This is a genomic window from Arthrobacter sp. ISL-72 (assembly GCF_018613755.1).
Lineage (GTDB): Bacteria > Actinomycetota > Actinomycetes > Actinomycetales > Micrococcaceae > Arthrobacter.
The window spans coordinates 114,677-171,446 of sequence record NZ_JAGGPP010000009.1 but is presented as its reverse complement, the minus strand read 5'-3'; the positions used below and the strand labels follow the sequence as shown (position 1 = coordinate 171,446).

Annotated in this window: 54 protein-coding genes (1 of these 54 only partly in view); 44 read left to right on the top strand and 10 right to left on the bottom strand. The window is 65.9% G+C overall.

Annotated elements, in window-relative coordinates; all coding sequences use genetic code 11:
* Positions 1 to 21: 21 nt before the first annotated feature.
* The 5 genes from rho to J7I92_RS11170 all read left to right on the top strand — a co-directional run bounded on the left by rho (position 22) and on the right by J7I92_RS11170 (position 5,917).
* Positions 22 to 2,190, top strand: a complete 2,169-nt coding sequence (gene rho, locus J7I92_RS11190; protein ID WP_214840457.1) for a transcription termination factor Rho — start codon at positions 22 to 24, stop codon at positions 2,188 to 2,190.
* Between the two features lie 203 nt (positions 2,191 to 2,393).
* A complete protein-coding gene (prfA, locus tag J7I92_RS11185) occupies positions 2,394 to 3,467 on the top strand; it encodes a peptide chain release factor 1 (RefSeq protein ID WP_214840455.1) in 1,074 nt (357 codons plus the stop codon).
* Between the two features lie 18 nt (positions 3,468 to 3,485).
* A complete protein-coding gene (prmC, locus tag J7I92_RS11180; protein WP_214840453.1) occupies positions 3,486 to 4,355 on the top strand; it encodes a peptide chain release factor N(5)-glutamine methyltransferase in 870 nt (289 codons plus the stop codon).
* Positions 4,356 to 4,421: 66 nt separating this feature from the next.
* On the top strand, positions 4,422 to 5,162 hold the full coding sequence (locus J7I92_RS11175) for an L-threonylcarbamoyladenylate synthase (protein ID WP_214840451.1): 741 nt from the start codon (positions 4,422 to 4,424) through the stop codon (positions 5,160 to 5,162).
* Complete coding sequence (locus J7I92_RS11170) at positions 5,159 to 5,917, top strand: WecB/TagA/CpsF family glycosyltransferase (RefSeq protein ID WP_214840447.1); 759 nt, start codon at positions 5,159 to 5,161, stop codon at positions 5,915 to 5,917. The genes J7I92_RS11175 and J7I92_RS11170 overlap by 4 nt, the downstream gene beginning before the upstream one ends.
* A gap of 36 nt (positions 5,918 to 5,953) precedes the next feature.
* Here J7I92_RS11170 and J7I92_RS11165 read toward each other — a convergent pair whose 3' ends face one another.
* Positions 5,954 to 6,850: a glycosyltransferase gene (locus J7I92_RS11165; RefSeq protein ID WP_214840445.1), complete on the bottom strand. Its 897-nt coding sequence runs from the start codon at positions 6,848 to 6,850 to the stop codon at positions 5,954 to 5,956.
* A 296-nt stretch (positions 6,851 to 7,146) separates the two neighbouring features.
* On the opposite strand from J7I92_RS11165, the gene J7I92_RS11160 reads away from it, so the two are divergent.
* From J7I92_RS11160 to J7I92_RS11095, 14 genes are all read left to right on the top strand, one after another.
* Positions 7,147 to 8,307, top strand: a complete 1,161-nt coding sequence (locus tag J7I92_RS11160; RefSeq protein ID WP_214840443.1) for an MraY family glycosyltransferase — start codon at positions 7,147 to 7,149, stop codon at positions 8,305 to 8,307.
* A gap of 107 nt (positions 8,308 to 8,414) precedes the next feature.
* Positions 8,415 to 8,900, top strand: coding sequence for a hypothetical protein (locus J7I92_RS11155; RefSeq protein WP_214840441.1), 486 nt, complete (start codon positions 8,415 to 8,417; stop codon positions 8,898 to 8,900).
* Positions 8,893 to 9,222 (top strand): hypothetical protein, encoded by a 330-nt coding sequence (locus tag J7I92_RS11150; RefSeq protein WP_214840439.1) that lies wholly within the window; start codon positions 8,893 to 8,895, stop codon positions 9,220 to 9,222. The genes J7I92_RS11155 and J7I92_RS11150 overlap by 8 nt, the downstream gene beginning before the upstream one ends.
* A 91-nt stretch (positions 9,223 to 9,313) precedes the next feature.
* The gene (atpB, locus tag J7I92_RS11145) at positions 9,314 to 10,114 is read left to right on the top strand and encodes a F0F1 ATP synthase subunit A (RefSeq protein ID WP_214840437.1); all 801 of its coding nucleotides are present in this window, start codon (positions 9,314 to 9,316) and stop codon (positions 10,112 to 10,114) included.
* 80 nt (positions 10,115 to 10,194) lie between these two features.
* Complete coding sequence (gene atpE / locus J7I92_RS11140) at positions 10,195 to 10,413, top strand: ATP synthase F0 subunit C (RefSeq protein ID WP_011692451.1); 219 nt, start codon at positions 10,195 to 10,197, stop codon at positions 10,411 to 10,413.
* Between the two features lie 52 nt (positions 10,414 to 10,465).
* Positions 10,466 to 11,023, top strand: a complete 558-nt coding sequence (locus J7I92_RS11135) for a F0F1 ATP synthase subunit B (RefSeq protein ID WP_214840435.1) — start codon at positions 10,466 to 10,468, stop codon at positions 11,021 to 11,023.
* The gene (locus J7I92_RS11130) at positions 11,023 to 11,850 is read left to right on the top strand and encodes a F0F1 ATP synthase subunit delta (protein WP_214840433.1); all 828 of its coding nucleotides are present in this window, start codon (positions 11,023 to 11,025) and stop codon (positions 11,848 to 11,850) included. Before J7I92_RS11135 ends, J7I92_RS11130 begins: the two co-directional genes overlap by 1 nt.
* A gap of 83 nt (positions 11,851 to 11,933) precedes the next feature.
* Entirely contained in the window at positions 11,934 to 13,571 is a 1,638-nt protein-coding gene (gene atpA / locus J7I92_RS11125) for a F0F1 ATP synthase subunit alpha (RefSeq protein WP_214840554.1), read from the top strand.
* 75 nt (positions 13,572 to 13,646) lie between these two features.
* The gene (locus tag J7I92_RS11120) at positions 13,647 to 14,543 is read left to right on the top strand and encodes a F0F1 ATP synthase subunit gamma (RefSeq protein WP_214840431.1); all 897 of its coding nucleotides are present in this window, start codon (positions 13,647 to 13,649) and stop codon (positions 14,541 to 14,543) included.
* Positions 14,544 to 14,625: 82 nt separating this feature from the next.
* Positions 14,626 to 16,080 (top strand): F0F1 ATP synthase subunit beta, encoded by a 1,455-nt coding sequence (gene atpD / locus J7I92_RS11115; protein WP_214840429.1) that lies wholly within the window; start codon positions 14,626 to 14,628, stop codon positions 16,078 to 16,080.
* A gap of 1 nt (position 16,081) precedes the next feature.
* A complete protein-coding gene (locus J7I92_RS11110) occupies positions 16,082 to 16,366 on the top strand; it encodes a F0F1 ATP synthase subunit epsilon (protein ID WP_214840427.1) in 285 nt (94 codons plus the stop codon).
* Between the two features lie 10 nt (positions 16,367 to 16,376).
* The gene (locus J7I92_RS11105) at positions 16,377 to 16,808 is read left to right on the top strand and encodes a DUF2550 domain-containing protein (protein WP_214840425.1); all 432 of its coding nucleotides are present in this window, start codon (positions 16,377 to 16,379) and stop codon (positions 16,806 to 16,808) included.
* Between the two features lie 5 nt (positions 16,809 to 16,813).
* Positions 16,814 to 18,157, top strand: coding sequence for an alpha/beta hydrolase family protein (locus tag J7I92_RS11100; RefSeq protein ID WP_214840423.1), 1,344 nt, complete (start codon positions 16,814 to 16,816; stop codon positions 18,155 to 18,157).
* Positions 18,154 to 20,670 carry a DUF2156 domain-containing protein gene (locus tag J7I92_RS11095; protein ID WP_311380270.1) on the top strand — a complete coding sequence of 839 codons (2,517 nt, stop codon included), beginning with the start codon at positions 18,154 to 18,156 and terminating at the stop codon, positions 20,668 to 20,670. Before J7I92_RS11100 ends, J7I92_RS11095 begins: the two co-directional genes overlap by 4 nt.
* A 172-nt stretch (positions 20,671 to 20,842) precedes the next feature.
* Here J7I92_RS11095 and J7I92_RS11090 read toward each other — a convergent pair whose 3' ends face one another.
* Positions 20,843 to 21,046: a cold-shock protein gene (locus tag J7I92_RS11090; RefSeq protein ID WP_011692441.1), complete on the bottom strand. Its 204-nt coding sequence runs from the start codon at positions 21,044 to 21,046 to the stop codon at positions 20,843 to 20,845.
* 310 nt (positions 21,047 to 21,356) lie between these two features.
* Positions 21,357 to 22,052, bottom strand: coding sequence for an endonuclease NucS (gene nucS, locus J7I92_RS11085; protein WP_214840421.1), 696 nt, complete (start codon positions 22,050 to 22,052; stop codon positions 21,357 to 21,359).
* A 77-nt stretch (positions 22,053 to 22,129) separates the two neighbouring features.
* Between nucS and J7I92_RS11080 the strand changes: the two genes are divergently transcribed.
* Positions 22,130 to 22,468 carry an ATP/GTP-binding protein gene (locus J7I92_RS11080; RefSeq protein ID WP_214840419.1) on the top strand — a complete coding sequence of 113 codons (339 nt, stop codon included), beginning with the start codon at positions 22,130 to 22,132 and terminating at the stop codon, positions 22,466 to 22,468.
* A gap of 10 nt (positions 22,469 to 22,478) precedes the next feature.
* A complete protein-coding gene (locus tag J7I92_RS11075; protein ID WP_214840417.1) occupies positions 22,479 to 23,279 on the top strand; it encodes an alpha/beta hydrolase in 801 nt (266 codons plus the stop codon).
* Between the two features lie 24 nt (positions 23,280 to 23,303).
* Here the strand turns inward: J7I92_RS11075 and J7I92_RS11070 are convergent, their stop codons facing one another.
* On the bottom strand, positions 23,304 to 24,497 hold the full coding sequence (locus J7I92_RS11070; protein WP_214840550.1) for an AI-2E family transporter: 1,194 nt from the start codon (positions 24,495 to 24,497) through the stop codon (positions 23,304 to 23,306).
* A 310-nt stretch (positions 24,498 to 24,807) separates the two neighbouring features.
* On the opposite strand from J7I92_RS11070, the gene J7I92_RS11065 reads away from it, so the two are divergent.
* The 8 genes from J7I92_RS11065 (at position 24,808) to J7I92_RS11030 (ending at position 34,462) form a co-directional block, all read left to right on the top strand.
* Positions 24,808 to 26,631: a hypothetical protein gene (locus J7I92_RS11065; protein WP_214840415.1), complete on the top strand. Its 1,824-nt coding sequence runs from the start codon at positions 24,808 to 24,810 to the stop codon at positions 26,629 to 26,631.
* Positions 26,632 to 26,682: 51 nt separating this feature from the next.
* Positions 26,683 to 27,699: a tetratricopeptide repeat protein gene (locus J7I92_RS11060; RefSeq protein WP_214840413.1), complete on the top strand. Its 1,017-nt coding sequence runs from the start codon at positions 26,683 to 26,685 to the stop codon at positions 27,697 to 27,699.
* Positions 27,699 to 28,799, top strand: a complete 1,101-nt coding sequence (locus J7I92_RS11055; protein WP_214840406.1) for an NADH:flavin oxidoreductase/NADH oxidase — start codon at positions 27,699 to 27,701, stop codon at positions 28,797 to 28,799. The genes J7I92_RS11060 and J7I92_RS11055 overlap by 1 nt, the downstream gene beginning before the upstream one ends.
* Before the next feature lie 91 nt (positions 28,800 to 28,890).
* Positions 28,891 to 29,697 (top strand): ABC transporter ATP-binding protein, encoded by an 807-nt coding sequence (locus tag J7I92_RS11050; RefSeq protein ID WP_214840404.1) that lies wholly within the window; start codon positions 28,891 to 28,893, stop codon positions 29,695 to 29,697.
* The gene (locus tag J7I92_RS11045; protein ID WP_214840402.1) at positions 29,679 to 31,250 is read left to right on the top strand and encodes a transporter; all 1,572 of its coding nucleotides are present in this window, start codon (positions 29,679 to 29,681) and stop codon (positions 31,248 to 31,250) included. Before J7I92_RS11050 ends, J7I92_RS11045 begins: the two co-directional genes overlap by 19 nt.
* Positions 31,251 to 31,314: 64 nt before the next feature.
* A complete protein-coding gene (gene nagB / locus J7I92_RS11040) occupies positions 31,315 to 32,097 on the top strand; it encodes a glucosamine-6-phosphate deaminase (protein ID WP_214840400.1) in 783 nt (260 codons plus the stop codon).
* Positions 32,098 to 32,135: 38 nt separating this feature from the next.
* Positions 32,136 to 32,471, top strand: coding sequence for a DUF3039 domain-containing protein (locus J7I92_RS11035; RefSeq protein ID WP_214840398.1), 336 nt, complete (start codon positions 32,136 to 32,138; stop codon positions 32,469 to 32,471).
* A 212-nt stretch (positions 32,472 to 32,683) separates the two neighbouring features.
* On the top strand, positions 32,684 to 34,462 hold the full coding sequence (locus tag J7I92_RS11030; protein WP_214840396.1) for a DEAD/DEAH box helicase: 1,779 nt from the start codon (positions 32,684 to 32,686) through the stop codon (positions 34,460 to 34,462).
* A 39-nt stretch (positions 34,463 to 34,501) separates the two neighbouring features.
* On the opposite strand, the gene J7I92_RS11025 is transcribed toward J7I92_RS11030, so the two are convergent.
* Positions 34,502 to 35,143: an isochorismatase family protein gene (locus J7I92_RS11025; RefSeq protein WP_214840394.1), complete on the bottom strand. Its 642-nt coding sequence runs from the start codon at positions 35,141 to 35,143 to the stop codon at positions 34,502 to 34,504.
* Positions 35,143 to 36,492: a nicotinate phosphoribosyltransferase gene (locus tag J7I92_RS11020; RefSeq protein ID WP_214840392.1), complete on the bottom strand. Its 1,350-nt coding sequence runs from the start codon at positions 36,490 to 36,492 to the stop codon at positions 35,143 to 35,145. The genes J7I92_RS11025 and J7I92_RS11020 overlap by 1 nt, the downstream gene beginning before the upstream one ends.
* A gap of 17 nt (positions 36,493 to 36,509) precedes the next feature.
* On the opposite strand from J7I92_RS11020, the gene clpS reads away from it, so the two are divergent.
* The 6 genes from clpS (at position 36,510) to rdgB (ending at position 40,865) form a co-directional block, all read left to right on the top strand.
* Positions 36,510 to 36,878, top strand: coding sequence for an ATP-dependent Clp protease adapter ClpS (gene clpS / locus J7I92_RS11015; RefSeq protein ID WP_028270073.1), 369 nt, complete (start codon positions 36,510 to 36,512; stop codon positions 36,876 to 36,878).
* Positions 36,871 to 37,437, top strand: a complete 567-nt coding sequence (locus J7I92_RS11010) for a DUF2017 domain-containing protein (RefSeq protein ID WP_214840390.1) — start codon at positions 36,871 to 36,873, stop codon at positions 37,435 to 37,437. The genes clpS and J7I92_RS11010 overlap by 8 nt, the downstream gene beginning before the upstream one ends.
* Before the next feature lie 84 nt (positions 37,438 to 37,521).
* On the top strand, positions 37,522 to 38,577 hold the full coding sequence (gene murI / locus J7I92_RS11005) for a glutamate racemase (RefSeq protein ID WP_214840388.1): 1,056 nt from the start codon (positions 37,522 to 37,524) through the stop codon (positions 38,575 to 38,577).
* On the top strand, positions 38,574 to 39,371 hold the full coding sequence (locus J7I92_RS11000; protein ID WP_214840386.1) for an MBL fold metallo-hydrolase: 798 nt from the start codon (positions 38,574 to 38,576) through the stop codon (positions 39,369 to 39,371). Before murI ends, J7I92_RS11000 begins: the two co-directional genes overlap by 4 nt.
* Positions 39,372 to 39,420: 49 nt before the next feature.
* Positions 39,421 to 40,179 carry a ribonuclease PH gene (gene rph / locus J7I92_RS10995; RefSeq protein WP_251039788.1) on the top strand — a complete coding sequence of 253 codons (759 nt, stop codon included), beginning with the start codon at positions 39,421 to 39,423 and terminating at the stop codon, positions 40,177 to 40,179.
* Complete coding sequence (rdgB, locus tag J7I92_RS10990; protein WP_214840384.1) at positions 40,176 to 40,865, top strand: RdgB/HAM1 family non-canonical purine NTP pyrophosphatase; 690 nt, start codon at positions 40,176 to 40,178, stop codon at positions 40,863 to 40,865. The genes rph and rdgB overlap by 4 nt, the downstream gene beginning before the upstream one ends.
* Before the next feature lie 113 nt (positions 40,866 to 40,978).
* Here the strand turns inward: rdgB and J7I92_RS10985 are convergent, their stop codons facing one another.
* Positions 40,979 to 41,749, bottom strand: a complete 771-nt coding sequence (locus tag J7I92_RS10985) for a VTT domain-containing protein (RefSeq protein WP_214840382.1) — start codon at positions 41,747 to 41,749, stop codon at positions 40,979 to 40,981.
* 140 nt (positions 41,750 to 41,889) lie between these two features.
* On the opposite strand from J7I92_RS10985, the gene J7I92_RS10980 reads away from it, so the two are divergent.
* Together J7I92_RS10980 and J7I92_RS10975 are read left to right on the top strand one after the other, a co-directional pair.
* On the top strand, positions 41,890 to 42,906 hold the full coding sequence (locus tag J7I92_RS10980) for an exonuclease domain-containing protein (protein ID WP_214840380.1): 1,017 nt from the start codon (positions 41,890 to 41,892) through the stop codon (positions 42,904 to 42,906).
* Positions 42,907 to 42,986: 80 nt separating this feature from the next.
* On the top strand, positions 42,987 to 43,502 hold the full coding sequence (locus tag J7I92_RS10975; protein WP_214840378.1) for a DUF4395 domain-containing protein: 516 nt from the start codon (positions 42,987 to 42,989) through the stop codon (positions 43,500 to 43,502).
* Here J7I92_RS10975 and J7I92_RS10970 read toward each other — a convergent pair.
* Entirely contained in the window at positions 43,489 to 44,631 is a 1,143-nt protein-coding gene (locus J7I92_RS10970) for an ADP-ribosylglycohydrolase family protein (RefSeq protein ID WP_214840376.1), read from the bottom strand. The two genes, J7I92_RS10975 and J7I92_RS10970, sit on opposite strands and share 14 nt — an antisense overlap.
* Positions 44,632 to 44,854: 223 nt before the next feature.
* Here J7I92_RS10970 and J7I92_RS10965 point away from each other — a divergent pair, with 223 nt between their 5' ends.
* The 4 genes from J7I92_RS10965 to J7I92_RS10950 all read left to right on the top strand — a co-directional run bounded on the left by J7I92_RS10965 (position 44,855) and on the right by J7I92_RS10950 (position 51,647).
* A complete protein-coding gene (locus J7I92_RS10965) occupies positions 44,855 to 45,826 on the top strand; it encodes an MIP/aquaporin family protein (protein WP_214840374.1) in 972 nt (323 codons plus the stop codon).
* Positions 45,827 to 45,887: 61 nt separating this feature from the next.
* Entirely contained in the window at positions 45,888 to 47,060 is a 1,173-nt protein-coding gene (locus J7I92_RS10960) for an exonuclease SbcCD subunit D (RefSeq protein ID WP_214840373.1), read from the top strand.
* The gene (locus J7I92_RS10955; protein WP_214840372.1) at positions 47,057 to 50,134 is read left to right on the top strand and encodes an AAA family ATPase; all 3,078 of its coding nucleotides are present in this window, start codon (positions 47,057 to 47,059) and stop codon (positions 50,132 to 50,134) included. Before J7I92_RS10960 ends, J7I92_RS10955 begins: the two co-directional genes overlap by 4 nt.
* Positions 50,135 to 50,243: 109 nt before the next feature.
* On the top strand, positions 50,244 to 51,647 hold the full coding sequence (locus J7I92_RS10950) for an MFS transporter (RefSeq protein ID WP_214840371.1): 1,404 nt from the start codon (positions 50,244 to 50,246) through the stop codon (positions 51,645 to 51,647).
* Positions 51,648 to 51,725: 78 nt separating this feature from the next.
* Here the strand turns inward: J7I92_RS10950 and J7I92_RS10945 are convergent, their stop codons facing one another.
* Positions 51,726 to 52,457, bottom strand: a complete 732-nt coding sequence (locus J7I92_RS10945; RefSeq protein WP_214840370.1) for an IclR family transcriptional regulator — start codon at positions 52,455 to 52,457, stop codon at positions 51,726 to 51,728.
* 143 nt (positions 52,458 to 52,600) lie between these two features.
* On the opposite strand from J7I92_RS10945, the gene J7I92_RS10940 reads away from it, so the two are divergent.
* From J7I92_RS10940 to J7I92_RS10930, 3 genes are all read left to right on the top strand, one after another.
* Complete coding sequence (locus tag J7I92_RS10940; RefSeq protein ID WP_214840369.1) at positions 52,601 to 53,137, top strand: flavin reductase family protein; 537 nt, start codon at positions 52,601 to 52,603, stop codon at positions 53,135 to 53,137.
* 68 nt (positions 53,138 to 53,205) lie between these two features.
* Positions 53,206 to 54,660, top strand: a complete 1,455-nt coding sequence (gene hpaB, locus J7I92_RS10935; protein WP_214840368.1) for a 4-hydroxyphenylacetate 3-monooxygenase, oxygenase component — start codon at positions 53,206 to 53,208, stop codon at positions 54,658 to 54,660.
* 141 nt (positions 54,661 to 54,801) lie between these two features.
* The gene (locus tag J7I92_RS10930; RefSeq protein WP_214840366.1) at positions 54,802 to 56,133 is read left to right on the top strand and encodes an MFS transporter; all 1,332 of its coding nucleotides are present in this window, start codon (positions 54,802 to 54,804) and stop codon (positions 56,131 to 56,133) included.
* A 103-nt stretch (positions 56,134 to 56,236) separates the two neighbouring features.
* Here the strand turns inward: J7I92_RS10930 and J7I92_RS10925 are convergent, their stop codons facing one another.
* Positions 56,237 to 56,770 carry the 3' portion of an alpha/beta fold hydrolase gene (locus tag J7I92_RS10925; protein WP_214840364.1) on the bottom strand. The gene runs 294 nt beyond the window's last position, so 534 of the gene's 828 nt are visible here — the last part of the coding sequence; its start codon lies off the right edge, out of view — the gene reads right to left on this strand; its stop codon occupies positions 56,237 to 56,239.

Below are 56,770 nucleotides of genomic sequence, written 5' to 3'. Positions count from 1 at the left end.
GTCGAGGGGGAAGGATCCTTCGTGACCGAAACCACTGAGCTGTCGCCAGCTGTGGACACATCATCTTCTGCTGCCGAGTCGTCGGCAGCACCCGCCAAGAGCAGCGGCCTTGCCGGCCTCAAGCTCGCCCAGCTGCAGGCCCTCGCCAGCCAGTTGGGGATTTCCGGCGGATCCCGCATGCGCAAGGGCGATCTGGTGACTGCCATTTCCGCCCACCGGGCGGGCACTTCAGCCACCAAGGCTCCGGCCAAGGGTGCTGAAAAGACCGGCGAAAACATCTCGACACGGGTAACCGCCCCGGCGGCCGCCCCCGCAGCAGAAGCTGCTGAGGCTCCTGCCCAGGAAGCCACGCGGGCCCGCCGCGGCCGCAGCCGCCGCGCGGTCAGCGACGGCGTGGTGACCGCCCCCGCCACCGAGGCTCCCGCCCCGGAAACTGCGCCCAGTGAGGCCCCGGCAGCACCGTCTGTCGCCGAAGCGGCGCAGGCCGCCCCGTCGGAAGCGGCACCGGAGGCTGCAGAACGCCGCCAGCCGCGTACCCGCAACCGCCGCCGCGGCGAGGCAGCAGCGCAGGCAACGGCTCCCGCCGTCGAAGGCGAAGCTGAGGCCCCCGCGGAACAACAGCGCACTGAGCAGCGCACTGAACAGCGTGCCGAACAGCGCACTGAACAGCGCACCGAGCAGCGCGAACAGCGCGGCGCCGACCAGGGCGGCGAGGCAGCCGAACCCGGCCAGCGCAACGAACGCCAGTCAACCCGGACGCGCGGTGGCCGCGACGGCGGCGACACCTCCGGTGCGCGCGAAACCACTCGTGACAACACCCGCGAGAGCACCCGCGACAACCGCGACAATGAGGATGCCGACGGCGGAAGCCGCCGCAACCGGCGCAACCGCCGCGACCGCAACGACCGCTCCGGCGGCCAGGACAACCGCGACAACTCCCGCAACGACCGCTTCCGCGACCGCAACGACCGCCGCCGCGGCCGCGCCCAGGGACCCGACGTCGACGACGTCGAGGTCACCGAGGACGACGTCCTGCTGCCCGTCGCCGGCATCCTGGACGTCCTGGAGAACTACGCGTTCATCCGCACCTCCGGCTACCTGCCGGGCCCTAACGACGTTTACGTCTCGCTTGCCCAGGTCAAGAAGTACAACCTGCGCAAGGGCGACGCCGTCGTCGGCGCCATCCGTGCACCGCGCGACGGCGAAGACCGCGGCCAGCAGTCCGCCCGCCAGAAGTTCAACGCCCTGGTCCGCGTCACCTCCGTGAACGGCAAGACCTCCGAAGAGCTCAAGGACCGCGTCGAGTTCGCCAAGCTGGTTCCGCTGTACCCGTCCGAGCGGCTTCGCCTCGAGACGGACCCCAAGAAGATCGGCCCCCGCGTCATCGACCTGGTTGCCCCGATCGGCAAGGGCCAGCGCGGCCTGATCGTTTCGCCGCCGAAGGCCGGCAAGACGCTCATCCTGCAGTCCATCGCCAACGCCATCACCACCAACAATCCTGAGGTCCACCTCATGATGGTGCTCGTTGACGAACGTCCTGAAGAAGTCACGGACATGCAGCGCACCGTCAAGGGCGAGGTCATTGCCTCCACCTTCGACCGTCCCGCCGACGACCACACCACCGTGGCCGAACTCTCCATCGAACGAGCCAAGCGCCTCGTGGAAATGGGCATGGACGTTGTGGTGCTCCTCGACTCCATGACCCGCCTGGGCCGCGCTTACAACCTGGCAGCACCGGCCTCCGGCCGCATCCTGTCCGGTGGTGTGGACTCCGCAGCCCTGTACCCGCCGAAGCGCTTCTTCGGTGCGGCCCGCAACATCGAAAACGGCGGCTCGCTGACCATCCTGGCAACGGCCCTCGTTGAGACCGGCTCGAAGATGGACGAGGTCATCTTCGAAGAGTTCAAGGGCACCGGCAACATGGAACTGCGCCTGTCCCGCCAGCTCGCGGACAAGCGCATCTTCCCGGCCGTGGACGTCAACGCGTCCGGCACCCGCCGCGAAGAGAACCTGCTTTCGCCTGAAGAGGTCAAGATCATGTGGAAGCTGCGCCGCGTCCTGTCCGGGCTTGAGACCCAGCAGAGCCTCGAGCTGCTGACCAACAAGATCCGGGAGACCCAGAGCAACGTCGAGTTCCTCATGCAGGTTCAGAAGACGACGCTTGGCGCTAAGTCCGATAACGACAAGTAGCTGAGCTGGGGGTGGGGCCGTCGCATATTTTTGCCGGCCCCGCCCCTTCGCGTTGCAGCTGACGTACTGCGTACGTCAGCTGCAACGCTCCGACAGGCCCGAAGCCACTCCCAGGCCGGCAAAAATATACGACGGCGGTCGCCCGTCACCTACCGCTGTGTGCGTCACTAAACTGATACCGGAGCGTTGAAAGGTAATGACTAATGTTTGAGTCCGTACAGGGCCTGTTGGATGAGCATGATGCTATCCAGGCGCAGCTGGGGGATCCTGCTGTTTATGCTGACCAGAAGCTGGCCCGGAAGCTGGGGCGGCGTTCTGCTCAGTTGAACGGCATTGTGGAGGCCTATCACAAGTGGGAGGCCATCCGTGATGACCTTGCTGCTGCCAAGGAGATGGCGGACGAGGACCCGGAGTTTGCTGCGGAGGTTCCTGAGTTGGAGGCGTCGCTGGAGACGGCTTCGGCCAAGCTGCGGCGCCTGCTGATTCCGCGGGATCCGGACGATGCGCGGAATGTGATCCTTGAGGTCAAGGGCGGTGAAGGCGGCGATGAGGCCGCGCTGTTCGCCGGCGACCTACTGCGCATGTACACCCGGTACGCGGAGTCGCGCGGCTGGAAAACCGAGCTCATCTCCGCCAACGAATCGGACCTTGGCGGGTACAAGGACGTCCAGATGGCCGTCAAGGGCAGTTCAAACGATCCCGCCGAGGGCGTGTATGCGCGGCTGAAGTTCGAAGGCGGGGTGCACCGCGTCCAGCGCGTGCCGGTGACGGAATCCCAGGGCCGCATCCACACCTCGGCTGCCGGTGTGCTGGTGCTTCCCGAAGTGGACGAGCCCGAGGAACTCGAGATCAACCAGAACGACCTCAAGATCGACGTCTACCGGTCCTCGGGTCCCGGCGGACAGTCCGTTAACACCACCGACTCCGCCGTCCGCATCACGCACCTTCCCACCGGAATCGTGGTGGCCATGCAGAACGAGAAGTCGCAGCTGCAGAACCGTGAAGCCGGCATGCGCGTCCTGCGGGCCCGCATCCTGGCGCACCAGCAGGAGCAGATCGACGCCGAAAACTCGGCCCAGCGGAAGTCCCAGATCCGCACCATGGACCGTTCCGAGCGCATCCGCACGTACAACTACCCCGAAAACCGGATTGCGGACCACCGCACCGGCTACAAGGCGTACAACCTGGACCAGGTCATGAACGGGGATCTTGAGCCGGTCATCCAGTCCGCGATCGAGATGGACGAACAGGCCCGCCTGGACGCCATCGGGGAATAGCCACCGGCCGGTCGATCGATGACACTCGGAACAGGATTGAGCCTGGCTGAAGCAGTCCGCGAAGCAACTGAGCTGCTGGCCCATGCAGGTGTCCCCAGCCCGCGGGTGGACGCCGAACTGCTGGCGGACCATCTGCTGGGCGTCGGTCTGGGCCGCCTCCGGGCCATGCTGCTGGGGGATTCGCCGGAACCGGACGGCTACGCGGACCTGGTCGCCGAGCGGGCCAGGCGAGTCCCGCTGCAACACATCACCGGCGTGGCCCACTTCCGCTACCTGCAGCTCGCAGTGGGTCCCGGCGTCTTCATCCCCCGACCCGAAACTGAGTCGGTGGTCCAGCTGGTGATTGACCGGCTGGCGGAAACGCACCGTCCCAAAGTGGCGGACCTTGGCACCGGTTCCGGCGCGATTGCAGGTTCCATCGCCCATGAGGTTCCGGACGCCGAGGTCCATGCGGTGGAATTCAGTGAATTCGCCCATGCGTGGGCTGCAAGGAATCTGGCGCCGTTGGGCGTCAAACTCGTCCGCGGTGACCTGCGCGACGCACTGCAGGAGCACAACGGCACGTTCGACGTCGTGATCTCCAACCCGCCGTACATTCCGGCCGAAGCCGTCCCGAACGAACCCGAAGTGGCCCTGCACGATCCGCCCGAGGCGCTTTACGGCGGGGGAGCGGACGGAATGGAACTTCCGACGGCGGCCGCTGCCTCAGCTGCGCGGCTGCTGGTCCCCGGCGGCTACTTCGTGATGGAACACGCCGAAGTCCAGGCGGGCTGGATCGCCGCCATGCTGAGGGCCGGCGGCGTATGGTCCGAGGTCACCACGCACCTGGACCTCAACGGCAAGGAGCGCGCCACCAGTGCCGTCTTCACCCCATTGTCCAACGCGTAAATGCAGTATTTGAAAACCAGGCAGTGCATCAAAACGCAGCGCAAGAAGTGATGAAAGAATAGGCCAGTGACCACAACCTACGACTGCACGGCAGCTGACCAGCGCGCCGAAGGCCTTGAACACGCCCAGCGGGCCATCCGCGAACACAAATGCGTGGTGTTCCCGACCGACACCGTGTATGGAATCGCCGCGGACGCCTTTTCGCCACAGGCGGTGACCATGCTCCTCGTCTCGAAGGGACGGAGCCGGAAAATGCCCCCGCCTGTCCTGATCCCGCGGCTGAACGCCCTGGACGGACTGGCAACGGACGTGCCGGCCGAAGCCCGCAAGCTTGCCGAAGCGTTCTGGCCCGGCGGCCTCACCATGATCTTCCACGCCCAGCCCTCCCTTGACTGGGACCTGGGTGAAACCAAGGGCACCGTTGCGCTGCGGATGCCGGCCGACGACGTCGCCCAGGACCTGCTGACCCTCACCGGACCCTTGGCGGTTTCCTCCGCGAACCGCACCGGCCAGACCGCTGCGCGGACCGCCGCGGATGCACTGGCCCAGCTTGCTGAGTCGGTGGAGGTTTACCTTGAGGGAGGCCTCCGGCCGGCCGGGGGCGCCGAGGCGCTTCCGTCGACCATTGTCGACGCAACTGCGCTTCCGCTGCGGGTTGTCCGCCAGGGCGCAATTCCCGTGGAGCGGCTGCGTGAGGTTGTACCGGGCCTGCTGGATGTGGACGGCAACGCAGCCGACGACGCTGCCGCTGAAGCGGAGCCAGCTTCTGCGGCTGACGCACGCCCGACCGGGTCCGGCGCCGAATGATCCTGACGCGGCAGCATGTCCCTGTCCTTGGCGTTGACGCGACGCCCATGACCGTTCCGGAACTCACTACGGCGCTCAACCGCTTTGTGGCCGAGGGTTCAACCCGCACGGTAGTGGGCCACAACCTGCACAGCGTCACGCTGTTCCACTCCGATCCGGAATTCCGTGCCCTCTACGAGAACAGCGATATCGTGCTCCTCGACGGCGCTCCGGTGCTGTGGCTGTGGGGAAGGACCGGCGAAGCCGACGCCCCGGTCATGGATTACCGCCTGGGATCGACCGACTGGATCCCGGCCCTGGGCGGCGTTGAAGGTCTTGAACGGATTGCCGTCATCGGCGCCGGCGCGGAGGCGAATGCGAAGGCCGTGGCGCGGTTGTCCGGCATCGTTCCCCACGCCAAGGTTGCCGGCCTCCCCGGTGAGGGGTGGAACGAGGAGCTCGAAGGCGGGGCGGTGGAATGGCTGACACAGCTGCGTCCGCAACTGGTGCTCCTTGGCCTGGGCATGCCGCTGCAGGAGCTGGTGCTCCAGCGCAGGCTGGCAGCGTTGCCGCCCGCCGTGTACTGCGCCGTTGGCGGCGCGATTGAGCAGATTGCCGGGATCCAGAAGCTGGCTCCGCGCTGGCTGGGACGCCTGGGGCTGGAATGGGCCTGGCGGCTGCTGCTGCATCCGCGCCGGGTCGCCTACCGGGTGTTCGGCGAGCCCTGGGTGCTGCTGGGCCTGCTGATCCGGCGGCGCCTGACCTCCAGGCGCTAGGCGCCGCCGCCCTTCAGGCTGGAACTTCCGGTTCTTCTAGAACTTCTGGTCCTTCAGGGGCGCGAAGCCCTTGCCCCGGAGACCGGTGGAAAAGGCCCGGAACCAGTCGGCCAGGCCGCGGAAGTCCCCGCGGCGCAGGAAGTAGCCCAGGTAACCGCCAACATCGGCGACCAGCGACTTGACGCGGAAATGGCGGCGGATCAGGTACCCGCGGTTCCGGTAGTAGTAGTAACGCTTGAAAGCGGTCTCGGGAACAATGACGTGCCACCTCGCACCGAACACATGCTTGGTTTCTGCAAACGCGTGGGGATGGGTGATGGCCGTGGTGGTCACCGTCCCGAACCGGATGCCGGCCTTGCGGAGCCTGATGGTGAAGTCCACCTCGTCGCCCCGGATGAAAAGCCGCATGTCCGGAAGGCCCACCTTGAAGAAGACGTCGGACCGGATCAGCGCGCCGTTGAAGAAGTGTCCGTCGTCGGGCAGGAAACCGAGTTTCTCGACTTCGGCACGGTTGTGCGTCACTTTGCCGTCGAGCCGGAAGAAAAAGGACAACCGGTCCGGGTGGCCGGGCGCGGCCACGAGGGGAACCACGGCATCCAAGCCGCGCGCCTCAGCCTCCCGCAGCAGCGTGGCGAGGCATTCCGGGTCGCCGGGCTCGGCGTCGTCGTCCATCATCCAGATCCAGTCAGCGCCGCTCGCGACCGCTTTGAGGATGGCCAGGGAAAATCCGCCGGCACCGCCCAGGTTCGCTTCGGACCGGACGTAGTCCACGTTGGCGTGCTCTTCAGCCACCTCTTTGGCGGGCACGGTCCCGCTGTCCACCAGGCAAATGGACTGCACCGCGGCGGTCTGGTTGTTGATGGCGTTCAGGAGCACGGCCAGCTCCCGGGGACGGTCAAACGTCACGGCAGCAACTGCAACCGACATGGACATTCGTGGTTCCTTTCAGCACGGCCGCCGGAGGTTTTCCCGCCGGCGATGGGCCGTGTGACGCGAAGCCAGCTAGCCGTTGGCATTAGTATCTTGACTAGAGTCCACTGTAATACAGCCCTGTCAGGCACTACGCACTGCCTGTCGCGCGCACGGCGACGGAGAAGTTTCATTTATCGAAAGTCAGATCCACAGCGATCCCGCCCGAGCAATCCCTGCCCCCCGTCGTTGACCCGGCCGCAGGGATACAAACTGTCCGGGGCCGGTTCCGCTGACTGCGCGGGGAAGGTGGCTTTCCCATGATCATGTACCTGCTCATGATGCTGACGGCTGCCGCGGTTTCCTACAGCGCGACCTGGGGTGCACGCCTTCTCGGCAACCGACTCAAACTGTTCTCGCCGATCCGCAGCCGGGATACGCACTCGCACAAGGTCTCCCGGCTGGGCGGGCTGGGCATATATGCAGGATTCCTGGCGGCGCTTGTGGTGGCCAGCCAGTCATTCTTCGTCAAGGACATCTTTCGCGGCAACGCCTCGCCCTGGGGAGTGCTGGCCGGTGCAACATTGATTGTCATCGTGGGCCTGGCCGATGATCTTCTGGACCTGCGCTGGTGGGTGAAGCTGATCGGCCAGAGCGCGGCCGCACTGGTGGTGGCCGTCTGGGGCGTACGGATGACGATTGTGCCGTTGATTCCGGAACCGGTGGTTATCGAGAACGAAATCGTGAGCATCGTGCTGACTGCCGGACTGATCGTCACGGCCATGAACGCGTTCAACTTCATCGACGGGCTGGACGGCCTTGCCGCAGGCGTTGCCATCATCGGGGGAGCGGCGTTCTTCCTGACCGCTTACTGGGTGCACCGGACCGCCCCGATCCTGGACCGTTCAGACCTGGCCACCCTGCTGACGGCGGTCGTGGTGGGCAGCGCCATGGGCTTCCTGCTCCACAATTGGTTTCCGTCGAAGATCTTCATGGGCGATTCCGGTGCCATGCTCATCGGACTCCTGATGGCGTCGGCCGGTGTGGTCTCCACCGGGCAGATCTCCTCAGGCCTCTATGACCGGGTCAACGGTATTCCCACGATCATCCCCATCCTCCTTCCGTTTGCGGTGCTCTTCCTGCCGCTCCTGGACCTGGGCCTCGCCGTCATCCGGCGCACGGCGGTGGGCCGTTCGCCGTGGTCGGCCGACCGGGGCCACCTGCACCACAAGCTCATGGACATCGGCTACTCACACCGGGCCTCGGTCCTCCTGATGTATGCCTGGACCTGCGTCCTGGCGTTTGGCGGCCTGGCGTTCGTGGTCTACCCCTGGCAGGTCGTGCTTGCCGTCGACGTGCTGGCAGCCTCGATCATGGCTGTTGTGACGGCCTGGCCCTACCTCCGTGACAAGGCGCCCGGACCGGGGCCGCGGTCCGAAGCGGAATGCGAGGCCGAAGCGGAAGCGGGCGGCCAGGAGTGACCCGTGGTGTCTCTTTTCGGAATAATTTCTATCTCATGTAGAATTCCAGTGCAGCTACTCGCTGTACGCACACCTGGCAGCCTGCAGCACACGACGATTGGGATCTCATGACCTCCAACGCCGAACCCGGACACAGATCCGGCAACGGACCGGTTGGTGTCTCTGGCCCCACAAAATCACTGTGGCTGAGGCTTCTGAAGATCAGCTCCCTGGTTGCAGGGGCGGCGCTGCTCCTGGCAGGCATCGCAGCCTACTTCGTCGCTGGCGTAGAGTCGGCGCTGTCGGCACTTCTTGGCGGCGGCCTGGTCGCAGTGTTCTTTGCCATCAGCCTTGTGGTCGGCCATTTCGCCGGCCGAACGAACCCCTCGGGCGCGATCGGACTGTTCGTGGCCACGTACTTCATCAAGGTTGTCGGGTTTGCCATCGTTCTCTTTGCCCTTGGCCGGCCGGACTGGCTCGACGGCGGCTTCTTTGTGGTCGGTGCCATTGTCACGGTGGTCACCTGGCAAGCGGCAGAGATTTATGGCTTCAGCACGGCGCGGCTCCAGATATTCAACGACCCCGCACCTTCGAAAGACGGCAGCAATGAGTAGCCGTAAATTAGGACCCAAAAAACGCACTGAAAACCCGAAAACGACCTCCGGTTCGGCCGGCGTATCTTCGTCCGGAACGGACGGCGGATACAACGCCGGCATCGCCGTCTTCAGCTACATAATTGGCGGAATCATCGTCTGGAGTTTGATAGGGTGGGGTCTGGATTATCTGTGGGGAACCCGCTGGATCGTGCTCGCAGGCGCTCTGCTTGGAGCTGCGGGAGGGTTCTATCTTTCTCATATGCACGGCCTCACCAGTCACAGACCTTCAACTGGTGACGACGGTGCAGCCAGCGGCCCGTCCAAGGACGAGGAACAGTAATGCCAAACAATTTCACACGGGGAAGGGCGGACATGAAGATCGCCGGACCCTCACCAACGCCCAATGATGGACACTGCAGAGAGGAAACGCGTTGATCGCGCTTGCGCTCCCGGCCCAAGATTCAGGAGAGTTCAATCCTCCTGGAATTGAAGAAATGCACCTGCCGGCAATCGTGCCGTGGGGTGTGGCAGACGGATTCTCCAAGCAGATGCTGCTGGTAATCCTGTCGGTCGTCATTATCGCTACATTCTTTCTGCTAGCTGCGCGGAAGCAGCAGCTTGTTCCCGGCAAACTGCAGTTTGCAGGCGAGGCGGCCTACGGCTTCGTCCGTAACAGCATCGCCAAGGACATCATCGGCGGCAAGGACTTCATCAAGTACGTTCCGCTGTTGTTCAGCCTCTTCTTCTTCATCCTCGTGAACAACATCTACGGCGCCATCCCCGTCATCCAGCTGCCGAGCTTCTCACACGTCGGCGGCGCGTATGTCCTGGCCGCCATCGTCTACTTCACCTGGATCGGGATCGGCGTCAAGAAGAACGGGCTCAAGTACTTCAAGCTGGCCACCGTTCCCTCCGGCGTGCCGGTGTACATCCTCCCGATCGTTATCCCGATCGAAATCATCTCCAACTTCCTGGTCCGCCCGGTCACGCACAGCCTCCGTCTGTTCGCCACCATGCTGGCAGGACACCTGATCGTGATGATTGCCGGATCCGGCATCGAATACCTGGTCATGCAGGAGAACATCCTCCTGAAGGGCACCTCGGTCCTGGTGCTCGTTGGAGCCATCGCCATGTACATGTTGGAAGCGTTGATCATGGCGCTGCAGGCGTACGTCTTTACGCTGCTAACCGCCATCTACATTGAAGGCGCCCTGCACGCGGACAGCCACTAGGCACCCACAGACTTCCCCTTCGCGGGGATGAAGCAACCCAAACAACCTGCCACACGGGTGGCATCTTGAAAGGAAGAAAAATGGAAGGCTCCATCAACGGCTCCCTCAACCTCATCGGCTACGGCCTCTCCGCTATCGGCGGTGGTATCGGTGTGGGTCTCGTGTTCGCGGCTTACATCAATGGTGTGGCACGTCAGCCGGAAGCCCAGCGCGTCCTGCAGCCGATCGCATTCCTCGGCCTTGCGCTGACCGAAGCCCTCGCCATCCTCGGCCTCGTCTTCGCTTTCGTTCTTTCCTAAGCGTTAGAACCTAGCGAACATCCAGAACCGAGTAGATAAGGACGGGTGAAATATGAATCAGATGATCATCTCAGCCGCCACCGAAGGCGCTGAGGCGGCTAATCCGCTCGTTCCCAACCTGTGGGAAATGGGCGTAGTCCTGGCCGGCTTTGTTGTCCTCTTTTACATCGTGGTCAAGTTCGTTGTCCCGATGTTCGAGAAGACGTTCGCAGAGCGCGCCGAGGCTATCGAAGGTGGCATCGCCAAGGCCGAGAAGGCCCAGGCGGAAGCTTCTGCTGCCCTCGAAGAGTACAAGCAGCAGCTCACCGACGCCCGTGCAGAAGCCAACCGCATCCGCGAGGAAGCCCGTGCCGAAGGCGCCCAGATCCTTGCGGACCTGAAGGAAAAGGCAGCTGCAGAGTCTGCCCGCATCACCGCGCAGGCCCAGACGCAGATCGAGTCCGAGCGGCAGGCAGCCGTCGTGTCGCTGCGCACGGAGGTCGGCACGCTGGCTACCACGCTTGCAAGCCGCATCGTTGGCGAGTCGCTCAGCGACGATGCACGTGCAGCCCGCGTGGTTGACCGCTTCCTGGCAGATCTGGAGACCCAGAACGCAGGTGTAGCTAAGTAATGGCAGGTGTATCGAGCGGATCGCTGACCGCGGCACTGGTTGCGTTGGAAGCCAAGCTTCCCTTCGCTTCGCTGCAGTTGGCTAAGGACCTCTTCGGAATCCTGGGAACGGTGGACAGCTCGGCTGGCTTGCGCCGCGCCCTGACTGACCCGTCCCGCAGCGGTGACGAAAAGTCGGCGCTGGTCAAGCAGCTCTTCAGCGGAAAAGTCTCCGCTGATGCCGTGGACATCGCGAGCGGACTGGCCGGTTCACGCTGGGCGTCGGCTCGGGACATCGGCGATGCACTCGAGACTCTTGCCGCTTCCGTGGTAATTGCCGTTGCTGAGAACAAGTCGGCCGTCTCTGCCTCAGGAATCACCGGACTCGAAGCGCTGGAGAACGATCTGTTCTCCTTCAACCAGGTCGTTGGGTCCAGCCACGAGGTACAGCGTGCTCTGTCCGAGCCGCAGGCGAGCCCGGCTGCCAAGATTGCCCTCGCCGAAAAGTTCGTCCCCAACGTGAGCGAGGAAGCGAAAGTCCTTATCGGACAGGCAGTTTCGCAGCCCCGTGGCCTCAAGGTAACCAGCCTTGTGCGTCGTTTCGCAGAGCTTGCAGCCAAGCGCCAGCAGCGCTGGATTGCAACAGTCAGCGTCACCCGTCCGTTGACGGAGACACAGACCAGCAGGCTGCAGGCCGGGCTCAACGCCCTGTATGGGCGCGAGCTCAAGATCAACGTCACTGTTGATCCGGCACTGATCGGCGGCATCCGGATTCAGGTTGGCGACGAAGTGGTTGACGCTTCGGTCATCACCCGCCTGGGCCAGCTCCAGCGTCAGCTTGCCGGTTAGCCGGACAAGCACAACTTAACTGATAGAAACCCCGGTCATCGTGAGCAACGATGATCACGAAAACAGGAGAGCAGGGACTGCAGATGGCCGAATTGACCATCAACGCCGACGACGTCCGTATTGCGCTGAACGAGTTCGCGGCGTCCTACGAACCCGGAAACGCAGAGCGCGTAGAGGTCGGCCGTGTGACCACAGCAGGTGACGGCATCGCCCGTGTTGAGGGCCTTCCCTCGGTCATGGCGAACGAGTTGCTTCGTTTCGAAGACGGCACGCTGGGCCTGGCCCAGAACCTCGACGTCCGCGAAATCGGCGTCATCATCCTCGGTGACTTCACCGGAATCGAAGAAGGCCAGGAAGTCCACCGCACCGGTCAGGTTCTCTCCGTGCCGGTTGGTGACGCCTTCCTCGGCCGCGTGGTTGACCCACTGGGCCAGCCGATCGACGACCTCGGCGAAATCAAGGCTGAGGCCACCCGCGCACTGGAACTCCAGGCGCCCGGCGTGACCCAGCGTAAGTCGGTGCACGAGCCGATGCAGACCGGTCTTAAGGCTATCGACGCCATGATCCCGATCGGCCGTGGCCAGCGTCAGCTGATCATTGGTGACCGCCAGACCGGCAAGTCGGCAATCGCCATCGACACGATCATCAACCAGAAGGCCAACTGGGCTTCCGGGGACGTCACTAAGCAGGTGCGCTGCGTCTACGTAGCCATCGGCCAGAAGGCGTCCACCATCGCGGCTGTCCGCCAGACGCTCGAGGACAACGGCGCACTGGAGTACACCACCATCGTGGCCTCCCCGGCGTCCGACCCCGCAGGCTTCAAGTACCTGGCGCCCTACGCCGGTTCAGCCATCGGCCAGCACTGGATGTACGGCGGCAAGCACGTCCTCATCGTGTTTGATGACCTGTCCAAGCAGGCTGAGGCCTACCGTGCGGTGTCGCTGCTGCTCCGCCGCCCGCCGGGACGCGAAGCCTACCCGGGCGACGTCTTCTACTTGCACTCCCGCCTGCTGGAGCGTTGTGCCAAGCTCTCCGACGAGCTGGGTGCGGGCTCGATGACCGGCCTGCCGCTCATCGAAACCAAGGCAAACGACGTCTCCGCGTACATCCCGACCAACGTAATCTCCATTACCGATGGCCAGATCTTCCTGCAGTCGGACCTCTTCAACGCCAACCAGCGTCCCGCCGTCGACGTGGGCGTCTCCGTTTCCCGCGTGGGTGGTGCAGCGCAGGTCAAGTCCATGAAGAAGGTCTCCGGTACCTTGAAGTTGGAATTGGCCCAGTACCGCGACATGCAGGCGTTCGCCATGTTCGCCTCGGACCTCGACGCTGCATCACGCCAGCAGCTGACCCGCGGTGCGCGCCTGATGGAACTGCTGAAGCAGGGCCAGTACTCCCCGTTCCCGGTCGAGAACCAGGTTGTTTCGATCTGGGCAGGCACCAACGGCCACCTGGACGACGTTCCGGTTGAGGACATCAACCGCTTCGAGACCGAGTTCCTTGAGCACCTGAAGCACAAGTCCTCCATCCTGACTACGCTGGCGCAGACCAACGTCATGGACGATGACACCGCGGAAGCACTGAAGACCTCGATCGTGGCCTTCAAGAAGGGCTTCTTCGGCCAGGGCGACAACTACCTGGTTGGTGCGGGGCATGAGGAGCACGCCCCCATTGACGAGGCACAGGTCGACCAGGAAAAAATCGTTAAGCAGAAGCGCTAGTTTCGCTGGCCGGGCTGCCGGGACCTTCACGGGTTCCGGCAGCCCCGGCCATCGGGATCTTAGGAAAGGATAAGTATGGGAGCCCAGATTCGGGTCTACCGCCAGAAGATCAGCTCGACGACGTCGATGCGCAAGATCTTCAAGGCGATGGAACTGATCGCTACCTCGCGCATCGGCAAGGCCCGCGCACGCGTAGCGGCTTCACTGCCTTACGCAAACGCGATCACGCGTGCCGTTTCTGCTGTCGCAAGCCAGAGCGAAATCGACCACCCGCTGGTCACCGAGCCCGCGCAGATCCGCCGCGCCGCCGTCCTGGTCATCACCTCGGACCGCGGCCTTGCAGGATCTTACTCGGCAAGCGTGCTCAAGCAGGCGGAAGGCCTCACCGAGCTGCTCCGTGGGGAGGGCAAGGAAGTCAAGACCTACGTCCTTGGCCGCAAGGCGCAGGCGTACTTCGACTTCCGGAACCGTCCTTACGCACAGGTCTGGACCGGCAACACGGATGCGCCTGAGTTCGCTACGGCACAGGAAATCGGCGCAGCGCTGCTTGAAGACTTTGCAACGGCCTATGAAGAGGACGGCGTAGACGAAATCCACGTTGTCTACACCCGCTTCAAGTCGATGGTGAACCAGGAGCCGACCGTCATCCGTTTGCTTCCCCTCGAAGTCGTCGAAGAGCAGGCACAGTCCGAATCGGAACTACTGCCGCTGTACGAGTTCGAACCGGAGGCGGAGCGGGTGCTTGACGCCCTGTTGCCGCGCTACATCGAGTCCCGCATCTTCGCCGCAATGTTGCAGGCCGCAGCTTCCGAGCTCGCAGCCCGCCAGCGGGCGATGAAGTCCGCCGGCGACAACGCCACGGACCTCATCAAGAAGTACACGCGTCTGCGCAACACTGCCCGCCAGGCCGAAATTACGCAGGAGCTTTCCGAAATCGTGGCCGGTGCCGACGCCCTGAGCGCGTCGTCCTAGCCGGCACGGTTCCGGATCCAGCTGAACCTGCACCAAAAGATAAACTTAACCCCCACGCCATCTACTGAGTGAAGTGAGAGAGATGACTGCCACCGCTACCGAACACGTAGCCGCAACGTCCGGTGCTACCGGCCGTATTGCACGTGTCATTGGCCCGGTTGTCGACGTCGAATTCCCGGCTGACGCAATCCCCTCGATTTACAACGCACTTACCACGGAGATTACTCTCAACGGTGAGACCAAGACCATCACGTTCGAGGTTGCCCTGCACCTGGGTGACAACCTCATTCGCGCCATCTCCCTGCAGGCTACCGACGGACTCGTCCGCGGCACCAACGTAGTGGACACCGGTTCGCCCATCACCGTTCCCGTCGGCGATGGCGTCAAGGGCCACATCTTCAACGTCCTCGGCAAGCCGCTCGACGTTGACGAGTCCGAGATCCAGGCTTCGGACTACTGGGCAATCCACCGCAAGGCTCCGGCCTTCGCGACGCTCGAGGGTTCCACCGAAATGCTGGAAACCGGCATCAAGGTCATCGACCTACTCACCCCGTACATCAAGGGTGGAAAGATCGGCCTGTTCGGTGGCGCCGGTGTCGGCAAGACCGTTCTGATCCAGGAAATGATCACCCGTGTTGCCCGCAACTTCGGTGGCACCTCGGTGTTCGCCGGCGTCGGTGAGCGTACCCGTGAAGGCAACGACCTCTGGGTTGAAATGGAAGAGGCAGGAGTCCTCAAGGACACCGCCCTTGTGTTCGGCCAGATGGATGAGCCGCCGGGAACGCGTCTGCGCGTTGCACTGTCTGCACTGACCATGGCGGAGTACTTCCGCGATGTGCAGAACCAGGACGTGCTGCTCTTCATCGACAACATCTTCCGCTTCACGCAGGCTGGTTCCGAGGTTTCCACCCTTCTCGGCCGCATGCCTTCCGCCGTGGGCTACCAGCCGAACCTTGCTGACGAGATGGGCCTCCTCCAGGAGCGCATCACGTCCACCAAGGGCCACTCCATCACCTCGATGCAGGCCATCTACGTTCCCGCAGATGATTACACCGACCCGGCTCCGGCAACGACCTTCGCACACCTCGACGCGACCACGGAACTTTCCCGTGAAATCGCCTCCCGTGGTCTGTACCCGGCCGTTGACCCGCTGACGTCGACCTCCCGAATCCTGGACCCCCAGTACATCGGCAAGGACCACTACAACACGGCTGTCCGTGTGAAGCAGATCCTGCAGAAGAACAAGGAACTCCAGGACATCATCGCCATCCTGGGCGTTGACGAACTGTCGGAAGAGGACAAGATCGTCGTGTCGCGTGCACGCCGCATCCAGCAGTTCCTCTCCCAGAACACCTACACCGCCAAGCAGTTCACCGGCGTCGAAGGTTCCACCGTCTCCATCAAGGACACCGTGGAAGGCTTCACGGCCATCTGCGACGGCGAGCTTGACCACGTTGCAGAGCAGGCGTTCTTCAACGTCGGCGGCCTGGATGACGTTGAGCGCCAGTGGGCCAAGATCCAGGAACAGACCAAGTAATATGGCTGAGCTTGAGGTTGAGATTGTCGCAGCGGATCACTTCGTGTGGTCCGGAGCGGCCAAGATGGTCAAGGCCCGCACCAGCGATGGTGAAATCGGAATCCTGCCCGGCCACTCGCCCCTGCTGGCGATTCTGGCCGAAGGTGAGCTGGCTATTGAGCCTGTTTCCGGTGAGCGTATTGCTGTAGTAGTTGACGGTGGATTCTTCTCCGTCGACAACAACCGGGTCGTCATTGTTGCTGACAACGCCCAACTGGGTGAAGCGGCTACTGCGGGGATCCGCTAGCACGACCTTGATGAACGATCCCGGTTTTCCGTTCATCGCATTGGCAACTGTCTTTGCGTTGCTGATTTTTGCACTGTGCCTGTCCGGGGTACGCCGCTTTAACCTGCGGCGTGCCCTGGGCACAGTGGACGCCTCCATTTGCACGGCTGGAAAAAGCTGGCAGATGGGGGTTTGTCGTTATCAGGACAACGAGCTTGAGTGGTTCAAGCTGCTCTCGCTCAGTGTCCGTCCCAAATACACCTTCCGGCGCAGTTCGCTGGAACTCGTGGGGCGCCGCCAGCCCACAGAGGCCGAACTCGTCAAGGTGCAGCCTGACTCCGTCATCGTGGAACTTCACCATGAAGGCCAGGAGGTCCTGCTGGCCATGAAGTTCGACGCGTACACGGGGTTGTCCTCGTGGCTGGAAGCCGGGCCGGTCATCGGTGTGGGGACCTGGCGCTAACGTCTGTGGATCTCATTGCTGACGTCCATCTGACCGATGGACCCGTGCTCTGGTTTGCCTGGGCAGCCGGCGCCGCAGGCTTCGCCTGGTTGCTGTGGGCCCGCGGACGCGGCTGGGCCCTGAGCGCCGGCGCTGCCCTGGTGCTCGCTGCGGGCGTTGTGGCCGCCGTTCACTGGCTGCTCATTTATGCTTTCTCAACCCTGCCCGAGGTACTCCCGCGCGACGTGCTCGCCTGGTTTGTGGCAGTGGTATTCGGCCTCTTCCTGTGGGTGCTCCGGCTGTGGAAACTTCGACGGCGGCCCGTAGCACAGCCTTCCGCACCGGCGGGCCGGGGCGCCTGGCGTGGACGAACCTCCGCAACCGCTGCAATGCTCGGAGTGCTCCTGCTTGGCGCAGTCCAGGTCAACGCGTACTTCGGCCTCAATCACACGGTGAGCGACGTCATGGGCACGGCCGTTGCCAGGATCCAGCCGCTCGAGTCCGAACTGGAGCGCCAGCCCGCAGCCGCGGCCCCCACCGCCCTCGCCGCCTGGCAGGCCCCGGACGGCATGCCCTCGGGCGGCGTGCTGCGGAAGGCCCGGATTCCCGGCCCCGCTTCGGGCTTCAGCAGCCGTGAGGCCTACGTCTACCTGCCTCCCGCCTATCAGTCCGCACCCCGTCCGGCACTGCCGGTCCTGGTCCTCTTTTCCGGGCAGCCCGGCGGTCCTTCTGACTGGCTCACCGGAGGGGCGCTGCGCAGCAGGATGGACCGCTTCGCAGCGGACCACGACGGCGTTGCGCCGGTTGTCGTGGTGGTGGATCCGAACGGCACGCCGTCGGCCAACACGCTCTGCATGGACAGCCGCATTGCGAAGGCTGACACCTTCCTGGCCCGGGACGTGCCGCAGTGGATCGAGCAGACCCTTGACGTGGATCCGGACCACCGGCAATGGGCCGTCGGCGGATTTTCCTTCGGGGCCACCTGCGCCCTGCAGATGGGAACCCGCCATCCCGACGTCTATGCCTCGATCGTGGCGTTTTCGAGCGAGCGGGAACCGGCGCTGGCGAAGGAGCGGCAGAAAACCATTGACGCCGGGTTCGACGGCAACGTCGCGGCCTTCGATGAACAGACCCCTTTGACCATCATGCAGAAAGCGCGGTTCGAGGGCCACGCGGTCTACTTCGGGGCAGGTTCCAGGGACCCGGAGTTCATGGCCTATATGGACGAGCTGTCGGCAGCGGCCCGTCGTGCCGGTTTTGCCGTTCAAGCCACCCCGGTGGTCAACACGGGCCACTCGTGGGAAGCCGCCTCCGACGGCCTTCCCGCCGCGCTGGACTTCATGGCGGAGCGCTGGGGGGTCGGCCGGTGAAGACCGTCCTGCTTCCTGCACTGCGGCGCACCCAGGCGCACTTCAAGGCGGTGCCGTTTACGCTCCTGGTCCTGACTCTGTTCCTGGGTACGGGGGCGGCCACCAACAGCTTCCTTTCGGGCCCTCCGGAATCCCTTCTGGACGTGGCCTCCGTGAACATGACGGCCCTGACGGACGGACGCTGGTGGTCCATGTTCACATCCTTGTTCTTCGCCACGAACCCCGCAGCCTATGTGACCGCGTCATCCATGATCCTGCTGTTGCTGGGACTGGCCGAGCGCAGGCTGGGCACGGTGCGGACGGCGGCCTTCTTCTTCGGCGGGCAGTTCGCGGCCGTCTCGCTCTTTCTGCTGTTCACCCAGCTTGCCCGCTACGCCGGCGACGGCTGGATGGGGCTTATGGTGGACGCCGGACTCATCGGGCCCTACGCCGCTGTGCTGGCAGCCGTCCTGGGGGCCAGCGGGCTCTTGCCCACCCTGTGGCAACGCCGGCTTCGCACCGGCATCATGTCAGCGTCGCTGCTCCTGCTCCTCTATGTGGGGCATCCCGAGACCGTGGTCGGGTTCCTGGGCGCCCTCGCGGGGCTGGCGGCCGGGTGGTGGATCCAGAACGACCACGGAACACTTCACCGGCACCGCTCCACCGGCCGCGAGACGCGGAATCTCCTTGCCCTGATCGTCGGCATTTTCGCCGTCGGCCCCATCCTCACCGCCGCCGTCCGCAGCCCCACCGGGCCGCTGGCGCTGCTCCGGGACGTGGTCCTGAACCCGTTGCCCACCCTGAGCCAGCTTGAGGAAAACTGCGGCGGCACCGTGGACGTGAACTGCCTGGAGATCGGACGGGCCGGATTTGCCGGGCCGCTGGGACTGGCCCTGGCCGTGGTTCCCGTGGTGCTCCTGCTGATCTGCGCCGACGGGCTGCGGCGCGGGCGCCGGCTCGCCTGGCGGATCACCATCGGAGTCCAGCTGTCCGTGATTGCGTTGTCGGCAGTGTACCTGGCGCTGTTCGCCCGGATGCCGCATTACCCGTCGCGTCCGCGCACTGCCGTCTTGGGTTCCGGTTTCGTCCACGTGCTCCCGCTGGTTGCAGTGCCGTTGCTGCTGGTGCTGTTGCTGTGGTTCAACCGCCGCCAGTTCCGTGTGGAAACGTCGGCAGCGGCCAGGCGCAGGCTGACCCTGGCACTGGCCGGTACGTGGGCGGCACTTGCCGGCACCTACTGCATCGCCTGGCTGGCTGCGGGCGGAATGGCGCGCGACGGCGGACCGTCCGGGCTCGCGGCCGAGCTGGCACGCCAGTACCTGCCGGTGCCCATCCCCAGCCTCTACCACCGGATTTTCCAGGGCAGGCATGAAGTTGAGTCGTTCCTCTTTGCCTATTCCGGCATCGCTTTCTGGGCTGTTGCGTTGGCCGGAGTCTGGGTGGTGCTGCTGGGGCAGCACCACGCTGCCGGTGCCGGCGTTGAGGACCGGGACGTAGCCCGCGGGCTGGTGTGCCGCGGCGGCGATTCCCTGTCCTGGATGGCATTGTGGGAACCGAACAGGTACTGGTTCACGTCTGCCCGGGACGCCGGCGTGGCGTACCAGCAACACGGCAGCGTGGCCGTGACACTGGGCGATCCGTTCGGCAGCCCGGACCGCCGGGAGGATGCCGCCTCCGGGTTCATGCGGTACTGCACCGACCATGCGCTGGTTCCATGCTTCTATTCCTGCACGGACGGGCTGTGGCCCATGCTCCGGTTGAGGGGATTCAGCAGGGTGGCGGTGGCACAGGAAACCCGGCTGGCCGTCAGGGAACTGGAATTCAAGGGCAAGGAATGGCAAAACGTCCGGACTGCACTGAACCGGGCCCGCAAAATCGGAGTCACGGCGGTGTGGGGCCGCTACAGTGAATTTCCCGCCGCCCTGCGGGCCCAGCTGCTGGAAGTTTCGGAGGAATGGGCTGCGCAGAAATCGGTGCCGGAAATGGGGTTCACGCTCGGCGGGATGGACGAACTGATGGACGACGACGTCCTGTGCTGCCTCGCGGTGGACGGCGACGGCCTGGTGCACGGCGTGACCAGCTGGCTTCCGGTATTTGACGAGGGGCGCGTAACCAGCTGGACCCTGGACTTCATGCGCCGGCGCGAAGACGGCTTCCCCGGTGTCATGGAGTTCCTGATCGCTTCGGCGGTCCTGGAGCTGCGCAAGTCGGTTGAAGTCATTTCGCTTTCAGGTTCGCCCCTGGCCAAGGATCCTTCAGAAGCAGCGGCGTCGCTGCCGGGCGGCGACGCGGACCAGGAGCCCGGGGGATTGACGGCGATCCTGGATGTGGTGGGAAGGGCCTTGGAACCGGTGTACGGCTTCCAGTCGCTGGCCACGTTCAAATCCCGCTTCAAACCCGACTACCGGACGCTCTACCTCTACTACCAGGACCCCCTGCACCTGCCGGCCATCGGCCGGGCCCTGAGCCGTGCCTATCTGCCAGGCCTGTCGGTCGGCCAGAGCGCGCGGCTGCTGAGAACACTGGTCCGCTGACCGCTCAATGGCGTCGGCTTTGGGCAATTAGTTTTCAAATTTAGAAAACATTTGTGACAAGCAACAATGCGTTAGCGCTTCATTAGATCAGGCGCAAAAAAATGATCCCCGGCACTAATGCCGAGGATCATTGATTCGTTGGACGCCGCCGCGAGGCGGCAACCGACGGGGATTAGACCAGAGTTACACCGGTTGCCTGGGGGCCCTTGGCGCCCTGGCCGATCTCGAACTGAACGCGCTGGTTCTCGTCGAGGGTCTTGAACCCGCCGGTCTGGATCTCCGAGTAGTGAACGAAGACATCGCCATCGGAGTCGTCCGGGGTGATGAAGCCGAAGCCCTTTTCAGCGTTGAACCACTTGACGGTTCCCTGTGCCATTTATTTCTCCTCATTATGGAACTTGCTTAAGTCCGGCACACCTCGTGCCGCACTTGGTCACTCCGCGAGAAGAATCCTGGCTTGCCGCCCGGTGGAACCGGACACTAGCTGAAGAAGCTTCGCGCTCGCAACATGTCTTGCGAGCATGAAAAACACCTACACAAAGACTTATATAAGAATTTCATGTGGTGTGCTTCAGGTCAACGGGTAAAAGCGGGAATTCGATAAATTTTGCGTAAAGCCGCTGTGAACGGCTCCCTTATGACAGGCCGCCGGATATCGGGCACCGGCTCTTTCCAGAACCGCCAGGTCAGAACAGGCGCGATTCGCTGTCGTCCACACCCCGCATGGCGTCGTAGTCCAGGGTGACGCAGTCAATGCCCCGGTCATTGGCCAGGACCTTGGCCTGGGGTTTGATCTGCTGGGCCGCGAAGATGCCGCGGACCGGTGCCAGCAGCGGATCCCGGTTGAGCAGCTCAAGGTAGCGGGTCAGCTGTTCGACGCCGTCGATGTCGCCCCGTCTTTTGAGCTCGATGGCCACCGTGGCGCCGTCTGCGTCCCTTGCCAGGATGTCCACCGGGCCGATGGCGGTGAAGTACTCTCGCCGGATCAGCGAAAACCCGGGTCCCAGCCTTTCGATCTGGTCGGCCAGCAGCCGCTGCAGGTCCGCTTCGACACCGTCTTTGATAAGGCCTGGGTCCTGGCCCAGTTCATGGGAGGTGTCGTGCAGCTGTTCATGGATGTTGATGATGAGCCGGTCATCCGTCTTGGCGGACTGCACCGTCCACTGCTCCGTGACACCGAGTTCCAGGTCCACTTCGTCCGGCGTGGACACCCGGAGGCTGGCCGGAGGACTCATCCAGTTCAGCGGTTTGTAGGAGCCGCCGTCGGAGTGCACCAGAACCGAGCCGTCCGCCTTGACCAGCAGAAGCCGGGTGGCGAGGGGGAGATGGGCCTTGAGCCGGCCAACATAATCAACAGAACAACGGGCTATGACTAAACGCACCCGGACAACACTACCGTCTGGGCAATGCACGGCGACCGCGGAGCCGCCGGGCGCCGGGCCTGGGGCAGAATGGATGCATGCCCCGCTCCAACCGCCCCCGCCGTGCCGCCTCCGGAAAACCGGGACAGGGCGGCCGCAAATACGGCCCCGTGCCGGAGCTGGACCTGGAGCGTGCACGGTCCGGCATCGCGCGGCGCGAAAGCGCGCCCGACGGCGAGTGGATGGTCCGCACCATGACGGCCAAGCGGGCCGAGAAGTCGTACATCTGCCCGGGCTGCTCAACCGCGGTCCTGCCGGGTGTGGAACACCTGGTGGTGTGGTCCGAGGACCACATCTTCGGTGCGGCCGCGGGACTTTCGGAACGGCGCCACTGGCACTCCAACTGCTGGACGTCACGCACGTACCGGTATCGCTAAGCTGTTAGTCATGACTTTTGACCCGGCGTCGTTCGTATTCAGCCAGCCTTCCGAAGCAACCGCCATCCGGGCTTCAACGGTGCTCCCGGCCCGCCGGGAGAACGTGGAGATAACGACCGAGGACGGCCACGTGCTCGTCGGCGAACTCGCCGTGCCGGAGTCCGGCGAAATCACCGCCACGCTGATCACGCTGCATCCGCTGCCCACGCACGGCGGATTCATGGATTCGCATGTGTACCGCAAGGCCTCCTACCGCCTTCCCGCGCTCGCCGGCGTCGCGGTCCTCAGGTTCAACACCCGGGGGACCAGTTCGCCCCGGGGCACCAGCGGCGGCCGGTTCGAAGAGGGCATCGGCGAGCGGTTCGACGTCGAGGCGGCCGTCCGGTTCGCTGCCGGCCGGAGCCTGCCCAAGCGCTGGCTGGTGGGCTGGTCTTTCGGAACGGAACTGGCCCTGATGTACGGGGCGACGGAACCGGTGGCCTCGCAGGTGGAAGGCGCCATTCTGCTGTCCCCACCGCTGCACCGCGCCACGGATGTGCACCTGAAGGAGTGGGCGGCCGCGGGCAAGCCGCTGAAAGTGCTGGTCCCCGAACACGACGACTACCTCCAGCCGGCAGCCGCCGCCGAACGCTTCGGCCTGGTGCCGCAGGCTGACGTGGTGGGGGTCGACGGCGCCAAGCACCTGTGGGTGGGGGAGAAGTACGCTGCCCGGGTGCTTAACGAAATCGTCGACGAGGTCACGGCGAAGGGCGCAGGTCCGGAGGGTCTGCCGCAGGAATGGAACGGGCCGGTGGCCACGGCTGCACCGTAGGCCGGAGCCGTTCCGAACCGCTCCCTAATGCTTGTCCTGGCGGACGATGAAGATTTCCTTCACAAGCAGCATGACAGCCGCAGCGGTGGGAATGGCGATCAGGGCGCCGAGCACTCCCAGGAGGCTGCCGCCGGCAATCACGGAGATGACGGCCACCGCACCCGGCACGGCCACTGCCCGCTGCATGATGCGGGGCGAGATGAAGTACGCCTCGAACTGGAGGTAAGCGAAGTAGCAGATCGCGTACGCCAGGGCGGTCTGCCAGCCGGCGGTGAGGGCGATCAGGGTGACCAGTATGCCGGCGATCATTCCCCCGACCAACGGGATGAAGGCCAGCAGCGCCACCACGAAGGCCAGCAGCACCGCAAAGGGAACTCCGACAATCGACATCACGATAAACGCAAAGGTCGCGTTGAGGAGGGCCACGCAGGCCTGGCCGATCACGTAATTGCCCACGGATGCGCTGATCTCTTCCGAGAGCGCTTCCACCCGCACCCGGCGGGAGCGCGGCGCGAGCCGGTAGCCCCACTTCTTCATCGCCGGCAGTGCGGCAAGGAAATAGAGACTGAGCACCAGGACGATCAGGGTGCCAAAGAGCCCGTTCGCCACCGTGGACCCGAACCCGACGACACCGCCGAAAATGCCGCCCATGGCATCCGGATCGTTGACGAACTTTTCCAGCTCCTGGGTGATCCGCTCCCGTACGCCGAACTGGTCGTCCAAGCTGCGGAAGAAGTCCGAATCAATGAAGTCCTGGATCCAGCGCGGTGCCTCCTGCACCACTTCGGTCACCTGCTGGACGAGCGTGGGGATCAGGGTGGCGAAGAATCCGACGACGGCGGAGACCAGGACGCTGACCGCCACCAGGATGCCGATGGGCCGCGGAAGCCTGCGCCCTTCCAGCCAGCGCACCACCGGGTCCAGGCCCAGTGCGATGAACAGCGCGGTCACGATCCACAGCAGCAGCTGCGTGGTGTTGGATCCGATCCAGTAGACCAGGAGCGCCATGCCGACGCCGACGGTGCCCATGAAGCCCAGATACAAGGGGTGCTGGGACGACATCCGCGGCCCCGGATGGCCAAAGCGGGTTCCTGTCTCGGTTTCGGGGGTGATGGAGTCTTCGGCGGACTCGGGCGGCATTTCGAAGCGCAGCCGGGGCTGCGCGCCGGGGATGGGGGTCCGGAGCCTGCGCACCACCGCCGCGGCCAGGCCCGGCAGGAGCGGTTTGTGCTCATGCTGCCGGCCAGGCGTCGCTGCTTCCCGGGCCTCTTCCCGGGCGCCGGAGACAGGCGTTTCTTCCTGGTCGGAGGTGGACGAATCCGTGTGCTCAGTCACTGCGTTTTAGGGCCCTTTACCGTCCGTGGCACCGCCGGTGCGGGCCAGTGTGATGATCATCGCAAACACTATCAGCAGGCCCGTCAGCGCCCCCTTTTCCTGCCGACCCGGCCAGTTGCCCTAGGCTGGGTTTCAAGGCCCGATCTGACTCCTTGGTAACAAAATGGTTACTATTGAAAGTAAACCCCCGCTGATGATAGGTATCCCTTTGCGTTTCAAGACTGCAGTTGCACTAGTGCTGCTCGGCCTCCTGACACTGCTGGCCGGCGTAGGACAGAAGACCATCTGGGCCCCGGCCGAGACTGTTACAGCCTCGGCGCCTTCCGACGGCACCGCACCACTTACCGTCATTGACCAAAAACTGAGGACCCTTCACGGGGGCACGGTCAAGATCAACGTCAAGGGCGAAGGCAGCTTCATGCTGGCCGCAGGCCGTCCGGACGACGTCGACGCCTGGGTCGGCAAGACAGCCCACAACACGGTCTCCGGAGTTTCCGAAGACAACAAGGCCCTGCAGCTGGCCCACACGGACGGGGAAGCTGCCGCGCCGTCGCCCGCCGGTTCCGATCTCTGGGTTTCCACCGAAAACGCCAGCGGCGAGCTGAACTATACGTGGAGCGCCCCGGCCGACGGCGAATGGTCGCTGCTGTTGGCCTCCGACGGTACCAAGCCGGCGCCGTCGTCCATCTCCATGACGTTCCCCAATGACACGTCCACTCCGTGGGCCGTTCCCTTGATGGTGCTGGGAGCCCTCCTGATTCTGGCCGGCCTGGCGCTGCTGGTGATCAAGCCCAGGGGCGGCAAGCCCGCCGCCATCGACGGCGAAGAACAGGGCGAGACGCTGGGCGCCAAGTTCGCCCGTGCCCGGGCGCGGGTGGGTTCGACCCGCCTGGGTGCGAAGAACGCCCCGGCACCTGCGGCCAAGGAGGACGGCGCCGCCTCCGCGGCCTCCGGCCCTGCCCGTGCAGTGCTTTCCCCCATGGGTGTCTCCCGTACCGGCTTCTCCCGTGCGGGCATTGCGATGGCGGCGCTCGCGGCAACCATCGTTGCCGGTACCGGCGTGGCCGCCCAGGCAACCACCCCCGCTCCGTCGCCGTCGGCCAGCGAATCGGCCGGCGCCGATACCGCCCCCGAGTCACCCGTGCTGCTGGATGCGCAGTTCCGCCGCATCCTCGAACAGGTTTCCAGCACCGTGGACGCGGCAGACGCCGCAAAGGATGCTGCCAAGCTCAAGTCCCGCGTGGACCGGACCGAGCTCGATGTCCGCACCCAGAATTACAGGATCCGCTCCCAGGTGGGCGCTTACGAGGCCCGCATGCCGGTCCGCGCCACCAAGCTGCTGACCACCGTTGTCACCAGCAAGCGCGCCTGGCCCCGCCAGGTCATGGCCGTCACCCAGGGTGAAGGCAACGTAGTGCCCCAGCTGCTGACCCTCGTGCAGAAGTCCCCGCGCGAAAACTACAAGCTGGTGGGCACCACTCCGCTGCAGCCCGGCACCACCTTCCCGGCCATCGGACGGAACGGGACGGAAACGCTTTCCGCTGACGACAAGTCCGGCCTGCTCTACAGCGGCGCGGAAGCCCTTGCCGGCCTGGGCGACCGCCTGACGAAGGCTGATTCCACATTCAAGGACAAGCTCGTGGAGGGGCAGTCCTCGCCGTACATCGCCGACACCCTGGCGTACCAGGCGGACATTGCCAAGAACGGCGTCAACGGCAACTTCTCCTTCTCCCACAAGGCCTCCCCCCAGGAAACCGTGGTGTTCCGTACCGCGGACGGCGGCGCCCTGGTCCTTGGCCGGATGAACTTCGACTTCGACGGCACGCCCAAGGCCGAAGGCGACAAGCTGGCCATCGGCGACGACGCAGCAGTGCTGGCCGGCGGCAAGGAAACCACCTCAGGCATGGTCCTTAACTTCGCCGAGTCCGTGGCGGTCTACATTCCGCCGACCGGTTCCAAGGACCCGATGAAGCTGGTGGCCGCCACCCGCGGACTCGTGGGAGCCAGCTTCAAGTAGCACCCGCTACTGGTATGACCGGCAGCGGCCGGAGTGGTTAGAGTGGAGGCTATGAGTTCGCCAGCCTCCCGCCCTGTCCCTCCAGCCGCTGCCAGCCAGCTTAACCTGCGTGGCGCGGTCGACCTTTCCAGTCTGAAGCAGCGCCCCGCCGCTCCGCCCGCCGCAGATGCGCCGGCTGCCGGCCAGCCGAGCCAGCCGGCTACCGGCCAGCCGGGCGCCCAGGGTGCGCCGGACACGGGCGGCCAGCCGCTTCGCGTCGACGTCACCGAGGCAAACTTCCAGCAGCTCGTCGAACTGTCCGCACAGGTGCCCGTGGTGTTCGCCCTGTGGGCAGGCTATTCGCCCGCTTCGGGCGACCTGCTCGACGTCCTCGAAGACATCATCAACAGTTACGGCGGCCGCCTGGTCCTGGGCGCCGCTGACATTGAGGCGTTCCCGCAGCTTGCCCAGGCCTTCCAGGTCCAGGCCGTCCCCACCGCAGTCGCGGTGATCAAGGGGCAGCCCGTTCCGCTGTTCCAGGGCGGTGCGGACGAACAGCAAGTGCGCACCCTGCTGGATGAACTGCTGAAAGTGGCTGCTGCCAACGGCGTCACCGGCAGCCTTGGCGGTGCCGGCGCCGCAGCTGCAGACACCGAACCGGCTCCGCTGCCGCCCCTGCACCAAGCTGCCTACGACGCCATCGAGGCAGGCGACTACGCCGCCGCGGCGGCCGCGTACCGGCAGGCCCTGCTGGAGATGCCCGCCGACGCGGAAGCCAAGGCCGGACTTGCCCAAGTGGAGCTGATGGAGCGGCTGCAGTCCCTGACCGGTCCGGACGGCGAAGCGCTACGGAAGCTTGCCGCTGAGCAACCTGACAACCTTGAGGCCCAGCTGGGTGTTGCGGACCTGGACATTGCCGGCGGACACATCGAGGACGCCCTGGGCCGGATCGTGAGCTTCATCGGCCGTAACTTCGGCCCGGAGCGCGAGACCGCGCGGGTCCGGCTGCTGGAACTCTTCGAGGTGGTGGGCCCGTCCGATGACCGGGTCGCCAAGGCGCGGCAGGGGCTGGCGCGGGTGCTCTTCTAATGCACTCGGCGTTCTTTTCGCCCCTGGAGCTGCGTTCACTGACACTGCGCCACCGCGGATGGGTTTCGCCCATGTGCCAGTACAGCTGCGGTCCGGAGACGGGCGAAGGCGTCCCGAACGACTGGCACCTCATGCACCTGGGGTCCTTCGCGGCCGGAGGAGCCGCCCTGATCCTCACCGAAGCGGCGGCCGTGAACGCGGCCGGGCGGATCAGCCCGCTCGACGCCGGCCTCTACAACGACGAACAGGCCGCCGCGTGGGAACGGATCACGGCTTTTGTGCACCGTTACAGTGCAGCCGAGGCCAAAATCGGCACCCAGCTGGCGCATGCCGGCCGCAAGGCCTCGACGTACTGGCCCTTCTCGGGGAAACGCGGCTCGGTGCCGGCGTCCGACGGCGGCTGGACCACCGTGGGGCCCGGAACCGGGGCGTTCGACGGCTATGCCGCGCCCGCCGCGATGACCACGGCGGAGATTGACGGCGTCATCGCCGATTTTGCCGCGGCCGCTGTCCGGGCGGTGCAAGCAGGGTTCGACACGATCGAAATCCACGGCGCGCACGGCTATCTGCTGCACCAGTTCCAGAGCCCGCTCATCAATGACCGGACAGACGCATGGGGCGGTGACGAGTCGGGCCGGAACCGGCTGACCCTGGCCGTGGTGGACGCGGTCCGGAACGTCATCCCCGATTCAATGCCGCTGTTGCTGCGGATCTCCGCTTCGGACTGGGCCGAAGGCGGGATCGACGCCGATGCCTCTGTCCGGCTGGCCAGGGCCGCCGCAGAACACGGCGTTGATCTCGTGGACGTGTCCAGCGGCGGCGCTGTGGCGCACCAGCAGATTCCCGTGGGTCCCGGCTACCAGACATCTTTCGCGGAACGGATCCGGCGCGAGGCGGACGTCCGCACCGGCACCGTGGGCCTGCTGACCTCGGCCGGGCAGGCGGAACACGCCATCGCCACCGGCCAGGCCGACGGCGTCTTCATTGCACGCGCCGCCCTTCGGGACCCGCACTGGTGGCTGCGCGCAGCCTTTGAGCTTGGCCAGGACCTTCCGTGGGCCCCGCAGTACGAACGGGCAGTGCCCCGCAATTCCTTCTAGCCCCGCCGTTCCTTCCAGCCCCGCCGTTCCTTCCAGGAAGTAACCCTTCCGGACGACCCGCCCGCGGCAGCGGGGAGGCTACGCTGGCACCATGACTGAACCGCAACCCGGGCCGGGTTCTTCCTCCGGCCCTGAGCAGCACCCTGTTCCCGCCCTGGCCATCCGCGGCCTCGCGAAGCGCTTTGGCGGGAAGATCGCGGTGGACGGCATCAGCCTCGATGTGCCGGCAGGATCCTTCTACGGCATTGTCGGCCCCAACGGCGCCGGCAAGACCACCACGCTGTCCATGGCCACCGGACTTCTCCGGCCGGACTTCGGTACCGCCTTCGTGCATGGTGTGGACGTCTGGTCCCGGCCGCTCGAAGCCAAGAAGCTCATGGGCATCCTCACCGACGGCGTGCGGCTGTTTGACCGGCTGACCGGCGAGCAGCTGGTGACCTACGCGGGGCTGCTGCGCGGGATGGACAAGGACGTGGTGTCCGCCAGGGTGGCCGAACTCCTGGCAGCGCTTGACCTCAGCGCCGACGCCGGAACGCTTGTGGTGGACTATTCCGCCGGCATGACCAAGAAGATCGCCCTCGCCTCGGCGCTGATCCATGCACCTCGGCTGCTGGTCCTCGATGAGCCTTTCGAATCGGTGGACCCGGTGTCTGCGGCCAATATCCGGGACATCCTGGTGCGCTACGTTGGTTCCGGCGGCACGGTGATCGTCTCCAGCCACGTCATGGACCTGGTCCAGCGGATGTGCGACCATGTGGCCGTTGTTGCCGCCGGGAAGCTCCTGGCAGCCGGCACCGTGGAGGAGGTCCGGGCCGGCGCGTCCCTGGAGGACCGGTTCGTGCAGATGGTCGGCGGCCGGAGCCGGACGGAGGGCCTGGAATGGTTGCGCACCTTCTAAGGCTGAAGCTGACACTCCTGCGCAACAGCCTCCGGCGCAGCCCGTGGCAGCTGCTGGGGCTGATCATCGGAGGGCTGTACGCCGTCGGGATTGCCGGCTTCTTGGCGGTGGCGCTGCTGTTGCTCCGCACAGCCGACCTGGAGCTGGCGCAGACCGTCGTAGTCATGGGCGGTTCCGCCGCAGTGCTGGGATGGGGCATCGTTCCGGTTATTGCCTCCTCGGCGGACCTGACCCTGGATCCGGCCCGCTTCACCACCGCGGCAGTGCCCATGCCGCAGCTGCTGACAGGCCTTGCGCTGGGCGGCCTGATCGGGATCCCCGGCATCGCCACCACGCTTGTTGCGCTGGCCACCGTGGGAACCTGGAGCAGGGGAGTGGCGGCCACGGCCGCGGCATTGGCCGGAGCTGTCCTCAGTGTGCTGACGTGCATTGTCCTGTCCAAAGTGGTCACGACGGCGACTGCCGGGCTGGCGTCCTCCCGGCGGTTCAAGGACGTCAGCGCCCTGGCCTTTATGATTCCGCTCATGCTGATGGGGCCGATAGTGGCGTTTGTGGCCCAGGGGGCCGCGGGCTCGGCCGGGTTCCTGACCGATCTTTCCCGGGCCGTGGCGTGGACGCCTGCGGGTGCGGCCTGGTCGCTCGGAGGCGATGCGGCTGCCGGTCGTTCCGCAGAAGTACTCCTGAAGTTGCTGATCGCGGTGGCAACGCTGGCCGGGCTGGCCTGGTGCTGGAAGGTCCTCCTGAAACGTGCGTTGGTGACGCCGCCCTACACCGCGGGAGGCAGGAAGCGGGCGGGGCGGCTGGGACTGTTCGGCGTGCTGCCGGCGACGCCTACCGGTGCCATTACGGCCCGGGCGCTCACGTACTGGATCCGCGATCCCCGCTACTCCGGATCCCTCGTGGTTATTCCACTGCTGCCCGTCCTGCTGTTCTTCCAGGCGAGTCAGACAGGCGAATACGGCATCCTTGCGATCACCGGACCGCTGGCTGCGTTCCTGCTGGCATGGTCGATTTCTGCGGATGTGTCCTATGACAACACAGCTTTCGCCCTGCACCTGTCCAGCGGTGTCCGCGGCGTCCACGACAGGCTGGGGCGCGCCCTGGCCTGCCTGGTCTTTGCCCTGCCGATCGTGCTGGTCTTCAGCATCGGTCCGTACTTTTTCACCGGCGACTGGGAATGGCTGCCGTCGACCGTGGGACTTTCGCTGGGAATCCTGTTCACCGGGCTGGGCCTGGCATCCGTTGTCTCGGCACGGTACACGGTGGCGGTTCCGCTGCCGGGGGACAGCCCGTTCAAAAAGCCGCCGGGCAACGTCGCCCAGACCATGGCGGTCCAGTTCGGCGGGATGGGGGTGTTGCTGCTGCTCGTGTTGCCGGAGGCGGCTTTGGTCATCGCCCAGGCCGTGACCGGCAGCATGGTTCCCGGCTGGATCAACCTCGGGGCGGGGCCGCTCCTGGGACTGGTCCTCTTCGGGCTCGGGGTTCGCCTCGGCGGGAAATGGCTCGACGCCCGCGGCCCGGAACTCCTGGCGCAGCTCGCGGTCAACCGTTAGCCCGGTTAAGGGCGGTTACTTAACGGCATGATTAGAACTACCGGACGCGGAAAGGCGGTTGGCCATGGAAGTCGTGATCCTTCCCGGCAGCAAACAGATCGGGTCCCTGGCAGCTGATGCCATCGAGGAACTGCTGCGCCGAAAGCCGGACGCCGTGCTGGGACTGGCAACCGGTTCCTCGCCTCTGCCCGTCTATGACGAACTGGCCCGCCGGCATGAGCAGGACGGCCTGGACCTCAGCCGGGCCCGGGGCTTTGCCCTGGACGAATACGTGGGCCTGGGACCGGGACATCCGCAGTCCTACCGCGAGGTCATCCGCCGGGAGTTCACGGACCGGGTCAACATTGCCCCTGACCACGTGCACAGCCCCGACGGCTCGGCGGCGGACATCCCCGCAGCCTGCCAGGCCTACGAGGACGCCATCAAGGCAGCGGGAGGAGTGGACCTTCAGTTGCTGGGCGTGGGCACGGACGGCCACATCGGCTTCAACGAGCCCGGCTCGTCGCTGGCATCGAGGACGCGGATCAAGAGCCTTATCGAACAGACACGCCGGGACAACGCGCGGTTCTTCGGAAGCATCCATGATGTTCCCCACCATGTGATCACGCAGGGTCTGGCCACCATCATGGACGCCCGCCACGTGATCCTGATCGCCACCGGTGCCCAGAAGGCACAGGCGGTCCGGGACTTCGTGGAAGGCCCGGTGGCCGCCATCTGCGCCGCATCCGTGCTGCAGATGCACCCCCACGCAACGGTCATGGTGGACGAGGCGGCGGCGTCGTCGCTGCGGCTGGCGGACTACTACCGCCACACCTATGACAACAAGCCCCCGTGGCAGGGCCTGTAGGCCCGGGGTTCAGTTTTTTGTCCGGCACAACGGCTAAGATGGATGCCATGACTAGCATGACGGATCCCCTCGAAAACGACCCGATGCGTGAGCTTTCCGGAGCAGGAACGTCCACTGCCACTATCGAGCGCGAGGAACTGCGCCAGGAAGTGGAGCCCGGCGACCGGGAACGGTTCTCCCACTACGTGCGCAAAGAGAAGATCATGGAATCAGCCATGACGGGTGAACCGGTCATCGCCCTGTGCGGCAAGGTGTGGACTCCCGGCCGCGATCCGCAGAAGTTCCCCGTCTGCCCCGAATGCAAAGAGGTCTATGACGGCCTGCGCCCCGGCAACGACGGCGGCAAGGGTTCCGACGGCGATTCCGGCAAGTAGCGTCGTTTCGCCGTCGCCTGACGGCTTGGAGTGACCGGCCCGCCGGAGAGGCGGGCAATACCACCACGGGGCGCTGATCTCTGCTGCGCGCACCCCGTGCCCACAATGATTTTGATTACCGGACCAGTGCGGCTCTTCCGGAACAGATTGGTGTCTATGTTTATGTGTCTTTCGCTCACGGCTGCCGCAATGCGGGGAATTGAGGGCTCTTCGTGACGGAGACACTCTTTGGCGGACCAACCCTGCCGCCGGCCTACCCCGAACGCGCAGCGTGGGGCACCGCACCAAAGCTGCGTGCCTGGCAGCAGGAGGCGCTGGACCTCTACTTCTCAACAGGGCCCCGGGACTTCCTGGCGGTTGCAACGCCCGGGGCCGGCAAGACGACCTTCGCCCTGCGCGTGGCGTCCATGCTGATCGAGGCGGGTACCGTGAACCGCGTGACCATCGTGGCGCCCACGGACCACCTGAAACGCCAGTGGGCCGATGCCGCGGCGCGGGTGGGGATCGCCATCGACCCCAACTTCAAGAACTCGGACGGACAGCACGGCCGCGGCTTCGTCGGGGTGGCGGTCACGTACGCCCAGGTTGCCAGCAAGCCCATGCTGCACCGTGCCAAGACCGAGGCAGCCCGGACCCTGGTGATCCTCGACGAAATCCACCACGGCGGCGAAGCCCTGTCCTGGGGCGACGGCCTCCGCGAGGCCTTTGACCCGGCCGCGCGACGGCTTTCGCTGACGGGGACGCCCTTCCGCTCCGACACGTCGCCCATTCCCTTTGTGGAGTATGCCGAGGACCGTGACGGCATCCGCCGTTCCAAGGCCGACTACACCTACGGCTACGGCAATGCCCTGCGTGACCACGTGGTCCGTCCCGTCATGTTCATGGCGTACTCGGGGCAGATGCGCTGGCGCACCAGCGGCGGCGAGGAGATGGCAGCATCCCTGGGCGAGTCGGCAGTCACCAAGGACATCATTTCGCAGGCCTGGCGGACGGCCCTTAACCCGGCCGGCGAGTGGATCCCCGCCGTCCTGGCGGGCGCGGACAAGCGGCTCAGCGAAGTCCGCCGCACCGTGCCCGACGCCGGCGGTCTGGTCATCGCCACTGACCACGAGGACGCACGCGCCTACGCCGGGCAGCTGAAGAAGATCACCGGTGAATCGCCTACCGTGATTCTCTCCGATGATGCCAAGGCATCAACTAAGATCGAGGAGTTCACCGCCAGCGACAAGCGCTGGATGGTTGCCGTGCGCATGGTGTCCGAAGGCGTTGACGTGCCCCGGCTTTCCGTCGGCGTCTATGCAACCTCCACGTCCACGCCGCTCTTCTTCGCCCAGGCCGTGGGCAGGTTCGTGCGTGCTCGGAAACGGGGTGAAACGGCCTCGGTGTTCCTGCCCTCCGTTCCCCAGCTGACCGCCCTCGCGAACTCGATGGAGGCCGAACGGGACCACGCGCTGGACCGGCCGGAGAACGAGGACGGCGACGGCCTGTTCAATCCGGAGGACTCGCTGATGGACGAGGCCAACCGGGAGGACAAGGCGTCGGACAGCCTCACCAAGGGAAAGTTCGAGGCCCTGGACTCGCAGGCGTCCTTCGACCGGGTGCTGTTCGACGGCGGCGAGTTCGGCACGGGCGGCGATATCGGATCCGATGATGAACTGGACTTCCTGGGCATTCCGGGACTCCTGGACGCCGAGCAGGTGGGAACGCTGCTGCGGCAGCGTCAGCACGAACAGCAGAGCCGCAAGAAGCTGAGGGCTCCCGAGAGCGCCGCCCCCGCCCCCACAGTGCCGGACCACCGCATGCTGATGGACCTGCGCAACGAACTGGCCAAAAACGTTGCCGCCTGGTCCGCCCGTACCGGAACCCCGCACGGCGTGGTCCACACCAAGCTGCGCACCGTGTGCGGCGGCCCGCCGGTGGCGCAGGCCAACGAGGAACAGCTGCAGGCCAGGCTGCGGAAGCTTCAGGACTGGTTCATCGGCCGGAAGTAGCCCGGCCGCGCGGAAGCAGCCCCGGCGCCCGGACGCAGCTCAGGCGAGGTCGACGCCGCCGAGTTCCATTTCGGCGTACGTGTCGTCAAGGTCGGTGGCGATCCCGGCTGTCAGGTTCCGGATCACTGTCACCGAGTAGCCGGCCTGGACGGCGTCCAGGGAGGTGGCCATCACGCAGTAGTCGGTGGCCAGGCCCACGATCACCACGTCCTCCACGTCGTGGCTCTGCAGCCAGTCATCCAGGCCGATCGCGTCCTCGTCGGCGAATGAACCGGCGGTAAGCGGCTCGGCCTCGCCGGACAGGCCGGGCTTGCGGTCGCCCGTGGGCACTTCGTCCTCTGGGGCGAGGATGCCTTCAAAGCCGGAGTAGGCGGCCGTGAACTGGCCTTTCCGGAAGTAGGCCTGGATGTACTCCGTGTCCAGGTCCGGGTGCAGCTCGGCGCCGGGGGTGCCGGCGACGCAGTGCGGAGGCCAGCTATCGACGAAGTCGGGATTCTCCGAGAAGTGGGGTCCGGGCTCAATGTGCCAGTCCTGCGTGGCCACGATGTGGTCGAACTGGCCGTGGTGGGCATCAACGTATTCGCTGATGGCCCCGGCCACTTCGGCTCCGCCTTTGACGGCGAGGGAGCCGCCTTCGCAGAAATCGTTCTGGACGTCGACAATGATCAGGGCGCGTGACATCAGTTCTCCTCGTAGACGGTGGGGATGGCCGGTTCCCCGCGCTGCAGGCGGTTGACCACGGCGGGCAGTTCCGCCATGGAGTCCATGTGCCGCTGCCGGGCGCGGAACACGCCGTCGGTTCCGGTCCAGCCCGGGAGCAGCTCGCCGTTCTTGATGAACTGCTGCAGGAGCTGGCGGTCGTTGCCGTCGTCTTCGGGCCGGTGCCCCACGCCCACGATCTCCTGGGTGGCGACGCCGCGCTCGTCGAGCCTGCGGAGCGCGTACTTCCGGCCGCCCTTGCTTGTCTTGTTCTTGGCGGCCTTGGCCACGGACACAAATTCCCCGGAGTCATCCGTGCGGCTGACGAGTTTGTACACCATGCTCGCGGTGGGGGCGCCGGAGCCGGTGACCAGCGACGTGCCCACGCCGTAGGAGTCCACCGGAGCGGACTGCAGCGCGGCGATGGCGTATTCGTCCAGGTCCGACGTGACCACGATCTTGGTGTTCTCGTTGCCGAGGTCGTCCAGCAGCTGGCGGACCCACTGGGCCTGTGCCACGAGGTCCCCGGAATCGAGCCGGACTGCCCCCAGGTCGGGGCCGGCCAGGTCAACGGCCATGCGGACGGCCGCTTCGACGTCGTACGTGTCCACCAGCAGCGAGGTTCCATGGCCCAGTGCGGCGAGCTGCGCCTCAAAGGCTTCCCGTTCGGTGTCATGCAGCAGCGTGAAGGAATGGGCGGCGGTGCCCACGGTCTTGATGCCGTAACGCCTTCCGGCTTCCAGGTTGGAGGTGCTGTCGAAGCCGGCGATGACGGCTGCGCGGGCGGCCGCGGCCGCGGACTCCTCCTGGGTCCGCCGGGAGCCCATTTCGATGCAGGGCCGGTTGCCTGCTGCCGTGATCATCCGGGACGCCGCCGAGGCGATGGCGCTGTCGTGGTTGAGCACCGAGAGGATGTACGTCTCCAGGATGCACGCCTCCGCGAACGTGGATTCCACAATCAGGATGGGGGAGTTGGGGAAATAGGCTTCGCCTTCGGCATAACCCCAGATGTCCCCGGTGAACCGGAACCCGGCGAGGTAGTCCAGGGTTTCCGCGTTGACCACTCCGGAGCGGCGGAGGAAATCCAGTTCAGGGCCGCCAAAGCGGAAGTCCGCGATGCCCTCCAGCAGCCTTCCCGTCCCGGCCACGATGCCGTAGCGGCGGCCGTCCGGGAGCCGGCGGGCGAACGCCTCAAACACCGACTTCCGGTGTGCCGCACCGGAGTGCAGCGCCGCCTGGAGCATGGTCAGCTCGTAATGGTCGGTGTACAAGGACGTGCGGGGATGGTCCCAGCCGGCAGGGGTACTCACGAAATTCACTCTAGTGCGCATCGCCCTAGAATGGACAGATGACCCTAAGCGTTGCGCTCGGCCCTGACACCCAGGAGAGCACCCAGACCGGAACAGTGACGTCCACCGACGCCCTGACGGCCCCGGATATTCCCTGGAACCTGGTGATCTGGAATGATCCCGTCAACCTGATGAGCTACGTGAGCTACGTCTTCCAGAGCTACTTCGGCTACTCGGAGCCCAAAGCCAACAAGCTCATGATGGAGGTCCACAAGAAGGGACGTTCCATCGTGGCGCACGGGAGCAAGGAACAGGTGGAGCAGCACGCCGTTGCCATGCACGGCTTCGGGCTGTGGGCCACGGTGGAGAAGGCCACCGGCGGCGGAAAAGACGGCGGATCCGGCAAGGGCAAAGGCAAACGTGGCTAAGGCATTCAAATACGGACTTAAAGGGATCACCGGCTATCTGGAACCCGCCGAACGGGAACTGCTGCGCAGCCTGATTGACGATGTCATCTCCATGCTCGAGCCGGCGGACAGCACGAGCGAAGATCCGCTGACCGCCCTGATCGGACTGGACATGGACGTCCAGGAACCGTCGGACCGTGCGCTGCGGCGGCTGCTGCCCAACGTGATGAAGAACGACGGCGCCGCCTCCCTGGAGTTCCGGCAGCTCACCGAACGCTCCCTGCGGGAGAACAAGATCGGCGCCCTGCGGGCCGCGGCGCTGGGGCTGGACACCAACGAACTGGTTCTTTCGCCCGCCGATGCCCGCCACTGGTCCCAGGCGCTCAATGACGTCCGCCTTGTCCTGGCCGAACGGCTGGACATCCGGGACGACGCCGATGCCGAACACGTCCACACCATGCAGGACTGGTCCCAGGCCGAGGATGTGGAGAGCTACCTGGCCCTGGTGTACAACTTCACCACGTGGCTGCAGGAATCGCTGGTGCAGGCAATGCTCCAGTCCATGGAACCGCGCGGCTGACCGTACCGGCTTCCACGCAGGTCGGGTGGACCGCGCGCCCCGCAAAGTGTGACCTATGCAACATGAGTCGGTCGACACAATGTGATGGCCGCACCAACTGGGAAGCCCTATCCTCGAATAATCATGACTTCAGCATCGAGCATGGAACCGGCAGCGGGAGCTGCGGCGGGTTCCCCCACGAGCAGCACGGACAGCAGCCCCATGGGCTCGCGCCCCATCGGCGTCTTCGACTCCGGAGTCGGGGGCCTGACCGTGGCCCGGTCAATCATCGACCAACTGCCCAACGAATCCATCCTTTACGTGGGGGACACGGCCAACGGCCCCTACGGTCCCCTGCCCATCGCGGAGGTCCGCGCCAACGCCCTCGGTGTGATGGACGAGCTGGTCGATTCCGGCGTCAAGCTGCTGACCATCGCCTGCAACTCCGCTTCCGCCGCCGTACTGCGGGATGCCCGTGAGCGGTACACGGCCCGTTATGGGATTCCGGTCATCGAAGTGATCCAGCCGGCTGTGCGCCGGGCCGTGGCCGCCACCCGGAGCGGCCGGGTGGGAGTCATCGGGACCTCCGCGACCGTGGGTTCCCGGGCCTATGAGGATACTTTCGCCGCCGCCCCTGACCTGCACATCACGTCCGTGGCCTGCCCGGCATTCGTCAGCTATGTGGAGGCAGGAATCACCACGGGCCCGGAACTGCTGGCCGTTGCCCGGGAGTACCTTGAGCCGCTGCGGGCAGCCGGAGTGGATACTGTCGTACTCGGCTGCACCCACTACCCGCTGCTCACCGGCGTGATCTCCTACGTCATGGGTGAGGATGTCACACTGGTCTCCAGCGCTGAGGAGACTGCCAAGGACGTTTACCGGGCGCTGGTTTCCCATGACCTGCAGCGGACCCTCGACGCTCCGCCCCAGCACCATTTCATTGCAACCGGCGAAGCGGCGCAGTTCGAGACCCTGGCCCGGCGTTTTCTGGGCCCCGAGGTTCTCAGCGTGCGGCACGTGGACCATGTCGCCGCGCAGTACCCCACGGGCAGCCTGGCCAAAATAACGCCCGAAATGATTGCGGCCGCCCAGGCCGCGTCCGCACGGCCGCGGATATCCAACTTCGTGGGCGGAGCCGCGGGCGGGGGATCACGGCTGTGAAACTGACCATTGTGGGGTGTACCGGTTCCTTCCCCGGACCCGGTTCGCCGGCGTCGTGCTACCTGCTGACCGCGCACGACGGCGAGCGGACCTGGAAGGTCGTCATGGACCTCGGCAGCGGGGCGCTCGGGGCGATCCAGCGGTACACGGATCTTGAGGACATCGATGCGATCTTCCTCACCCACCTCCACCCGGACCACTGCATGGACCTGTGCGGGCTCCACGTGGCCGTGCGCTGGAAGCCGGGCGGCTGGGGACGCGACCGGATTCCGGTGTGGGGCCCTGCCGCCACGGCGGACCGGATGGCCACGGCGTACGGGCTGGAGCTGGATCCGGGCATGCACGAGGAATTCGACTTCACCAACTGGACCGAACGGCAGTCCGTCACTGTCGGGCCGTACACTGTGACGCCGTTCGCGGTGAACCATCCCGTGGAGGAGGCCTACGCCCTGCGCGTCGAGGTCACCGAACCGTCCGCCGACGGCGTTCCCGTTACCAGGGTGCTGACGTATTCAGGGGACACGGATTCATGCGTCGGGCTGGAAGAAGCGGCGAAGGACGCTGACTTGTTCCTGTGCGAGGCCGCTTTCGAGGAAGGCCGCGACGACGATATCAAGGACGTCCACCTGACCGGCAAGCGTGCCGGCGAGGCAGCCGCTGCCGCCGGGGCCCGCCGGCTCCTGCTCACGCACATCCCGGTCTGGACGTCGCAGACCAAAGTGATGGCCGAGGCCAAGCCAGTGTTCAACGGCGACGTCGCTGTTGCCGTGGCAGGGGTCCATTACACGGTGTGAGCCGCGGGGCCGCGCGCGGTGCACCGCCCGGGGTCGATAAGCTAAAGGCATGACTTCTGAAGCAATTGCCACCCCCGTCATTCGTGCCGACGGCCGTACTCCTGATCAGCTGCGCCCGATCAGCATCACCCGCGGCTGGTCCAAGCAGGCCGAAGGCTCGGCCCTGATCGAGTTCGGCAACACCCGGGTGCTGTGCACGGCTTCCCTGACCGAAGGCGTGCCGCGCTGGCTCAAGGGGGAGGGCCGCGGCTGGGTCACCGCCGAATATGCCATGCTTCCCCGCGCCACCAACACCCGCTCCGACCGTGAGTCCGTCAAGGGCAAGATCGGCGGCCGCACCCACGAGATCTCCCGGCTCATCGGCCGTTCCCTCCGCTCCATCATCGACACCAAAGCACTCGGCGAGAACACGATCGTGCTGGACTGCGATGTTCTGCAGGCCGACGGCGGCACCCGCACCGCCGCCATCACCGGTGCTTATGTTGCGCTTGCCGAGGCCATCCGCTTCGCCCGTGAAAACAAGATGATCTCCAAGAACGCCCAGCCGCTCATCGACACTATCGCCGCCGTGTCCGTCGGCATCATCGACGGCGTCCCCATGCTGGACCTGCCCTACGTCGAGGACGTCCGCGCCGAGACCGACATGAACGTTGTGGTCACCGGGTCGGGCAAGTTCGTGGAGGTCCAGGGAACGGCCGAGGGCGCCCCCTTCGACCGCGATGAGCTGAACCAGCTGCTGGACCTGGCCCTGCTGGGCACGGAGCAGCTCGCAGCCATCCAGCGCGAAACACTGGCGGAAGCCCCGTGACCCTTCCGGGCGAGACCGTTTCGGAGGGCCCGGCCCCCCTGCTGGTCCTCGCCACGCACAACACGGGCAAGCTCCGCGAGCTGCGGGAGCTGCTGCGCGGCCAGGTGCCAGGGCTCGACGTCGACACCCAGGTGGTGGATGCCGGTGCCGTCGGTGCCCCGGACGTCGTCGAAACGGGCGTGACGTTTGCCGAGAACTCGCTGCTGAAGGCCCGCGCCGTGGCCGAGGCCACCGGGCTGGTGGCCATCGCCGATGATTCCGGCCTTTCGGTGGACGTCCTTGGCGGCGCCCCGGGAATATTTTCGGCCCGGTGGAGCGGCCGGCACGGAGACGACGCCGCGAACCTGCGGCTGCTCCTGGCCCAGCTGTCGGATGTTCCGGACGAGTACCGCGGGGCCGCGTTCGTCTGCGCCGCCGCGCTCGCCGTGCCGGGACGTGCGGCGGACGGCGGCGGCCGCGAGGTGGTGGAGTACGGCCAGCTCGAAGGCTCCCTGCTGCGGGAACCGCGGGGCGAGGGGGGCTTCGGCTACGACCCGGTGCTGCAGCCCAGCGGCCTGGACCGGAGCTGCGCGGAGTTGAGCCCGGAGGAAAAGAACGCCATCAGCCACCGCGGCCAGGCGTTCCGGGCATTGCTTCCGTCCATCGTCGAGGCGCTGGCGGAATACGGCGGGCAAGGCCAGGCCTGACCCCAGGCAGACATACCGCAGGACGACAGACTAAAGGCGCCCCACATTGCGGGGCGCCTTCGTCGTTTACAGCGCGTCGTGCCGGTGCGGGAGCGTGCCGGCACGGGCCGGTGCTACATGTTCGTCCTGCGCTCTTCCTCGGGTGAGTGCTCCTCGATGTACTCGCCCACGGCGTCGGTGCCGAAGTGGGCGGCCTGGCGCTTGGCGGACAGCCCGCGCAGCACTTCAATGCCAACGGGGATCACGGAGACCAGGACAATGATGATGAAGATGATGTCCAGGTTGTCGCGGACCCACGGCACGCGGTCGCCCAGCAGGTAGCCGAGCAGCGTTACGCCGCCGCCCCACAGGACGGCGCCGATGACGTTGAAAAGGAAAAACTTCCGCTTGCTCATCTGGGCCACGCCCACGATCACCGGGACGAAGGTGCGGATGATGGGAACGAACCGGGCCAGGATCAGCGCCTTTCCGCCGTGCTTTTCGAAGAAGGCGTGCGCGCTTTCCACGTTCTCGCGTTTGAAGAGCTTGGAATCCGGCTTGTTGAAGATGGCCGGACCGGCCTTGGAACCGATGAGGTAGCCGGTCTGGTTGCCCACGATGGCAGCCACGATGATCAGTGCGGCAAAGAGCCAGATGTTGAACTTGATGGTGTCCGTGGCCACCAGGAGGCCGGCGGTGAAAAGCATGGAGTCGCCGGGCAAGAAGAAGCCGATCAGCAGCCCGGTCTCCGCGAAGATGATGCCGCATACGATCAACACAACCCAGGGCGCCAGCGCGGGATCGGCCAGGAAGACCTGGGGGTTGAGCCAGTCGGGGAGGAACGAGGCCAGGTGCGGCTGCACCGGTCCCGCACCCCCGAGGGCGGACACAGCAAAGTCACTCATCGCATGTAGGTTCACCCCTCAAGGTTACTGGACCGCCGCCGTCGGGCTTTCCCCAAGGCCCGGAACAGTGACCACCGACACCGCGACAGGCGGGCCAACGGTGCCGGGGGAACCCCGCGGCCGACGGTAAAGTGTGAGCCGTGGGTTTGGACTTTACGGCGATCGACTTCGAGACTGCCAACGGCTTCCGCGGTTCGCCGTGCGCCGTGGGATTGACCAAGGTCCGCGGCGGCGTGGTGGTGGAGGAAGCCTCCTGGCTGATGCGCCCGCCCGAAAACCATGACCGGTTTGACTACCACAACGTGCGGATCCACGGCATCAGGCCCGAGGACGTGGCCGGCCTGCCGCGGTTTGGCGAGCTTTTTCCTGAGATCGGCGCCTTCATCGGCGGAGACGTGCTGGCCGCCCACAATGCCGCCTTTGATCTGGGCGTGATCCGCTCCGGACTGGAAGTGTCCGGGCTGCCGGGGCCGGCGTACGACTACGTCTGCACCGTGATGCTGTCGCGCCGGTGCTATTCGCTCGTTTCCAACTCGCTGCCCTATGCGGCCGAGGAAGCGGGCGTCCCGCTGGTCAACCACCACGACGCCGCTGAGGACGCCCGAGCATGTGCGGGAATCCTGATCGACATAGCGCAGCGGAACGGCGCCGGCAGCATCGCCGAACTCTACCTGTCACTCGGACTGTCGGTCCCCCATCAGGCTGCCTTCAACCCATCCCGCGACGGACTGTCGAAGGCGACGCTGACCGCGCTGGGTGCCGCCGGCGGCAACGGAGCCGGCCCAGCCCGGCCGTTCAAGTCCGGCTGGCCCGAAGAAGGTGCCAATCCGGCGCCGAATACCGGTGCCGAGCCCGGTCATCCGCTGTTCGGGCAGACGGTGGTGTTCACGGGGGAGCTTGCCATGCCCCGCCCCGAAGCGAAGGTCCTCTCAGCGGAGTTCGGTGCACAACCCGAAAGCCGCGTGACCGGCCGGACCACGGTGCTGGTGGTCGGCGACGGGTTTTTGGCATCTGACCTTCGCTCCGGCCGGCTGACCGGCAAGGCCCGGCGGGTCCTGGAGCTCCACGAGCGGGGCCAGCGCATCGAAGTGCTGTCCGAAGGCGAATTCCTGCAGATGGTGGGCGGGCAGGTGCCCGCAGCCCCCGCCCTGGTGTAGCTCGCCTGTTTGCTGTCTGCTGCGGGTCATACCGCGCAACAATCCTTCCGATGATGCAGGAGGCCTCCTAGCCTTGCACCATGGGCAAACTCCAAGGCGAAGACACCGCCGGCTACTGGCGAAAAGTGTTCGAATTCCCCAACCCGGTCAACGAATACGCCGCCCGGATCACCGCTGGCCTGGTGGTGGTGCTGGCCGCCGTCACGATGCTGACAGGCTGGGGCTGGGGATTGGCCCTGATCGCCGCGGGCTTTTGGCTGCGCGTGCTGTTCGGCCCCAGGATCTCTCCGCTCGCACAGCTTTCCGTCAGGGTCCTGGCGCCGCGCCTTGGCCGGGCAAAGCTGGTCCCGGGGCCGCCAAAGCGTTTCGCACAGGGCATCGGTGCCGCGATGTCGACGGCGTCTGCGCTGCTGCTTGCCGCCGGGCTGGCACCCGCCGCGTGGACACTTCTTTCCGTACTGGTCGTGGCAGCCTCACTGGAAGCATTCGCAGGGTTCTGCCTGGGCTGCGCGATCTTCGGCTTCCTTCAGCACCGCGGACTCATTCCTGAGGAGATCTGCGAAGCCTGCAACAACATCACACTCAGCCGAGCGTGACCGAGATCAGCTGTCCCGCCATTTCCCGGATGACGTCCGGGGCTTCCAGGGCGTCCAGCCACTCCGCCGGCAGGCACTCCTCACCGTAAAAGGCGCCAAGGATGTTGCCGGCGATGGAACCGGTGGAGTCGCTGTCACCGCTGTGGTTGACGGCCAGCGCAATGGCCTTGCGGAAGTGCTCTTCAGGCAGCTGAACCGCGGTGCCTAAAACAGCGGTGCCTGAAACAGCGGTGTCCGCCGCACTGTCCGGCCCTGGTGCCGTGGCCAGCACCGCATAAAGCGCGACGGCGAGGGCCTCCTCGGCCACCCAGCCCTCACCGAGCTCACGGACCAGGTCTTCGGGGCTGAGGACGGCGCTGCCGTCCGCCCCGGCCGCCGCCAGCCGGAACGTCCGCTCCAGCCGGTCAATGAGTGCCGGCTCGGCGTCGGCCTGGCCCCGCGCATGGTCGAGCGCGTAGCGGGCGGCTTCGGTGAGACTTTCGTCAGCCATCAGTGTGTGGATCAGCAGGCTGAACGTTCCTGCGCTCTGCCGCGCTGATCGGTGCCCGTGGGTCAAGGAAGCCGCATCAGAGCTCAGCTTGTACACCGCCCCGGCCGGGATGTGCGGAATGAGGCCAAACGGGGCCGACCGCATCACCGTGCCGCAGCCCTTGGAATCGGGATTGACGGGACGGTACACAGTCCCCATTTCACCTGTCGCCAGGCCGCTGAGGCAGGCGTTGCCGGGTGCACGCCGGTGCTTCATGACGGCCTGGCTGTCAATCCAGCGCGGCTGCGGGGCCGGTGCCGACGTCGGGACCGGCACCCCCTGCGTCGCCAGCCACCGCAGGTAGGCGAGCCAAACACAGGCGTTGGCGTCGGCCGCGGTGCCCTCATTGGCCCACTCCAGCGCCTCAACGATGCCGTCAACCGTGTAGAGCGTCATTTGGGTGTCGTCCGAAAAGTGGCTGCCGCCGTCGAGCGCTGAAAAATCCTGGAGCCCCGCGGGGCCGAAACGGTTCCGGATGGTGGAAATGTCATCAAATTCGACGGCGTAGCCGAGGGAATCACCCAGGGCGCCGCCCAGCAGGCAGCCATGGATCCGGGATTCGGGCGTCGGCGCCGTCCGGCGGGAAGATTCAGTGCTCATGACTGTAAATTTACCCCGCGAAATTCACCCCGCGCGGCGCCTGCGTCGCTGCCGCAGCGGGCGCCACAGTCGCAGCGACGGCGCCGCGGCCGCTAAGCTCGGACTCAGCAAGCGTCCAGACTCCCTTGGCAGAATGTCCCGGACAGTATCTTGCCGGGTGCAGCGCCGCCCGCACTCCCGCCGCGATCGCCGGCCGGGCAACGAAGCAAAGGATTTCCAGAACATGACTTCCCCTGTGCCTGCACACCCGACCCCAGGCCCCGATTTGCCCGCAGCTCCCGATGCGTTCAAACCGGGACTTGTGGCCCGTTTGTCAGCCGAGGCCTTTGGAACCCTGTTCCTGGTGATCGCCGGGCTCGGCGTGCCGCTGTTCACGATTCCCCAGTCCAACCCGCTGTCCGCCTCCCTGGCTGCAGGTCTTGCCGTCACCGCCGCCATGCTTGCGTTCGCCTATATTTCGGGAGGGCACTTCAACCCGGCGGTGACCCTGGGCAATGCCATCGCCGGACGGATCAGGCTGCCGGAAGCAGCGGCTTACCTCGGCGCGCAGCTGGTGGGCGCCCTCGCCGGGACGTTGGCACTCTTCGGAATCCTGCGGACCGTCCCCAAAATCGAAGACACCCGGGCAGCGTTCGACACCGTGACCGCCGGCTTTGGCGAGCACTCCATCATCCAGGCGCCCATGGCCGGCGTGCTTCTCGTCGAGGTCCTGGGCGCAGCCCTGCTGGTGGCCGTCTTCCTGGGCACAACGTCAGCACGCAACACCAACAAAGCCGCGGCCCCGTTCGCGGTCGGGCTCACGCTGGCCGTCCTGCTGCAGCTGGGACAGGCAGTCGGCAACACGCCGTTCAACCCGGCACGGGCAACCGCGTCGGCCATCTTCAGCAACTCCTGGTCCCTCGAACAGCTCTGGCTCTTCTGGGTCGCGCCCCTGGTGGGCGCCGCCATCGCAGGCCTCGTGTTCCGCACTTTCGCAGACACCCCTGCCGCAGTGCCCGCCGTCTTGCCTGCGCGGGGGCCCGGTGCAGCCGGCGCCGCGGAGCCGGACTCCGACGAAGATGATCCCGACACACTCGATGCGCTCGACGGCGACCTCGACGGCGGTCCCGACGGCGACCGCGACGAGCCTAAGCCTGCTGGCAGTTCCCCCGACGACGACGCCCGCGAGTTCTTCGACGGCAAGCGCGGAAAGTAGTTGCCCGGCTGTGCCGTGTCAGTGCCGCAAAACTGTCGGTGCCCGCGGATAGCTTAAGAACATGCGGTTATTGCACACTTCCGATTGGCACCTTGGCAGGTCGTTCCACGGCGTCGGCATGCTGGAGGCCCAGCAGGATTTCATTGACCAGCTGGTCGAATTTGTCGGCACGGAGAAGGTGGACGTCGTCCTCATCGCCGGCGACGTCTACGATCGCGCCCTGCCGGGCGTGGATGTTGTCCGGCTTCTTGACGATGCCCTGGTGCGGCTGACGGATGCGGGCGCCCAGGTGGTGCTCACCAGTGGAAACCACGATTCAGCCATCCGCCTTGGCTTTGCCTCAAGGCTGCTGGAGCGCGGCGGAGTGCACCTCCGGACGAGGCTGGCCGAACTGGACGTGCCCGTGCTGTTTCCACTGGACGGGGCAGCGGACGGCCCGGTGCTGGCGGTCTACGGCATTCCGTGGCTTGAGCCGCGGCTCGTCGCCGGGCAACTGGGCGTTGAGCCGGCCAGCCACTTCGAAGTGACGCGCGCGGCCACGGAGCGGATCCGGGCCGATGTGGCCGCCCGGGCCACGAGCCGTCCCGTCCATTCCGTCGTACTGGCCCATACCTTCGCCAGCGGCGGCATCAGCTCGGACAGCGAACGGGACCTCAGCATCGGCGGGGTCGGGGCCGTCCCGCTGGACCTCTTCGACGGATTTGGCTACACCGCCCTGGGCCACCTGCACGGCAGGCAGTCCCTGTCACCTGCGGTGCGCTATTCGGGATCACCCCTTGCGTATTCATTCTCCGAGGCGAAGCACCGCAAAGGCGGCTGGCTCATCGAAGTGGACGCTGCCGGCATCGGCGAAGTCAGGGAAGTCCTGTGGGACGCGCCACGCGCCCTCGCCGTCCTGCGGGGCACCCTGGACCACCTGCTTACCGCCGAGGAACACGGGTGGGCCGAGGCAGCCTACTGCCAGATCACCCTGACGGACGCCCAGCGCCCCGCCCATGCCATGGACAAACTGCGCGGCCGCTTTCCGGACACGCTGGTGCTGGGTTTCGAACCCGACGGCGGCGCCCCGGACGCCAGGATGAGCTACAGCAGCAGGCTCGCCGCGGCGGATGACGACCTGTCCATCTGCTGCGGCTTCCTCGAACACGTCCGGGGCCGCAGCACTGACGACGCAGAGGCGGCGGTCATCGGCGAAGCACTCGACGCCGTGCGCCTGGAAGAGATGTCACTGTGAGGATCCACCGCCTCGAAATTTCCGCGTTCGGCCCCTTCGCCGGCACTGAGCACATCGACTTTGACCGGCTCAGCGCGCATGGACTCTTCCTGCTGAACGGGGCAACCGGCGCGGGCAAGACCAGCGTGCTGGACGCCATCTGCTTTGCCCTTTACGGGTCTGTGCCGGGCGCCCGCCAGGACGGCAAGCGCCTGCGCAGCGACCACGCCGACGCCTGCGCGGAGCCCCGGGTGACCTGCGAGTTTTCCGCCAAGGGCCGGCACTTCGAAGTGTCCAGGACGCCGGCGTGGAACAGGCCCAGCGCGAGGGGCAGGAACGGATTTACGGAGCAGAAGGCCAACACCCTGCTCCGGGAACGTGTTGACGGGCAGTGGGTCGAGAAATCCGGGCGGAACGACGAAGCCGGCGCGGAAATCAGTTCCGTGCTCGGCATGGACCGCGAACAATTCACCCGGGTGGTGATGCTGCCGCAGGGCGACTTCGCTGCTTTTCTGCGTTCCAAGCCCTCCGAGCGGCTGGAGTTGCTGCAAAGCCTTTTCGGGACGCAGCGGTTTGAAGCCGTTGAGCAGGAACTCGCCCGGCGGGCCGCCGAAGCCCGCGCGGAAGTCGCCGGCCTGAACAACCAACTGGACCTGCTGCTGGCACAGGCCCGGTCCGAAGCGGCGGCGCCGGAACAGGAACTGCCGGGGGACCGCCCCGCACCCGAAGATCCCGAGGAACTCCTGGATTGGCTGCAGGAAACCGCGGAAAACCGAGCCGCGGCACTTCATACGGCAGCGGACGGGGCCGAAGCAGGGCGGGTCGAAGCAGCAGGCCGCCTCGAGGCCGCCGAGGCACGGGCTGCCCGGCAGGCGAAACTGGCAGCCGCGGAACTTCGGCGGTCGGCAGCCGACGCCGCAGCGCCGGAACTTGAGGGGAAAGCCCGGCAACTGGGCCTGCACCGCAAAGCCGAAGTGCTTGGCGGCCAACTCCAGGCCGCGGACAAAGCCGCGGCCGCCGAGCAGCGTGCCGCCCAGGCCATGGTAACGGCGGCCAAGGAATTGCACGCCGCGGTGCTTCTGGATCCCGAGCTTGCTGCCCTGTCTACCGGCAGCGGCGGCCCAGCCGGCGGCAGTGAGGGAGAGTCCTTCTTCGATGACGCAGTCCTGCGCAGCGAGCTCAGCCGCCTGCGGTCCCTTCGCGCGGTGCTCCAGGAAAGGCTGCCTGACGAGGAGAGGCTGGCCGGGCTGACAGCCCGCCGCGCCGGACTGCAGAAGACGCTGGACCGGCTGCGGGACGAAAGCCGGGCCGGTACCGCCGCCCTTGATGGGATGCGCACCGAGGCAGCCGGGCTGCTCGCAGGCTTAAAGCCACTCGAGGAGCTTGCGGCCGAATCCCAGCTGCGGACCAAGGAAGCCGCCGCGGCAGAAGAGCTTGTGGCTGTCGTTGGCCGTTACGGCACCGCCGTGCGGCTGAGTTCAGGCGTTGCCGAACGGCACCGCGCTGCCCGGGACGACCACCAGAACCACCGCCAGCGCTGGCTGGATCTGCGGGAAGAGCGGCTCGCCAACGCCGCGGCGGAGCTCGCTTCCCAGCTGCAGCCAGCCCGGCCCTGTCCTGTCTGCGGCAGTCCGGAGCACCCGTCTCCCGCCCCCGCGGCCTCGGCCGCGCTTGCCATCGCCGAAGCGGAAAGGGCTGCGCAGGAAGCCTGCGAGGCAGCTGAAGCTATCCTTGCAGCACTCGACCGCGAACTTAACGAGGTGCGCCAGCACGTCGCCGTCCTGGCCGCCCAGGGCGGGGATACGCCGCAGCATGAAGCACTTGCGGACGCCTCCCGGGCTAAGGAACGCGCCGCCGAAGCCTGCCTGGCTGCAGCCGACCTCGCCACAAGCCGGGAACGGCAAACGGAGCTGGACGAACAGATCGCGGCCGCCGAATCAACGCACGTGGCCACCGCTTCCGACGTCGCGAAGACGGAGTCCGCCCTGCTGGAAGTCCGGCAACAGGCAGAAGCCTTGGACAGGGTGCTGGGCAAATTGCGTGCCGGGTATCCCACCCTTGGGGACCGCATCACTTCCCTGGCCGGAACCACCGCGCTTCTGGAACGAACAGATGCAGCCCGCACCGGCCTGGAACAGTCCGTGCTGCGGAGCAAGGAAGCCCGGCAGCAACTGGAGGAGGCGCTTCCCGAGTCCGGTTTCGAATCCGCCGCGGCGGCACGGGCCGTCCTGCTGACGGCCCAGGAAGCGGACCGTCTCGAAGCCGCAATCCGGGCCGGCCATGATGAAGCCGCCCGTGTCGGCGAACTCTTTGCCGGCGAGGAGCTCACGTTGGCTGCGCGGGAGTTGGAGGCTGACGGCCCAGTCGATGCCGGCGTGCCGGGGCAGCTCCGCGCAGAAAACGCTGCTGCCGAGCGAAACGCCCGGCAGGCCGTTGTCGCTGCGGGCCTTGCTGATAAATCGGTGCTGACCGTGCGCCGGATCGCGGCAGACTACGCCCGGCTCGCCGCCTCAGGCCAGGGGCCCCGGGAACGTGCGTCGCTGCTGACCGCTGTGGCCGAAGCCGCCCGCGGGGCCGGCGACAACTCCTACCGCATGAGCCTGAACAGCTATGTCCTCGCGGCCCGGCTCGAGCAAGTCGCCATCGCCGCCTCCGAGCGGCTGATCGGCATGAGCGATGGCCGCTACACCCTGCAGCACACGGACGCCAAGGCAGCCCGGGGAGCCAAATCAGGTCTCGGCCTGGAGGTTGTGGACCAGTGGACGGGGCAGCGCAGGGACACTGCCACTCTGTCCGGGGGTGAGTCTTTCATGGCATCCCTGGCCCTGGCTCTGGGCCTCGCGGACGTGGTGCAGCACGAGTCCGGCGGAGTCGACATCGAGACGCTCTTCGTGGACGAGGGCTTCGGCAGCCTCGACGAACAGGCGCTGGAACAGGTGATGGACGCGCTGGAGGGCCTGCGGGACGGCGGCCGCGTGGTCGGACTGGTGAGCCACGTCCCGGAAATGAAGCAACGGATCAGCACCCAGCTTCAGGTGGCCAAGGGCCGGAACGGTTCCACCCTGCGTATTTCCGACGACGCCGCCCCGGCCTGATCCCCGGGGCGGGCGAGCGGCCGCCCGGGCCTCCGTTACACTGGAAAAGTTACCGGGTCGCGCGCATCGGGAGGAGGGACGATGCGCATTACTGAGCGAACCCGGAACAATGACCACTTCACTTTCGCGCGGATCCGCCGCATCACCATCGGCCGCGGACACCGCATCCTCCGCCCCTCCTGCGGAGCAGGATTTACACTGCGCTCCCTCGCGCACAGTCAGCCGCTATGCGCGGCTGCCGCAGCTGGCCGGCAAGGGCTTTCTCCCGCTGGGACTGTTCGCACGTCTTCCTCTGGCCATGCTCACTGTCGGCGCCCTGACCCTGGTCACGGCAGTAGCGGGCTCCTATGCGGTCGGCGGTACTGCCGCCGGGGCCGTGGGCATTGGCTCCGCCCTGGGAGCGCCGGTCCTCGGCGCTTGGGCGGACCGGCTGGGCCAGCGGCCAGTGCTGCTGTTCGCCGCATTTTTCAACACCGCCGCCGTCCTGGCCCTGATCCTGGCCGCGTACCTGGTACCCGTCGGGCTTGACATCGCATCGGCCGTCCCGGTCCTCGCCGCTGCCTTCGTGGCCGGAGCGAGCTGCCCCCAGGTGGGCCCGCTGGCACGCGTCCGCTGGATGGCCCTGACCGCCCATGGCAGCAAGGCCGGGCGTCCTGAGGACCTGGACGCCGCCCTGTCCTACGAAAGCACTGCGGACGAACTGACCTTCGTGCTCGGCCCCGCATTGGTCGGTATCCTCGCGAGCCTGGTCGCTCCGTGGCTGCCGCTGGCGCTCGCTGCGGCACTGACCCTCACGCTGGTTCCCGCCTTCGCCGTGCACCGCACCCACCTCGCCGTGCCTGTGAGTGGTCGACGGCGACGGAGTGCTCCGGCTGCTGCGGATTCCGCCGCCCCTGAGCCAACAACACCAAAGACAGGTACCCGCGAAACAAGCGGTGCCCGCAGCAGGGGCATGGCCGCCGTCGTCCTCCCGTTCCTGGCCATGGTGTGCATGGGAACATTCTTCGGCTCGACACAGACCGGGCTGAGCTCCTTTTCCGCCAGTTTCGCCACGGCCGAAATTGCCGGGCTGCTCTACGCCGTCATGGGACTGAGCTCCGCCGCGGCCGCACTGAGCGTTGCTTACTGGCCCCAGCGCTTCACCCTGCAGGCACGCTGGATGGCCAGCGCCGTTCTGATGGCAGGCCTCGCAGTGCTCCTGCTGCTGCCGGCGTCAATGCTGTCCATGGTGTTCGTCCTGCTGGCGCTGGGACTTCCGGTGGGACCGCTGATGGTCACCGTGTTCGCGATGGGCGGGGTGATGGCGCCGGCCGGGCGGCTGGGAACCGTCATGACGGCACTCGCAAGCGGCATTGTCGCCGGCACGGCGCTGGGGTCCTCCGTTGCCGGCCAGCTGGCACAGCACCAGGGGTATTCCGCGGCGTTCCTCGTGCCGGTCTGCGCCGCAGCGGCGCTGCTCGTCCTGGGAGCGGCTGCCGCCGTCGTACTCCGCAAGGGCCGGCCGGCGCAGTAGCCGCGCTAGGAGGACAAGGACGCCTGGCGCCCGGGGCGGCCAGGCGGCCAGCCCGGCAACGCCTCCCGGCCGCTGCCCCTAGAGGAGTTGCTTCTCGATGCGTGCGGCGCTCGAGGTCAGGGCTGCCGCGACTTCAGCAGGATCCTGAGTGGAGCGGATGTAGACGACGGCGACCGAAGCAGGGCGGCCGCCGGGCACGTTGATGGGGGCCGCCAGCGAGGAAACCCCGGCGATGACTTCATCGTGGCTGGCCGCGTAGCCGCGCTTCCGGGCTTCGGTCGCCTCGGCCCGGTACGGGATGTCGGGTGCCAGCACGTTCCAGGCCTGTTCCGTCAATGCCGACTGGATGGCGATGCCCGGGGCGCCGGCGCTGATAGGGTGCCGTGAACCGGGGTGCTGGACAACGGTGGCAGCCGAGTGCCTGGGCTCCACCGTGACGAGCGTGATGCAGTCCTGGTGGTCCCAGACCGCAATGAAGGCCGTCATGTTCAGGGTGTTGGCAAGCTGGGTGAGCTCCGGCAGGGCCGCGGCCTGCAGATTGCGTGAAACCCCGCGCGCCAGGACGGCCAGGCCGGGACCCGGCTGGACCCTCCCGGCGTCGTCCCGGACCAGCAGCGAATGGTCTTCCAAGGTGCGCAGGATCCGGTAGGCCACGGAACGGTGGACCCCCATCGCGTCCGCTAGTTCCGCGATAGTGAGCGGCTGCTCGGCTTCCGCCAGGATTTCCAGCGCGCGGATTCCGCGCGAGAGCGTCTGGGAGGGGGAGGCCTGGGCGGGCGCAGCCCGTGCGGTGCCGGCAGTCTGAGTCATGCTGTCCATCCTAGGCGGGGGATCGGTGCACTGCCCGGCGGGTCTTGTGTTGCACGTCACTTTGAGTTAGCGTTCCAAATGGGAACTATATGTTCAACTATAGAATAGTTCAAATATAGAACAGACAATCCAAGGGATCAACGATGATTGCCACCCCCCGGTCAGGAGAGGTTCCCGAGGTTGCCGGCAGGGCGACCGCCCCGAGGTCGCACCATTTCCGCGGCAGCCTGGGCAGGTTTGCCACCGGCGTCGCGATTGTGACATTCGACGGCGTCACCAAGCGCCACGGCATCACCGTCAATTCGTTCACGTCCGTCTCCATGGAGCCGCCCCTGGTGCTGGTGAGCATTGCCCGCACTGCCAAGACCCATGACGAGCTGGCCGGCCGTCCCTTCACCGTGAATATTCTCGGCGCCGAACAGCGGCAGCTGGCCCTGCACTTCGCCGGGCGCCCCGGACCCGAACCGCGGTGGGTGGAAGGCGGAACGGCGCCGCGCCTCTCCAACGTCCTCGCGTACTTCGAATGCAAGCCCTGGGCCGAATACGACGGGGGCGACCATACCCTGTACCTCGGCGAAGTGGTGGACTTCAACTACCGCAGCGGGGACGCCCTGGCGTTCGCCAACAGCACCTTCACCACCATCCCGGAGAGCCAGCTGGGGATGGAAGACCTTCTGTAGAGCTGGCCTGCGACGCCTGGGAAATACAAAACAAACTCCGTGCAGTTCAACGACGACTGGAGAAAACAATGGGTATCCGTACCGGCCGGCAGTACCTGGACAAGCTCAATGCGATGTCACCGCACGTGGTGATCGACGGGGAAGTTGTCAGCGAAAAAATCGCCGAACACCCCGCCTTCCGCAACGTGGCCAGGTCCTACGCGAAACTCTTCGACATGCAGCACGACCCCGCCTACCAGGAAGCCCTGACGTATCCCTCGCCAACCACCGGTGACCTGGTGAACGCGTCGTTCCTGGTTCCGAAAACCATCGAGGACCTGCAGCGCCGGCGCAAGGCGATTTCCACGTGGGCGGAATCCTCCAACGGCTTCCTCGGGCGCTCGGGAGACTACATGAACTCCTCGTTGACGGCGCTCAGCACGGCGGAGAAGTGGTTCGCGCAGGCGGGCCCGAAGTTCGCCGAAAACATCCGCAAATACTACGAGTGGGCGCGCGAGAACGACGTCCTGGCCACGCATACACTCATCCCGCCGCAGGTGAACCGCTCTGTTTCGGGGTCCGAGCAGATGGGCGGACAGCTGACGGCGCGCATTGTCGAGGAGCGGGAGGACGGCATTGTGGTCAGCGGCGCCCGGATGCTGGCCACGATCGCGCCGATTGCGGACGAGCTCCTGGTGTTTCCCTCCACGGTGCTGCGGGGAACTCCCGAGGACGCGCCGTACTCCTTCGCGTTTGCCATCCCCAACGATGCGCCGGGCCTGCGGTACCTCTGCCGTACGTCGCTGTATAACGGCGGCAGCACCCATGACGAGCCGCTCGCCTCGCGCTACGAGGAGATGGATGCGGTGGCGATTTTCGACAAGGTGTTCGTGCCGGGCGAGCGGATCTTCATGCTCGGCCATCCACAGCTCTGCAACGCCTTCTATACGGAGACCGGAGCGGGTGCGCTGATGACGCACCAGGTGGTCACCCGGACCATCGCCAAGAGCGAGTTCTTCCTCGGGCTGGCGTCCGAGCTGGCCGATTCGATCGGCATCGACGGATTCCAGCACATCCAGGAGGACATCGCGGAACTGATCATCGACGTCGAAATCGGCAAGGCGCTGGTGCGTGCATCGGAGGCGGACGCCCAGCTGAACGAAGCCGGAGTGATGCTGCCCAGGTGGTCCACACTGAACGCGGCCCGGAACTGGTACCCCAAAATCGCCCAGCGCTTTCCGCAGATCATCCGCAAATTCTCCGCCTCCGGACTCATGGCGCTGCCGGGCGAGGCTGACCTCAACAGCGAGGCCAGGGCGGACATCGACATGTACCTGCAGGGCAAGACCCTGACCGGCCCTGAGCGCGTCCGCCTGTTCAAACTGGCCTTTGACGCCTCAATTTCCGGTTTCTCCGGCCGGCAGTCCCTCTATGAGTACTTCTTCTTCGGGGATCCGGTCCGGATGGCCGGCGCCCTCGTCAACAGCTACGACCGGGAGCCGGTCCGCGCCCGCCTCAGGGAGTTCCTCCACCGGCAGGACTGACCGCGGCAAGATTTATGTGCGCTTTATCACATACTCTAGTATCCTCATACCTACTGACCGTTCGATCGGTAAATCGCGCGGCGCCAATCCATCTCGGTAGTAGCACTTTCCGGTAGCACTGCCCCCAGCCACGGAGTTCCAATGACCGCAACTTCACACGTTGATTCAGAGACGGGTCCCAGCAGCAAGCGCGAGGAACGCAAAGTCCTCGCCGGGACGCTGGTCGGCACCACCATCGAGTGGTACGACTTCTTCATTTTTGCCCAGCTGACGGGCACCCTGCTCTCGCCGCTGTTCCTCACTCCGCTGCAGCAGTCCAACCCCGGACTGGCGCAGATCCTGTCCTTCGCGCTCATCGGCATCAGCTTCCTCTTCCGCCCCTTGGGAGCCGTCATCGCCGGCCACCTCGGAGACCGACTGGGCCGCAAAGCGATGCTGGTCTTCACCCTCGTCATGATGGGGGCGGCCACGGCGCTGATCGGCGTGCTGCCCACGTACAACCAGATCGGGGTTCTGGCTCCGGTGCTCCTGATCCTCCTCCGGATCATCCAGGGCTTCTCCGCCGGCGGTGAATGGGGCGGCGCAGCCCTGATGGCCGTGGAGCATGCCCCGATGAGCAAGCGCGGAATCTTCGGCGCCTACCCTCAGATCGGCGTTCCGGTGGGCATGATCCTCGCCACCGGCCTGCTGTTCTTCCTGCGCAGCGGCATGTCGCAGGCCGATTTTGACGAATGGGGCTGGCGCGTACCGTTCCTGCTGTCGATCGTGCTGATTGTGGTGGGCTACCTGATCCGGCGGGCTGTTGCGGAAAGCCCGGTCTTCCGGGAAATGGCTGCCCGCAAGGCAGAGAGCAAGGCTCCGCTGGGAGAGCTCGTCCGCCACCACAAGAAACCGGTTCTCTACTCGACCCTGATCTTCATCGGCAACAACGCTGCCGGATACCTCCTGATTGCATTCTTCATTTCCTACGCAACGCGCTCGCTGAAAATGCCTGCCCCGCAGGTGCTGCTCGCCACGACGCTGGCCTCTTTCGGCTGGCTGATCTTCACCCTTGTGGGCGGCTGGCTGTCGGACAAGATCGGCCGGGTCAAGACCTTCCTGACCGGCTACGCCATCATCTTTGCCTGGATGATCCCCATGTTCGCCCTCATCGACACCAGGGACATCCTGCTCTACGGGGTGGCACTGTTCGTCCTGACCATCGGCCTGGGCCTGTCCTATGGCCCGATGTCCGCCATGTACGCGGAAATGTTTCCAGCCAACGTCCGCTACTCCGGCATCTCGATCGGCTACGCCTTCGGAGCGATCCTGGGCGGCGCCTTCGCTGCCACCATTGCCGAATCGCTGCTGCAGAGCACCAAGTGGACCGGCTCCATTGGTATCTACATCATGATCCTGTGCGTCATTTCTTCCGTCGGCGTACTGCTGGCCAAGGAAACCAAGGGGAACCTGCTCGGCGTGAGCCGCCACTAGGCAGTATCCCTCGGGAATCCGTGTCCCGGGGAAGAAGAGCGGCGGGCGGCAGACCTGTTAAGGTCTGCCGCCCGCCGCTCTTTTGTGCCGGATGGAACGCAGCTCAGACGGCCAGGAACTCCGCCGCCGCCTGCTTGAAGACCCTGCTGGTGATCACGTTGCTGTGGTTCCGGCCCGGAATCAGCAGCTGCTCCACCAGCGCCCCGGACTGTGCTCCAAGCTCGGCGAGGTCGGGCATGGTTGCGGCGCGTTCGTCCTTGTCCCCGGCCACCAGGAGCATCGGCATGTGCGGAACGGCTTCGGCCGGATCGAAGGGCTCGCCCTTGATTGCTTCCACGAGTGACAGCAGCGCAAAAATGTTGTTGCTGGGCAGTCCCTGCGCCATCTTCAACAGGCCGGCGGTGGACTGGTCCGCGATGGGAGTGCCGTCGGCAAGATAGCGCTGCGCGGCCACCAGGTCGAAGGCCGCCAGCGGATCCGCGATGTTGGGGCCCCCGAGCACCAGCCGGTGAACCAGTTCGGGCTGGGTGGCGCCGAATTCCCAGGCAAGCCGGGATCCCAGCGAATAGCCGATCAGGTCGAGCCCGCTGCCGGGGTCGCCGTCCTGCAGGGGCCGGACGCCGGCGTCGAACGCCAC

Coding starts and splice junctions, on each gene's coding strand:
- prfA (WP_214840455.1), top strand. CDS start 2,394: ATGTTTGAGTCCGTACAGGGCCTGTTGGATGAGCATGATGCTATCCAG.
- prmC (WP_214840453.1), top strand. CDS start 3,486: ATGACACTCGGAACAGGATTGAGCCTGGCTGAAGCAGTCCGCGAAGCA.
- J7I92_RS11170 (WP_214840447.1), top strand. CDS start 5,159: ATGATCCTGACGCGGCAGCATGTCCCTGTCCTTGGCGTTGACGCGACG.
- J7I92_RS11165 (WP_214840445.1), bottom strand. CDS start 6,850: ATGTCCATGTCGGTTGCAGTTGCTGCCGTGACGTTTGACCGTCCCCGG.
- J7I92_RS11160 (WP_214840443.1), top strand. CDS start 7,147: ATGATCATGTACCTGCTCATGATGCTGACGGCTGCCGCGGTTTCCTAC.
- J7I92_RS11155 (WP_214840441.1), top strand. CDS start 8,415: ATGACCTCCAACGCCGAACCCGGACACAGATCCGGCAACGGACCGGTT.
- J7I92_RS11150 (WP_214840439.1), top strand. CDS start 8,893: ATGAGTAGCCGTAAATTAGGACCCAAAAAACGCACTGAAAACCCGAAA.
- atpE (WP_011692451.1), top strand. CDS start 10,195: ATGGAAGGCTCCATCAACGGCTCCCTCAACCTCATCGGCTACGGCCTC.
- J7I92_RS11135 (WP_214840435.1), top strand. CDS start 10,466: ATGAATCAGATGATCATCTCAGCCGCCACCGAAGGCGCTGAGGCGGCT.
- J7I92_RS11130 (WP_214840433.1), top strand. CDS start 11,023: ATGGCAGGTGTATCGAGCGGATCGCTGACCGCGGCACTGGTTGCGTTG.
- atpA (WP_214840554.1), top strand. CDS start 11,934: ATGGCCGAATTGACCATCAACGCCGACGACGTCCGTATTGCGCTGAAC.
- J7I92_RS11120 (WP_214840431.1), top strand. CDS start 13,647: ATGGGAGCCCAGATTCGGGTCTACCGCCAGAAGATCAGCTCGACGACG.
- atpD (WP_214840429.1), top strand. CDS start 14,626: ATGACTGCCACCGCTACCGAACACGTAGCCGCAACGTCCGGTGCTACC.
- J7I92_RS11110 (WP_214840427.1), top strand. CDS start 16,082: ATGGCTGAGCTTGAGGTTGAGATTGTCGCAGCGGATCACTTCGTGTGG.
- J7I92_RS11105 (WP_214840425.1), top strand. CDS start 16,377: ATGAACGATCCCGGTTTTCCGTTCATCGCATTGGCAACTGTCTTTGCG.
- J7I92_RS11090 (WP_011692441.1), bottom strand. CDS start 21,046: ATGGCACAGGGAACCGTCAAGTGGTTCAACGCTGAAAAGGGCTTCGGC.
- J7I92_RS11080 (WP_214840419.1), top strand. CDS start 22,130: ATGCCCCGCTCCAACCGCCCCCGCCGTGCCGCCTCCGGAAAACCGGGA.
- J7I92_RS11075 (WP_214840417.1), top strand. CDS start 22,479: ATGACTTTTGACCCGGCGTCGTTCGTATTCAGCCAGCCTTCCGAAGCA.
- J7I92_RS11065 (WP_214840415.1), top strand. CDS start 24,808: ATGATAGGTATCCCTTTGCGTTTCAAGACTGCAGTTGCACTAGTGCTG.
- J7I92_RS11060 (WP_214840413.1), top strand. CDS start 26,683: ATGAGTTCGCCAGCCTCCCGCCCTGTCCCTCCAGCCGCTGCCAGCCAG.
- J7I92_RS11055 (WP_214840406.1), top strand. CDS start 27,699: ATGCACTCGGCGTTCTTTTCGCCCCTGGAGCTGCGTTCACTGACACTG.
- J7I92_RS11050 (WP_214840404.1), top strand. CDS start 28,891: ATGACTGAACCGCAACCCGGGCCGGGTTCTTCCTCCGGCCCTGAGCAG.
- J7I92_RS11045 (WP_214840402.1), top strand. CDS start 29,679: ATGGTTGCGCACCTTCTAAGGCTGAAGCTGACACTCCTGCGCAACAGC.
- nagB (WP_214840400.1), top strand. CDS start 31,315: ATGGAAGTCGTGATCCTTCCCGGCAGCAAACAGATCGGGTCCCTGGCA.
- J7I92_RS11035 (WP_214840398.1), top strand. CDS start 32,136: ATGGATGCCATGACTAGCATGACGGATCCCCTCGAAAACGACCCGATG.
- J7I92_RS11025 (WP_214840394.1), bottom strand. CDS start 35,143: ATGTCACGCGCCCTGATCATTGTCGACGTCCAGAACGATTTCTGCGAA.
- J7I92_RS11020 (WP_214840392.1), bottom strand. CDS start 36,492: ATGCGCACTAGAGTGAATTTCGTGAGTACCCCTGCCGGCTGGGACCAT.
- clpS (WP_028270073.1), top strand. CDS start 36,510: ATGACCCTAAGCGTTGCGCTCGGCCCTGACACCCAGGAGAGCACCCAG.
- murI (WP_214840388.1), top strand. CDS start 37,522: ATGGCCGCACCAACTGGGAAGCCCTATCCTCGAATAATCATGACTTCA.
- rph (WP_251039788.1), top strand. CDS start 39,421: ATGACTTCTGAAGCAATTGCCACCCCCGTCATTCGTGCCGACGGCCGT.
- J7I92_RS10985 (WP_214840382.1), bottom strand. CDS start 41,749: ATGAGTGACTTTGCTGTGTCCGCCCTCGGGGGTGCGGGACCGGTGCAG.
- J7I92_RS10975 (WP_214840378.1), top strand. CDS start 42,987: ATGGGCAAACTCCAAGGCGAAGACACCGCCGGCTACTGGCGAAAAGTG.
- J7I92_RS10970 (WP_214840376.1), bottom strand. CDS start 44,631: ATGAGCACTGAATCTTCCCGCCGGACGGCGCCGACGCCCGAATCCCGG.
- J7I92_RS10965 (WP_214840374.1), top strand. CDS start 44,855: ATGACTTCCCCTGTGCCTGCACACCCGACCCCAGGCCCCGATTTGCCC.
- J7I92_RS10960 (WP_214840373.1), top strand. CDS start 45,888: ATGCGGTTATTGCACACTTCCGATTGGCACCTTGGCAGGTCGTTCCAC.
- J7I92_RS10950 (WP_214840371.1), top strand. CDS start 50,244: ATGACCACTTCACTTTCGCGCGGATCCGCCGCATCACCATCGGCCGCG.
- J7I92_RS10945 (WP_214840370.1), bottom strand. CDS start 52,457: ATGACTCAGACTGCCGGCACCGCACGGGCTGCGCCCGCCCAGGCCTCC.
- J7I92_RS10940 (WP_214840369.1), top strand. CDS start 52,601: ATGATTGCCACCCCCCGGTCAGGAGAGGTTCCCGAGGTTGCCGGCAGG.
- hpaB (WP_214840368.1), top strand. CDS start 53,206: ATGGGTATCCGTACCGGCCGGCAGTACCTGGACAAGCTCAATGCGATG.
- J7I92_RS10930 (WP_214840366.1), top strand. CDS start 54,802: ATGACCGCAACTTCACACGTTGATTCAGAGACGGGTCCCAGCAGCAAG.